This window comes from Microbacterium sediminicola (assembly GCF_039531125.1).
Classification (GTDB): domain Bacteria; phylum Actinomycetota; class Actinomycetes; order Actinomycetales; family Microbacteriaceae; genus Microbacterium; species Microbacterium sediminicola.
Genome location: NZ_BAAAPL010000002.1, coordinates 449,428 through 505,060, shown reverse-complemented (window position 1 = coordinate 505,060; position 55,633 = coordinate 449,428). Strand labels below are relative to the sequence as shown.

Below are 55,633 nucleotides of genomic sequence, written 5' to 3'. Positions count from 1 at the left end.
GCATCCGATGCCACTCGCGTCTTCGACATGCTGGACGGCGGTGCCCAGTGAGTGAACTGACTCTCCTGCTGCTGCAGATCGGCTTCCTGATCCTGCTGTGGTTCTTCGTGTTCGCCGTGGTCTACTCGCTGCGGGCCGATGTCTTCGGCGTCCGCGTGCGCCGGATGCCGACCGCGGCCTCCGGCGCGCCCGCTCCCGCTGCGCGCGACACCGCACCGGTGGCGGGCGCGACCGCTCCCCAGCACACGGCGGCGGGCGCCGGCGGGGCCGCGACCAAGGGCGCCGTGTCGCGCATCGTGATCACGAGCGGACCGAAGAGCGGGCTCGAGATCCCCCTCAACGACGAGACCCTCACCATCGGGCGCTCCAGCGAATCCGGTCTGGTCATCCGTGATGATTACACCTCCAGCCACCACGCGCGACTCATGCTGTGGGGCGAGCAGTGGATGCTGCAAGATCTCGACTCCACGAACGGTACCTGGCACGACGGCGCCCGGGTCGGCGCCCCCGTGGCGATCAAGATCGGTGCACCGATCAAGGTCGGCGCGACGACCTTCGAGCTGCGGAAGTGACGGGCTGACCCCACATGGTCTTCCAGGGATCGAGCGCGGCGCTCTCGCACACCGGCAAGGTGCGCTCCAACAACCAGGACTCGGGCTACGCGGGCTCGAACCTGTTCGTCGTCGCCGACGGCATGGGCGGGCACGCCGGCGGTGATGTCGCCTCGAGCATCGCGATCTCGCAGCTGACCGAGCTCGACCGCCCGTTCGACTCTCCCGCCACGGCAGAGCGAGCACTCAACGACGCCATCACCGATACCGCGGCCGTCCTCATCGACACGGTCGCCCTGCGTCCCGAGCTCGCGGGCATGGGGACGACCGTGAGCGCACTGGCGATGGTCGATGACTACGCCGTGATCGCGCACATCGGCGACTCGCGCGTGTACCTGTATCGGGATGGCGCCCTGACCCAGATCACGACTGATCACACCTTCGTGCAGCGCCTCGTGGATTCTGGTCGCATCACCCCCGAAGAAGCGCGGTACCACCCGCGCCGCTCGGTTCTCATGCGTGTGCTCGGCGACATGTCCCCGAATCCCGAGATCGACACCTTCGTCATGCCGACCCAGCCGGGCGACCGCTGGCTGCTGTGCTCGGACGGGTTGTGCGGCGTCGTGCCCGACACCCAGACGGCGAAGGCTCTGGGGGCTGATCTCGCCCCGGCGCGCACCGCCGACATCCTTCTGAAGTTGGCGCTGGACGGCGGCGCTCCCGACAACGTGACGATCGTGCTGGCGGATGTCGGTGGACGCCATCCGGTCTTCTCAGGCACGCCCACCGTCGTGGGTTCGGCCTCCACGCCCCAGGGCATCGAGGTGCCCGCGGCACGCTCCGGGCGCTCGAACTGGCTCCACCCGGCCCGCCAAGCGGCCAACGAGCCGACGCACTTCGAGCCGGCACCGGAGTTCCTCGAGGAGCTGATCGAAGAAGACCGACGCCGCGCACGGCGGCGGCGGTGGGCGTGGATCGCCGGCCTGGTCATCGTCCTCGCGATGATCGGGGTCGCGCTGTTCGGCGCCTACCAGTGGACACAGACCCGCTACTACGTGGGCGCCGACGACGACACCGTCGTGATCTATCAGGGGATCCAGCAGGGCATCGGCCCGATAGCGCTGTCGACTCCTTACCAAGACACGGGCATCCTGCTGGCGGATCTGCAGTCCTTCGATCGCGCATCGGTCGAGCGCACGATCTCGGCACGATCTCTGGCGGACGCGATGGCGATCGTGGACCGCCTCGAGGCCCGCGCGGAGGTGCCCAGTGGCTGACGCCCCCCTCACGCGGGAAACCCCGGATGCCGTTCAGGCCGACACCGCAGTCGTGCGCGCCCTGCGCCGCATCCGCACCCCTCAGCGTCTGCGCAACCGCGAGCTGGCGATGCTGCTGTTCGCGCTCGTCATTTCGATCGCAGCGCTGGTGCTCGTGCAGTGGGGGGCACTCGGCGTCATCGCGCCCGGGTTCCTCATCGCCTTCGGCGGCCTGTTCACCACCGTCATCGCCGTCCACATCGCTCTGCGCGTCTGGGCGCGAGACGCCGATCCGTTCGTCGTCCCGATCGCCACGCTCCTGACGGGGCTGGGGATCGTCATGATCTACCGCATCGACCTCGCCATCGGCGACGAGGGATGGGATGCGGCATCCACGAGGCAGCTGGCCTGGGCCGCGATCGCGATCCTCGGCTGCCTGGCGGTTGTCATCCTGCTGCGCAACTACCGGATCCTGTTCCGGTTCACCTACATCTTCGGGCTGCTCGGCGTGGTCCTGCTGATCCTGCCGATCGTTCCAGGGCTGGGCACGGACGCGAACGCCGATGTCTGGGTCTCCCTCGGGTTCTTCTCGTTCCAGCCGGGTGAGCTGGCCAAGATCGCGCTGGCGATCTTCTTCGCCGGCTACCTCGTGCGCACGCGCGAAAGCCTCAGCTCGGTCGGCACGCGCGTGCTGGGGATCACGTGGCCCCGCGCGCGGGAGCTCGGCCCGATCCTGGTGATCTGGGTCATCTCCATGGGGATCATCGTTCTGCAGCGGGACCTCGGCACCGGTCTGCTCCTGTTCGGGATGTTCGTCGCGATGCTCTACGTCGCCACCGGCAAGACCAGCTGGGTCGTGATCGGGCTCCTCCTCGCGGCAGGTGGCGCCTACCTCGCCTCTCGCGTCCTGCCCTACGTCGGTGGACGCTTCACCAACTGGCTCGATGCGTTCAATCCCGATCTCATCGACGCGAACGGCGGCAGCTACCAGCTCGTGCAGGGGATCTTCGGGCTGGCGCACGGTGGCCTCCTGGGCACCGGCCTCGGCCGCGGCCGACCGTACATCACCCCGCTGTCCCAGAGTGACTACATCTTGCCGAGCCTCGGCGAGGAGCTCGGCCTTGCCGGCGTGTTCGCCATCCTCTGCCTCTACCTCGTGTTTGCCGCCCGCGGCATCCGCATCGGGGTCGCGGGGCAGGACGACTTCGGAAAGCTCCTCGCGACGGGCCTGGCCTTCACCCTCGCCCTGCAGGTGTTCATCATGGTGGGCGGCGTCACGCGGGTCATTCCCCTCACGGGTCTGACAACACCGTTCCTGGCGGCCGGCGGGTCCTCGCTCGTGGCCAACTGGCTCATCGTCGCCCTGCTGCTTCGCATCTCGGATGCCGTCCGCAGCCGTCCCCGGGCGGTGATCGGATGACCAAGGAACTCCGGCGCCTCAGCATCGTGATCCTCGTGATGTTCCTGGCCCTGTTCGCCTCGACCACGTGGATCCAGGGCATCCAGGCGATGGCGCTGGCCGACAACCCGCGCAACACCCGTGCGCTCTACGACTCGTACGAGGTGCAGCGCGGCTCGATCCTGGTGGATGGCACGGCCATCGCCTACTCGGTGCCTTCCGACGACGTCTTCAGCTGGCAGCGCGTCTACACCGATCCCGACATGTGGGCGCCCGTGACCGGATACATCAACCCGGTGCTGGGTTCTGCGACCGGCATCGAGCAGGAGATGAACGCCGAGCTGACCGGCACCGCGAACTCACAGTTCCTCTCCCGCATCGAGCAGATCCTCACCGGCCAGCCCGCGCGCGGGTCCAACGTCGTCCTCACCCTGGATGCCGACGTGCAGCGCGCCGCCTACGAAGCCCTCGGCGACCTGACCGGCGCGGTCATCGCGATCGAACCCTCGACCGGTCGCGTCCTCGCGATGGTCACCAGCCCCAGCTACGACACGAACCTGCTGGCCTCCCACGACACGACACTGGTCGAAAGCGACTACGCAGCCCTGCTGGCGGACCCCGCCAATCCGCTCTACAACCGCGCGATCGCGGGAGATCTGAACCCGCCCGGGTCGACTTTCAAACTCGTCGTCGCCTCGGCGGCGCTCGCCTCCGGCGAGTACACGCCCGACTCGCAGCTTCCCAACCCCGCGCGCTACACGCTGCCGCAATCCTCGAACACCGTCAGCAACTCCGGCGGCGGCACGTGCGGCAGCGGTGAGACCGTCTCGATCGCCGACGCACTGCGGCTGAGCTGCAACATCCCGATGGCCGAGCTCGCCGTCGAACTGGGCGATGACGCGATCCGTGAGCAGGCAGAGAAGTACGGCTTCAACCTCTCTTTCGAGCTGCCGCTGGTATCGATCGCCTCGCAGTACCCGCGTGGACTGGACGATGCCCAGACGGCGCTCACCGGCTTCGGCCAGGGCCAGGTCATCGCGACGCCACTGCAGATGGCGATGGTCTCGGCGGGCATCGCCAACGACGGCATCGTCATGAATCCGTGGATGGTCGATCAGGTGATCGCCACCGACCTGTCCGTGCAGCAGACGTACGAGCCGACCGAGTTCGGTGAGGCCCTGACGCCGGAGCTGGCGGCGGAGATGGTCACCATGATGGTCGCGAACGTCGATAACGGCGCGGCGTCCAATGCAAGAATAGACGGGGTCTCTGTGGCCGGTAAGACGGGCACCGCAGAGAACGGAGACGATCTGCCGTACACCCTCTGGTTCACCGGTTTCGCGCCGGCGGAGAATCCGGAGGTGGCGGTGGCGGTCGTCATCGAGGACGGTGGCGGGATGGATCAGTCGGGATACGGGAACCTCATCGCGGCACCCATCGCGAAGAAGGTCATGGAGGCGGTGCTGGGCAAATGAGACCGACACAGGGAGTCACCTTCGGCGGCCGTTACGAGCTGGAGTCGCGGATCGCGATCGGCGGCATGGGCGAGGTCTGGGAAGCCACCGACCACGTCATCGGCCGCACCGTCGCGATCAAAATCCTCAAGGACGAGTACATGGGGGACCCCGGGTTCCTCGAGCGGTTCCGCGCCGAGGCCCGGCATGCCGCGCTCGTCAACCACGAGGGCATCGCGAGTGTCTTCGACTACGGCGAGGAGAACGGCAGCGCGTTCCTGGTGATGGAGCTCGTCCCCGGCGAGGCCCTGTCGACGATCCTGGAGCGCGACGGCTCTCTGTCGACCGACAAGACACTGGATGTCGTCGCACAGACATCCGCAGCGCTGCAGGCCGCGCACGTCGCCGGCCTGGTGCACCGCGACATCAAGCCGGGCAACCTGCTGATCACCCCCGACGGGCGAGTGAAAATCACCGACTTCGGCATCGCGCGCATCGCCGACCAAGTGCCGCTGACGGCCACCGGTCAGGTCATGGGAACGGTGCAGTACCTCTCACCCGAGCAGGCCTCCGGCCACCCGGCGTCTCCCGCGACCGACATCTATTCGCTGGGCATCGTCGCCTATGAGTGCCTCGCCGGCAAGCGGCCCTTCACCGGTGAGTCGCAAGTCGCCATCGCGATGGCCCAGATCAACGAGCAACCCCCGCCGTTGCCCCCGACGGTGGCGACACCCGTGCAGAACCTCGTCATGGCAATGATCGCCAAGAAGCCCGAGGATCGCCCCGCCACCGCCGCGGTCGTCGCGCGCGCCGCGACCGCTCTGCGGCGCGGAGACGTCGCCGGAGCGGCCGCCGCCGTTCCCGCGATCGCCGCCGGAGTGGCCGCGACCGAGGTGACGCAGCTGATGGCGGCCGGGGACACCGCCGCCGCGACACAGCTGCTGCCGGCCGCCACCGACGCAGCCGAGCCCGAAAAGCCCAAGCGCAGCCCCTGGACCTGGCCGCTGATCGCGCTGATCATCCTGCTGGTGCTGGTGCTCGGCGGCACGATCTGGGCGCTCGTTGCCAACCAGCAGCCGACGCCGGATCCCACCAGCTCGTCCGCGACGCCGACTCCCTCCGCATCCACCCCCACGCCCACGCCCTCCGCCACCCGCATCGACATCGATGCGCTGGGACTTGTGGGCATGCAGTGCGACGCCGCCGTGCAGACGGCGAAGGATGCCGGTGTGCTCGAAGTGAGCACCGACACCTCGACGCCCGCGCCGGATGACTCCCAGGTCGGCGTGGTGTACCAGGTCAACCCGACCGGCAACATCGAGCCGACCACGCAGCTGACCGTCTCGTGCTACGGATCGGTCACCCCGATCGGCGGACCCTCGAACCCGCCGTCGATCTCGGACGCCGCCATCGCCGGCTCCACCGTCGACCTCAGCTGGGATTCGTTCACGTGCCCCACCGGGACGGGCACCCTCAGCGGTTACGTTGTGACACTGGCCAACGCCGTGTTCACGGTGGACGGCACCTCGCAGCGGACGTTCGCACCGAATGACCGCACCGAGCCGATCCTGATCGCGAACGCACCGGGGCAGACGCTCACCGCGTCGTACACGGCGCTGTGCAGCGGTACCGAACAGCGGACCTCGGACGCCTCCCCGCAGATGCAGGAGGCCATCCAGGCGTCACCCACGCCGACCGCGACGCCCTGACCATCTGAGCGAGCCCCGGGGCTCGGTTAGGCTGGAGCGGACCGGGTCGGCAGGGAGGGCAGTGTGACCAGCGAGCCTCGCGTGCTCTCGGAGCGGTATCGCGTCGACGGCCTCATCGGGCGCGGCGGCATGGCAACCGTGTATCAGGGGTACGACCTGACCCTCGGTCGCGATGTCGCCATCAAGATCCTCGACCCCGAACTGGCGCGCGACCCCGGATTCCGGACGCGCTTCCGCCTCGAAGCGCAGGCGGCGTCCCGGATGTCGCACCCGACGATCGTCCGTGTCTTCGATGCCGGAGAGGACGCCGAGTCGCTCCCAGACGGCACGACCCAGCCTGTTCCCTACATCGTCATGGAGCTGGTCCACGGGAAACTCCTCAAGCAGATCATCGATGAGGGACCTGTCGAACCGGAGCGTGCCGTGACGTACGCGGACGGCATCCTCGAGGCCCTCGAGTATTCGCACCGCGCGGGAGTCGTGCACCGCGATATCAAGCCCGGGAACGTGATGGTCACCGAAGCCGACCAGATCAAGGTCATGGACTTCGGCATCGCGCGCGCTGTCTCGGATTCGTCGTCGACGGTCGCCGAAACCACGGCGATCCTCGGCACAGCGGCATACTTCTCCCCGGAGCAGGCCAAGGGTGACCCGGTGGATTCCCGGGCCGACCTGTACTCCACCGGCGTGGTGCTCTACGAGATGCTCACGGGGCGCCAGCCGTTCCGGGGTGACTCCGCGGTCGCAGTCGCCTACCAGCACGTGAGCGAGACCCCGGAGAACCCGTCCGAACTCATCGAATCACTCCCGCGGTCGCTGGATGTCGTGGTGCTGCGTGCACTCGCGAAAGACCCCTATCAGCGCTATCAGGATGCCGCGTCCTTCCGCGCGGCCCTCACTCACGCGCTCACCGGCAAGGCCCCGACGCGTCGTCAGCTCGGCACCCTGACCAGCGAGCTGTACGGGCCGAACCCTCGCCAGGCACAGGAGACGGCCCGATCGCTGCGTCAGCTCTCGTCCGACACGACGATGCGGCGCACGCAGTCAGGCCCACCGGCCGCCTGGATCTGGGCGGGCGTGGCGATCCTCGCGGTTCTCCTCATCTCTGTGCTGTTCTGGGTGCTCACGCTCCCGCGAGGGGACGATCCCGTCCCCTCGAATGCCCGCATCGTGCCCGACCTCACCGGCATGACGTACGAGCGCGCATCCGAAGAGCTGCTCGCGGAGGACCTCGTGCCGGTACAGGTCGAGCGCCCCAGCTCCGAGGTCGCCGAGGGCAACGTGATTCGCACCGACCCGGTCGCGGGCACATCGGTGGGCATCCAGCACGAGATCACGGTTTACGTTTCGATGGGGCAGGAGATGTCCACCGTCCCGACAGTGGTGGGGCTGAGCCAGGATGCCGCATCCGCCGCACTCGAACAGGCGGGACTGACCCTCGGCACCGTGATCGCGCGCAACGATGCCAGTCTGTCCGCGGGTACCGTGATCTCTTCGAACCCCGACGCCGAGACGAGTGTCCCCGCCGGATCGACGGTCGACCTCGTCGTCGCGACGGGACGCGTGGTGATCAACGACGTCACCGGCTATACGGTCGAAGCCGCGACGCGCGAACTCGAGGCGGCCGATACTCAGCTGACGGTGGAGACCCAGGGTGACGCGTCATGTCCGGCATCCACACCGCCGGTGGTGACCGCGCAGTCGCTGGCTCCGGGTGAGGTCCCGGTGCACTCGACCATCACCCTCACCTACTGTTCGGGCTGAGGTCAGGTCATGTGCGGGCGCAGCGTGGCCGCGCGCCCCACTGCGCCGATGACGCCGGTGTGCTCGAGCCAGTTCGCCAGCAGCCGATAGCCGCCCTCGGTGAGGACGCTCTCGGGATGGAACTGCACCGCCCAGGCCGGCGCCTCGGCGTGGGCGAAGGACATGATGACGCCGGTGGATGTGCGACCCGTGACGATCAGCCCGCGCGGAAGGGTGTCGGCGTCGACGGCGAGCGAGTGGTACCTCGTCGCCGTGAACGGCGAGGGGATCCCCTCGAACAGTGACGAGCCGTCATGCCACACCTCGGAGGTGACTCCGTGGAACAGCTCCGGTGCCTCGCTCACGCGCGCGCCGAGCGCCTGCGCCATGACCTGGTGCCCCAGACACACTCCGAGCATCGGTATGCCCCGGGACACCGCCTCGCGCACCAGCGCGAGCGACTCCGGGACGTCATCGGGCGCACCCGGTCCGGGGGAGATGAGGATGCCGGACACCGCACCCAGCAGAAGATCTCGGTCCAGCGCTGCCAGCTCGTCGGCTTCGACGAGGCGCGTGGTCGCGCCCAGTTCGTGGAGATACCCGACGAGCGTGTGGACAAAGCTGTCGTGGTTGTCCACCACGAGGACGGGGGCCGCCGGGGAGGACTCTCTCGTCACCCGACCGTCGAATCTTGCGGGGTCGTGAGTTCGCTGATCCACGGGAACACGAAGAAGGCGAGCGCGTACAGCACAGCCGCGGCGAGGACGACCAGGATCGCGGTTCGCACCCACCAGGGTCCGGGGAGGATGCGCCAGAGTGCGCCGTACATCAGATGCTCGCTCCTTCTGTGAGAGACGCCGGCTCTCCGGCGCTGCGCGGGGTGAACGACTCGAAGACCCCGTAGGCGATGAGGCGCTCGTCCATCGTCCAGCGCGGGCTGCAGGTCGTCAGGGTGATGTACCCCTCACCGGCCTCGACGCCGGGCGTCTGGGGAACCGGGTCGAGCACATCGATGGCAGTCGGCTGCACGTATTCGAGGTTGCGGAATCGGTAGGTGTACCACCCGTCCGCGGTCTCCACCACGATCGCATCGCCGATCTGCAGGTAGTCGAGGTTGTTGAACGCTCCGCCGTGGGTGAGACGGTGGGCCGCGAGTGCGAAGTTGCCGTCCTCGCCCGGCAGCTGAGTGCTGTCGTAATGGCCGATGCCGATCGGATCCAGTGTCGCCCACCGGGTCACGCCGCCGGCGATCGGGAAGTTGTAGTCCGCGCCGAACCGCGGCACGCGCAGCACGGCGAATTCGACGCCGTTCTGCGGCTGAGCCGGGACCGGGATCTCGGCGGCATCCTCGGACGCGGTCGGTTCGGGATCCGGTGCCTCATCGGTCGGTGTCGGCGTGGCGATCGGTTCCTGCGCCCACTGCTCGGAGAGTGCGGAGCCCGACGCGTTGCGTTCCGCGCCGATGATGACGTCACCCAGCCAAAACTGCCAGCCGACATAGAGGAGGGCCACAACACCCACGGTGATCAGCAGCTCACCGATGACACCGACCACCGAGATCCTGCGTCGCCGCCGGGGACGAGCGGCGGCCCTGGTCGTGGGCTGCTGTCCGGTGTCGGTCACGAGGGGCAGTCTAATCACCCATGGCTGTGCTCAGCCTGGCAGGTAGACTGTCCGCCATGGCACGATCCAGCAAGGACGAAGAACCTCTCGTCGAGCAGAGCGACTCCGAGGCGGCTCCGAACCCGGTCTGGTTCAAGCCCGTCATGATCGGGCTGATGCTCGTCGGCCTCGTGTGGGTCCTCGTCTTCTACATCAGCGGCATGCAATACCCGATCCCGGGCATCGACGCATGGAACCTCGTCATCGGGTTCGGCATCGCGTTCGTGGGCTTCCTCATGACGACGCGGTGGCGTTGACGACGCCCCACCACGCACCGTGCATCACTGAGAACCGCGAATTACACAACTGAGCCACGGCGAATTACACACGTGTGATTCATCCCCAGGTGTGGATGAATCTGTGGACAGTTTCCACGTCGGTCAGACGTAGAAGACCGCGGGGATGATCAGCAGCGCCAGCAACGCGACACCGACGGCGACCAACAGAGAGATCTGCAGAACGCGCGCGTTGCGGGTACGCGTGCCGGCGTAGATCAGTCCGATGAGACCTCCCACGACGAGGCCACCGACGTGGGCCTGCCACGCGATGTTGTAGCCGGGCAGGAATCCGATCACCAGATTCAGACCCAGAACGATCAGGATGCCCGTGATGTTCGCCCCGATGTGCCGTCCGATCACCAGGAGCGCGCCGAGCAGGCCGAAGACGGCTCCGGACGCGCCGACCACCCAGATCCCCGGCGCCAGCAGAGCGACACCGACCGATCCGCCGAGCCCGGAGAGCAGATAGAGCACCACGAAGCGCGTGTGACCGAGGAGCGGCTCGAGTGAGCGCCCGATCATCCACAGCGCAAGCATGTTCAGCCCGATGTGCCAGAAACTCGAGTGCAGGAACACCGAGGTCAGCAGCCGCCACGGTTCGAAGGCGACGGAGGGGATCACATACGCACTGTTGAAGGCGAGGGCGTTCTCGAAGGCGGGGAAGAACAGTTGCAGCACGAAGGCCGCGGCCGTGATCGCGATGATGACATACGTCGCGGTCGGACGCTGCGTTCCCACCGCCACCGGACCGCGGACCCACCGTCGCTGCGCCTTGCGCTGAGCGGGGGACTGCGAGGCCCGCTGCTCCTTCATGCACTCTGGACAGATGACGCCGACCGCGCCCTGCGTCTGGCACTGCGGGCAGATGGTGCGCAGACACCGCTGACAGAGCACGAAGCTCTGCCGATCAGGATGCCGATAGCAGAAGTTGTCCCGGTTCTGACGGAACTCCTCGGAGGTCGTCACTGCCCGGCAGCGTCAGAGTGCGGCGATGTCGATCGAGGAGATGACGACCGGCTCGATCGGACGGTCGGCGGCACCGGTCGCGACGGCACTGATCGCGTCGACGACGGCCTTGGACTCCTCGTCGGCGACCTCGCCGAAGATCGTGTGCTTGCCCTGAAGCCATTCGGGACCGCGCCCGCCCTGGCCGGGGACCGTGATGAAGAACTGTGAACCGTTGGTTCCCTCGGGACGGCCGGTGATCGCGTTGCGGCGCAGGCCCGCGTTGGCCATGGCGAGCTTGTAGGGCTCGGTGAAGGTCAGCTCGGGCGAGATCTCGTCATTGAAGGTGTAGCCGGGGCCGCCGGTGCCCTGTCCGAGCGGGTCGCCACCCTGGATCATGAAGCCCTTGATGATGCGGTGGAAGATCACGTCCGTGTACAGGGCGCCCTCGCCGGGCTTGCCGGTGGTGGGATCGGTCCACTCGCCGGTTCCGTCCGAGAGTCCGATGAAGTTCTGGACGGTGCGCGGGGCGTGGTCACCGTAGAGGTTGATGACGATGTCACCCAGGTTGGTGTGGACGGTGGCGACAGCGGTGGGTGCAGGCATGCCCACATTCTTTCAGAGTTCCCTGGGGAGAGCTTTGAGAACGCGGAGCGCGTGGCAAGATGGGATTCACCACGTCCCAACGACAGGGAGGGCCCCGTGAGCCTGAGCCGCAAGCGCAAGAAGCAACTCCGCACGCTCCAGAAGCAGGCCAACGGCCTGTGGGAATCGCAGCAGGCGCTGCTGGGAGATGCCGCCGCCGTCGCCCGCGAGGCCGGCCGTCAGCTGGGGAACTACCAGCGCGAGCAGGTCGTTCCGGGTATGAAGTCCGCCTACGGCACCTACGCGGCGCCGTACCTGGCCAAGGGCGTCGCCTCGTCGAAGTCGTTCCTGGCCGACAAGGTCGTCCCCGCGACAGGTGTCGTCGTCGGTTCCGCGATGTCCGCCTGGGATGCCGCGAACGAGACACGCGCGAAACTGGCTGCCGGACGCGGCCTCGAGGCGCCCGACGCCAAGACATACGCGAAACTCGCTGACAAGTACGGCACAGATGTCGCCGCCAAGCTCAGCAAGAAGCTCGCCCTCGTGCCTGAGAAGAAGTCGGGCATCGGCGTCGGCGGTGTTTTCGCTATCGTCCTCGGCGCACTCGCCGCTGCCGGCATCCTCTACGCCGCGTGGCAGACGCTGCGCGCGGACGACGAGCTGTGGGTCGCGGACGACCCGCTCCGGGCACCCGACGCGTAATCAGACCGACCTCGAGAGCCGGTACCCGATGACTCGGGTACCGGCTCTCCGTCGTGAGGCTACTTGGCGTACTGACCCAGCTCAGCCATGCGCAGCCCGATGTTGACGAGGCTGACGCGCTTGAGTGTTCTGACCTCGGACAGCGCGAACCAGTCGGCCCGGTCCGTCGACCCGCCGATCTCGTGGCGCAACTTTCCACCGGTGACGTCGGCGCGATACACGATGCGCAGAGCGTGCAGCGGGGATGCGGCACCGGCGAAGCGCTGATGCGCCGGGATCACCCGCGAGTGGATTCCGAGCAGCTCGCCGATCGAGACACGATAACCGGTCTCTTCGTGGACTTCGCGGCGGGCCGCGACCTCAGGCGCTTCGCCGGCTTCGAGTCCGCCGCCGGGCAGAGTCCAGCCGGACGCGCCGCCCTCGTTCCAGTGCGCCAGCAGGATGCGGGAGTCCTGATCGAGGATGATCGCGTACGCCGCTACCCGCATGTCCATGCGCACACGATACGCGACAGTCGCGAGAGGAGAGGAAACTGTGGAGCCTAGGAGATTCGAACTCCTGACATCCTGCTTGCAAAGCAGGCGCTCTACCAACTGAGCTAAGGCCCCGGGACCAGCGTGGGGCTACCAGGACTTGAACCTGGGACCTCTTCATTATCAGTGAAGCGCTCTAACCGCCTGAGCTATAGCCCCGCTCGTTGCGACGCTTGCGTCGTCAACCTCCAAGACTTTACCCGAACATCCCGGCATTTGACGAATCGGTGTCCGTCCTCTCGATCCCTGCGTTCATCTTCGCGTAGCCAACCCTTCGTTGCCCGGGGGGTTCATCGGAGAGTTGACTAGCAAGGTGACGGAAGTGACACACGCCGGGGAAGAGCACGGCAGCAATGTCAGCCAACGGTTGAACTGGCTGAGAGCGGGGGTTCTGGGTGCCAACGACGGCATTGTGTCCGTCGCCTCACTCGTGGTGGGTGTCGCCGGCGCGACCACCGACACGCCCGCGCTGCTGTTGGCCGGTGTCGCCGGTCTCGTCGGTGGCGCCGTGTCGATGGCGCTCGGCGAGTACGTCTCGGTGAGCAGCCAGCGTGACAGCGAGCGCGCCCTCATCGAGAAAGAGAAGCGCGAACTGGTGGAGATGCCCGAGGAAGAGCTTGAGGAGCTCACCCTGCTCTACCAGGAGCGTGGTCTCACCAGGGCGACGGCGCAGAAGGTCGCCGAGGAGCTCACCGCGCACGATGCACTTGCCGCCCATCTCGAGGTGGAGCTGCACATTGACCAGGAAGACCTGGTCAACCCATGGCAGGCCGCGTTTTCCTCCGCTGTGGCGTTCACACTCGGCGCACTCCTGCCGTTGATCGCGATCCTGCTGCCGCCACCGGAGTGGCGTGTTCCGGTCACGTTCGCTGCTGTGCTCGTGGCGCTCGCTGTGACCGGCACCATATCTGCCCACTTGGGCGGGTCGCGCAAGGGACTCGCTGTCGTTCGCCTGATCGTGGGTGGCGCGATCGCGCTCGTAGCGACGTGGCTACTCGGAACGCTGCTGGGCACGACCGTCGTCTGAGAGGTCGATGCCCTCGAACGACGAAGGCCGACGCGAGCGTTCGCGTCGGCCTTCGTCGTGGAAGGTCAGTTCGAGGTGAAACCGACCAGCAGTCCGCCGGTCACCTTGACCGCGAGGTTGTAGATTCCGGCGAAGACCGCGCCGAGCACCGTCACCACGACGAGGTTCAGGATCGCCACGATCGCCGAGAACGCCATCACCTGCGGGAGGGAAAGCACCTGCGACAGCGAGAAGGTGTTGTCGGTGAAGCTACCGATGAATTCATCGGCCTGAGCGATCAGCCCGGTCGACTGGAGGATGAAGAAGATCATGAGAAAGAACACGACTGTTGCGATAGCCACCGCGATGGCGGCCAGGAACGACAGCTTCACCGCCGACCAGAAGTCGATGTAGACCAGGCGCAGTCGCACCTGCTTCGTCGTCGTCCGACTCGAGGACTTCTTCGCGAGTTTGTCGGCAACCGTGGTCATGCGTCAGAGCTTTCTTCAGGGGTCTGGGGGGATGCGGCGTCATCAGCCGTCTCGGCGGGACTTTCCGCCAGGCCTCGCTCACCGTTCCGGGCGACCGCGATGATGCGATCCTGCTCATCAGGCCGGGCGAAGACGACACCCATCGTGTCGCGTCCCTTCGCCGGGACCTCAGCCACGGCAGAGCGTACCACTTTGCCGCTGGCAAGAACCACCAAGACCTCGTCGTCCTCAGACACGATCAGACCGCCCGCCAAATCGCCCCGATCGTCGGAGAGCTTGGCGACCTTGATGCCCAGACCTCCTCGTCCCTGCTCACGGTAGTGCTCGATCGCCGTGCGCTTGGCATACCCGCCCTCGGTCATCACGAAGACGAATCCGCTCTCGGTGACGACCCGCGCAGACAGCAGGCTGTCGTCGCCCCGGAAAGACATTCCCTTGACGCCTTCCGTTGACCGTCCCATCGGTCGCAGTGCGCCATCGGTCGCCGCGAACCGCAGCGACATACCGTGGCGGCTGACCAGCAGCAGGTGGTCCTCTTCGGCGACCAACATCGCGCTGACCAGCTCGTCACCCTCACGCAACTTGATCGCGATCACACCGCCCTGGCGATTGGTGTCGTACTCGGTCAATCGCGTCTTCTTGACCAGGCCGGCGCGGGTGGCGAGCACCAGGTACGGCGCGGTCTGGTAGTCGCGGATGTCGAGAACCTGGGCGATCTCCTCGTCAGGCTGCAGCGCCAGCAGGTTGGCGACATGCTGGCCCTTGGCGTCGCGACTGGCCTCTGCGACCTCATAGGCTTTGGCCCGGTAAACGCGGCCCTTTGTCGTGAAGAACAGCAGCCAGTGGTGGGTCGTCGTGACGAAGAGGTGCTCGACGACGTCGTCGGCACGCAGCTGGGCACCCTTGACGCCCTTGCCTCCGCGGTGCTGCGAGCGGTAGTTGTCACTGCGGGTGCGCTTGATGTACCCCCCGCGGGTGACGGTGATGACCATCTCCTCTTCGGGGATGAGGTCCTCGATCGACATGTCGCCGTCGAAGCCGTGCAGGATCTGGGTGCGCCGGTCATCACCGAAACGGTCGACGATCGCCGTGAGCTCATCGCGGATGATGCTGCGCTGGCGGGACGGATCGGCCAGAATCTGCCGGAAGTCGGCGATCTGGGCCTCCAGCTCCGTGGCTTCGTCGATGATTTTCTGCCGTTCGAGTGCAGCCAGACGACGCAGCTGCATCTGCAGGATCGCATCGGCCTGGAGATCATCGATCTCCAGCAGCTTCTTGAGCCCGTCGCGGGCATCATCCACCGTCGCCGAACGACGGATCAGCGCGATGACCTCGTCGAGCGCGTCGAGCGCCTTCAGATATCCGCGCAGGATGTGCATACGCTCTTCGGCCTTGCGGAGGCGGAAGCGCGTCCGGCGGACGATGACCTCGATCTGGTGATCGATCCAGTACGAGATGAAGCCGTCCAGGGACAGCGTGCGCGGCACGCCGTCGACGATCGCGAGCATGTTCGCGCCGAAGTTCTCCTGCAGCTGGGTGTGCTTGTACAGGTTGTTGAGCACGACCTTCGCGACCGCATCCCGCTTGAGCACGATGACCAGCCGCTGTCCGGTCCGGCCCGAGCTCTCATCACGGATGTCGGCGATCCCGGTGATCTTTCCTTCGCGAGCGAGGTCGCCGATCTTGACCGCGACATTGTCCGGGTTGACCTGGTAGGGCAGTTCGGTGATGACCAGGCATGTGCGGCCCTGGATCTCTTCGACGCCGACGACGGCGCGCATGGTGATCGATCCCCGACCGGTGCGATAGGCCTCTTTGATTCCCTTGGTCCCGAGGATCTGGGCGGCGGTCGGGAAGTCGGGCCCGGGGATGCGCTCCATCAGGCCCTCGAGCAGTTCCTCGCGGGAGGCATCCGGATTGTCCAGCGCCCACAGCGCGCCCGAAGCGACCTCGCGCAGGTTGTGCGGCGGGATGTTCGTGGCCATGCCGACGGCGATTCCGACCGATCCGTTGACCAGCAGGTTCGGGAACCGCGCGGGCAGAACGATCGGCTCCTGCGTCTGGCCGTCGTAGTTGTCCTGGAAGTCGACGGTCTCTTCCTCGATATCGCGCACCATCTCGAGCGCGAGGGGAGCCATCTTGGTCTCGGTGTATCGGGGGGCCGCCGCGCCCTGGTTTCCCGGGGTCCCGAAGTTGCCCTGTCCCAATGCCAGCGGGTAGCGCAGCGCCCAGGGCTGCACGAGGCGGACGAGAGTGTCGTAGATCGCCGAGTCACCGTGCGGGTGGTACTGCCCCATGACCTCGCCGACGACGCGCGAGCACTTCGAGAACGACTTGTCGGGACGGTAGCCGCCGTCGTACATCCCGTAGATCACGCGACGGTGCACGGGCTTGAGTCCGTCGCGAACGTCGGGCAATGCTCGTCCCACGATCACGCTCATCGCGTAGTCGAGATAGGAGCGCTGCATCTCGAGCTGCAGGTCTACCTGGTCGATCCGTCCGTGATCGTGGACGGGCTCGGGGCGTTGTTCGTCAGCCATCTACTTCTCTACTTCGTCGCTTCTACTTCGTCGCTCAGATGTCCAGGAAGCGGACGTCTTTGGCGTTGCGCTGGATGAAGCCGCGTCGGGACTCGACGTCCTCTCCCATCAGGATCGAGAAGATCTCGTCTGCGGACGCCGCGTCGTCGATCGTCACCTGGCGCAGGGTCCGGGTGGCCGGATCCATCGTCGTCTCCCACAGCTCCTCGGCGTTCATCTCGCCGAGACCCTTGTATCGCTGGATCGCATTGTCCTTGGGGATCCGCTTGCCCGCTGCAGTGCCCTCGGCGAGGAACGCGTCGCGTTCCCGGTCGCTGTAGACGTATTCGTGGGGAGAGTTCGACCACTTCAAGCGGTAGAGCGGCGGTTGGGCCAGGTAGACGAAACCGGCCTCGATGAGACCGCGCATGTAGCGGAACAACAGCGTCAGCAGGAGTGTCGTGATGTGCTGCCCGTCGACGTCGGCATCCGTCATGAGCACGATCTTGTGATAGCGCGCCTTGGAGATGTCGAAGTCCTCTCCGATGCCCGTGCCGAAGGCGGAGATCATGGCCTGGACTTCCTTATTGCCCAGAGCACGGTCCAAACGTGCGCGCTCGACGTTGAGGATCTTGCCGCGCAACGCCAGGATCGCCTGGGTGTGCGGGTCGCGACCACCGACGGCGGATCCGCCCGCGGAGTCACCCTCCACGAGGAAGATCTCGCTGATCGTGGGATCTTTCGAGACGCAGTCCTTGAGCTTGTCGGGCATCGCCGCGGACTCGAACACGGACTTCCGCCGTGCGGTCTCGCGGGCCTTGCGTGCTGCCATCCGCGCGGATGCCGCATCGATGGCCTTGCGGATGATGTTCTTGGCCTGCGCGGGGTTGCGGTCGAACCAATCACCGATCTGGTCGCCGACGACCTTTTGTACGAACGCCTTCGCCTCGGTGTTGCCGAGCTTGGTCTTGGTCTGACCTTCGAACTGTGGCTCAGAGAGCTTGATCGAAATGACAGCCGTCAACCCTTCACGGATGTCTTCACCCGTGAGGTTGTCGTCCTTGTCCTTCAGCAGGTTCTGTGCCCGGGCGTACCGGTTCACGAGCGTCGTCAGTGCGGCGCGGAAGCCTTCTTCGTGGGTGCCACCCTCGTGTGTGTTGATGGTGTTCGCGAAGGTGAACACGTTCTCCGTGTAGCTGGTGGTCCACTGCATGGCCAGTTCCAGGGAGATGTGGCGGTCGGTGTCCTCGGAATCGACCTCGATGATCTCTTCGTTGACGACATCCGACTTGCGCACCTTGTTGAGGTATTCGACGTAGTCGACGAGTCCGCGCTCATAGAGGAAGTCATCGTGGGGCTGACGTGTCTGGGCGGTGCCGTCCTCTCCGTCGATGACGTAGGCCGACGCCGGGCGCTCGTCACGCAGACGGATGCGCAGTCCCTTGTTGAGGAAGGCCATCTGCTGGAAGCGCGTGCGCAGCGTGTCGTAGTCGAAATCGACGGTGTCGAAGATCGTGGCATCCGGCCAGAACGTGATGGTCGTTCCGGTCTTCTCACTCGCCTCGTCCTGCGAGAGCGGGGCAAGCGGCTGTCCTCCCTCTCGGAAGGACTGGCGCCACACATGGCCCTGGCGGTGCACCTCGACTTCGAGACGCGTCGAGAGCGCGTTCACGACCGATGACCCGACGCCGTGGAGACCCCCCGAGACGGCGTAGCCTCCGCCACCGAATTTTCCGCCCGCGTGCAGCACGGTGAGAACGACCTCGACGGTCGACTTCCCCTCGGTGCGGTGCATGTCGACGGGGATCCCGCGGCCGTTGTCGATGACCCGCACGGCACCGTCTTCGAGGATCGCCACATCGATGGTGTCGCAGTAGCCGGCCAAGGCCTCATCGACGGAGTTGTCGACGATCTCGTACACGAGGTGGTGGAGTCCGCGTTCACCGGTGGAACCGATGTACATTCCGGGGCGCTTGCGCACCGCTTCCAGGCCTTCGAGCACCTGGATCGCGTCGGCACCGTACTCGTTCTGTACGCGGGTGGGGGCTACCGGCTCTTCGGAAGCGCTTCCAGGAGTCTCAGGTGGCATGGTGATAGGCGCTCCCATTCGACGAATCGGTGAGTTCACATTCTATCTGCCCGCTCACGGGTGTGACGAGTTCTGAGGCCCTGTGGCGCGACAAAATTCCGAGCGACGTCCCCGGACGTGTCTTATCCGTAGGTATCGCGTGGACCGCGGCCTGGAACGGCTCTGGGGCCCCATTTCCAGGAGGGAACGTCTGGTCCGATGAACCGGATGCTCACGACACCCGCGTCAGGGAAGCGGCGGATGATCTCCGTGAGGATCTGCGAACGCATGATCTGGAGCTGCTTGGCCCACGCCGTCGAGTCGGCCTGAATCACAAGAGTGCCGTCGGTGAAGCTGACCGGGTGGGTGTGGGCGGCGGTCTCCGCACCGGCCACGTCCTGCCAGGTGCGGACGACATCCTCGCGGGCGAGCTGCGCGTCCCAGCCGGCGCTGCGGGTGAGGTCCGAAAGGACATCACCCACTCCTCGCGGATCCCGCCCCGGGGTGAACGGCTCGTGTTCGGTATCGGTACGCCTCTTTCGAGAACGCGTCCTGCGCGCAGAGGGCGCAAGGCCACGAAGGCGCAGGTACGTGGCCACCGTCTCGGGGATCTCGGCGCCGTCGACGGGATCAGTCATCCTCGGAGCCCTCCGCGACACGGACGAGTGTTCCGGCCTCCACGTACACCTCGCGCGCGCGCAATTCCGAGGGCACGTCGGCGCCGACGGCGGCAGTGACCAGCACCTGTTCGAAGTCCGCGACGACGGATGCCAATCGCGCCCGCCGTCCTGCGTCGAGCTCGGCGAACACATCGTCGAGGATCACGATGGGATCGCCCACCATGGACTCCGCCCGCAGCAGGCGCGCCGAGGCCAGCCGCAACGCGAGTGCCACCGACCACGATTCCCCGTGCGATGCGTAACCGCGCACCGGCAGACTTCGCACGGTCAGCAGGAGATCGTCACGATGAGGACCCACCAGATTCACTGCGCGGTCCAGTTCCTCCCCGCGTCGCACCCGCAGCGCCTCCCGAAACCGCGCGGCAATACTGTCCGCCGACCAGTCGCGCTCTCGGTCGCCCTCACCGTCGTCCTCTGCAGCATCGACCGAGAGCTGCCAGCTCGCCGCCGGCGAGTGATCCGCACCGGCGATCGCGCTGTACGCCTGAGCGAGAGGCTGGTGAAGTGCGTCGATCAGCGCCGCGCGCGCACGGATGATCTCCGTGCCGAGCGCGACGAGCTTGTCGTCCCAGACATCCAGAGTGGAAAGACCCGCGCCGCGCACACCCCGCTGTCGCGCGGACTTCAGCAGTGCGCTGCGCTGCTTCAACACCCGGTCGTAGTCCGCGAGCGTGGCTGACATCCGGGGGGCTCGCTGGATCAGCAGTTGATCCGCGAACCTCCGTCGCGATGAAGGGTCGCCCCGCACGATCTGAAGATCCTCCGGCGCAAAAAGGACGACGTGCGCATATCGCGTCAGTTCGGAGGTGCGCACGTTGGTGCCGTTCACCCGCGCGCGGTTCGACCCCTGCCGGTTGACCTGCACCTCGAGCGTGATCCTCCGCTCGCCGTGCGCCAGCCGCGACCGGATGATCGCTGCTTGTGCACCGTCCCGCACCATCGGTGCGTCTTGCGAGACCCGATGAGAGCCGAGCGTCGCGAGAAACCCGATCGCCTCGATGAGATTCGTCTTCCCCTGACCGTTGCGGCCGACGAAGACATTGGGCCCTGGGAACAGGTCAAGATCGGCGGTGCCGTAGTTGCGGAAGTCGGTGAGACTGAGCCGCTCGACGATCATCGCGCCAGACTACCTCCGCGTCGAGACAGCGTCGCGTGGACCGTCATCACTCAGCGCAGCAGCAGGTTCGGCTGTAGCAGGTACTTGAAGGTGTCCTCACCCGACTTGTCGACCGAGGTCTGAGCCGTGACCAGCACCGGGCTGAGCTTGTTGGCGTTGTCCGAGGAGGTGAAGGTGATCCTGACGAACTCGCTGCGCACAGCGGCAAGCGACTCCAACAGATACTGCGGATTCAACCCGAGAGTGACCTCGTCGCCGTTGAGAGTGGCATCCACCGACTCCGTCGCTCGCGCCTGCTCGGTTCCGGCAGCCTCCATCCCCACGCCGTCGACACCGAATGTGAACCGCAGCGGTGCGGAGCGGTCCAGGACAAGCGAAACGCGTCGCACGGCTTCGGCGAGATCGCTGGTACTCACGACGGCCTGGTGATCTGACTGCTCGGGGAAGAGGCGCCGGACGGGAGGGAAATTCCCCTTGATCAGCAGCGAAGTGACGGTCTTGTTCCCGGCGGTGAAGGCGATGATCTCGCGATCGCCGCTGCCCGAGAACGAGATCGCGATCTGGCCCGAGTGGGCGAAGGTCTTTCCGACCTCGATGAGTGTGCGGGCCGGAACCAGAGCCGTTGCCGTTTCGTCGGAGGCCACGGTGCCGCCATCCCACGGAATCTCCCGCAGTGCGACGCGGTACCGGTCGGTTGCGACGAGGCTCAGGCTGTTGCCGGTGGCCTCGAGTTGGACGCCGGTGAGAACAGGAGTGACATCGTCCCGCGACGCGGCGAACGCAACCTGCGAGATGGCCGTGGCGAAGTCCTCAGCCGGTACGACACCCGATTCACCGCTGATCTCAGGAATGGCCGGGTATTCCTGCACCGGCATCGAGGCCAGGGTGAACCGTGCGGATCCGCAGCGCAGCAGAATCCCGCCGTCCTCATCGACCTCGACCGTGACGGGCGCGTTCGGCAGGCGGCTCGCAATGTCCGAGAGCAGCCGGCCGTGGACGAGGATCGTCCCTGGGCTCTCGACTGTCGCGTCGATCCGGGTGCGCGCCGAGGCCTCGTAGTCGAACGCCGAGAAGGTCAGTCCCTCATCGGACGCCTCGATCAGAACGCCCGCCAGGATCGGCTGAGGATTGCGTTGTGGCAGCAGCTTGACGACGAACGACACCGCCTCGCTGAACACATCGCGGTTGACTTCGAACCTCACGCGCGCTCCCTCGACATCCTGTTGGGCTCTCCCATGCTAGTGCCCACATCTTCTCGTTCTTCAAGCGTGATTGCCGAAGTCAGGGATGTCGGCTCGGTGAGTCGCCTGTGGGAGTCGGTGATCGAATCACCATTGAGAAAAGAGAAAGACTCGTCATGGTGTTAACCGCTGTGGAAACTGTGGATGATTCCCGAGTTCCCGCGCAAACAGCGGAAACGACATCTGTGTGATTTGTGGACGGGCTGAGGATGAGGCGCGGTTCGTCAGGCGCGAGGGCGTCGACGCGAATGCTCTCTTCCACAGGATCTGCCGTGCGGACTCACAGGTAAAGCCTCGTCGCTCACACTTATCCACAAGTTATTCACACTGTGGGAAACGGACATATTGGCCTGTCGACCCACTGCTGTCAAGTCGATCGGAATGATCCCGCTGTTCAGCGGCCGGCGCGGCCGAGCTGAGCGGTGATCTCGGAAACCTGGTTGTAGATCGAGCGTCGTTCTTTCATCAGATCGCTGATCTTCTTATAGGCGTACATGACCGTGGTGTGGTCGCGGTTTCCAAAGAGCTGCCCGATCTTGGGGAGGGACAGACTCGTGCGCTCTCGGCACAGGTACATCGCGATCTGACGCGCGGTGGCGACGGCCTGCGATCTGCTGGATCCGTACAGGTCGTCCACGGAGAGTTTGAAGTAGTTCGCCGTCGCGGCGATGATGTCGGTCGGTGACACCACGTTCGCATCGTCCTGATCGATGATGTCGCGCAGAACGGTCTGCGCAAGGCTCATGTCAAGCGTGGAGCGGTTGAGGCTGGCGAAGGCCGACACACGGATGAGCGCACCTTCGAGTTCACGGATGTTCGATGACACGGCGCTGGCGATGTACTCCAGCACATCGTGGGGGATGTGCAGGCGCTCACTCTGAGCCTTCTTGCGCAGGATGGCGATGCGCGTCTCGAGGTCAGGAGCCTGGACATCGGTGATGAGGCCCCACTCGAAACGGCTGCGCATGCGGTCTTCGAATCCGGTGAGGTGTTTGGGGGGCACGTCGCTGGTGATCACGACCTGTTTGTCGTGATCGTGCAGCTGGTTGAAGGTATGGAAGAAGGCTTCCTGTGTCTCCGCGCGTCCCTGCAGGAACTGGATGTCATCGATCAGCAGAATGTCGACGTCACGGTAGCGCGCCTGGAATGCGGCACCGCGATTGTTCGCAATGGAGTTGATGAAGTCGTTCGTGAACTCTTCGCTCGAGACGTAGCGGACGTGGATGCCGGCATAGAGGTTTATCGCGTAGTCGCCGATCGCGTGGAGCAGGTGTGTCTTTCCCAGCCCCGAGTCGCCATAGATGAACAGCGGGTTATAGGCCTTCGCGGGCGCTTCGGCGACGGCGACCGCTGCCGCGTGCGCGAAGCGGTTGGACTGGCCGATGACGAAGTTGTCGAAGGTGTACTTCGGGTTCAGTCGCGTGTCGGACCGCGAGGGAATCGTCTCCGCAGGCTCAGAAGACGCTTGCCGGTGCGCAGCGATGGGCTCCGCTGCGGGAGCCGGTGGCGCGGATGCGAACTGGCTCTCGTTGAGATCGGGGTTCACCACCACCCGAAAAGCGGTGACCTCTTCCGCCGCCTCTTCCGCCGAGGACAGGGCTTCGAGGATCGGTGCGCGCATGCGCTTGGTGAACTGCCCGGCGGTCAGTTCGTTGGGGACGTCGAGATAGAGGGTTCCCGCGATGACGCCCTGAGGAACGGCGAGATTGAGGAACCCCTCGAGTTGCGGAGTGATCCGCTCATCGCCGCGCAGGATATCCAGTGCCGCGGTCCAGATCGGAACGTCGGGTTCATCCTGCGTGGACATGGTCCCCCTGAGGTCGAGACGCGTCGGCACAGGCGGGCCGCTGCGGTTGTGGATAACTTCCGCTGCAACGGTAGTCAGCGGCCCTTCAGCGCGCAAAGTCCACTGTAATTCCCGTGTATCGGCGACTGTTCCGGCGGTGGATGAACATGGGGATAGTCGAGGCCAATCGGTGGATGAGCCTGGGGAAACCTCCGTCGCCGGGGCAACACGGGTTTGAGTTCCGTGTCGTCTCGACGTACCCTTAGTCGGTTGACTTGTGCCCTCGTGGCCGTCCCCGATCCCTCGTCCCGGTGTGAGCATCCCGGTGACACCCACATCCGGAAGTGATCTCATGAGCAAGCGTACGTTCCAGCCCAACAACCGCCGTCGTGCCAAGAAGCACGGCTTCCGTGCCCGCATGCGCACCCGCGCGGGCCGGGCGATCCTGTCGGCGCGTCGCGCCAAGGGCCGCGACAGCCTCTCTGCCTGACATTCGACGGTGCTCGCGCGGGCCCATCGACTGACCCGGGGCGAGGACTATCGTGCCGTCGTCCGCCGGGGTCGTCGGCGCGCCACACCGAATCTCGTCGTCTATGCCACGGCATCCGAGAACGATCCGACACGCTTCGGCTTCATCGTGAGCAAACAGGTCGGAACCGCAGTCACGCGCAACACCGTTCGGCGTCGGCTCAAGGCCGTTGCCTCGGAAGTGCTGCCTCGCGTGACTCCCGGAACACAGGTCGTGCTGCGGGCATTGCCGCCGGCAGCGGTCGCACCCTTCGGTGTTCTCGCCGAGGATGTCTCGCGCGCACTCCTGCGAGGTGAACGATGAGCGAGCTGCCGTCGTATGCGCGAGGTGTGGCGCACTTCGATGCCGCGGACAGCCTGCGAGCCGTTCCGCTTGTGCCGCGCAACCTCGTGCTCGGGTTTCTCCAGGGTTATCGGGCCACGATCTCTCACCTTTACGGCGACGTCTGCCGGTACTATCCCTCGTGCTCGGCCTATGCGGTCGGTGCAGTGCAGCAGCATGGCGCGGTGAAGGGTGCCGCGCTCGCGGCGCGCCGACTCGGTCGCTGCCATCCGTGGGCCGACGGCGGCGTCGATGACGTGCCGGCGCATGAAGACTTCCGTTTCGACCTCACCCGGCACGGGTTCGTCGTGCCACTCAGAAAGGACTGATCCTTGCTGGATCTGCTCGCCAGTGTCCCCTCCCCCTCTCCGACCGATGCGGCCGGAGGCGGATTTGACCTGTTCGGCATCATTCTGTGGCCGCTGAAGTGGCTCGTCGAGCTCATCCTCGTCGCGTGGCACTGGGTCTTCACCTCCCTCGGGCTTCCTCCGGCAGACGGCATCACCTGGGTGCTGGCGATCGTGGGTCTGGTGGTGGTCGTCCGGGCCGCACTGATCCCGCTCTTCGTCAAGCAGATCAAGTCGCAGCGCAAGATGATGGAGATCGCCCCCGAGCTCCGCAAGATTCAGGACAAGTACCGGGGTAAGAAGGACCAGCTCTCTCGTGAGGCGATGAGCCGCGAGACGATGGCGCTCTACAAGAAGCACGGCACCAGCCCCGTTTCGGGTTGTCTTCCGCTGCTGGTGCAGATGCCGGTCTTCTTCTCGCTGTACTCCGTGCTCAGCAGTGTGAAGACCAACGCCGAGCTCGGACTCGGTGGCGTGGGTGTTCTCGGTCCCGAGCTGACCAAGCAGTTCTACGACGCCTCGCTGTTCGGTGTCGCCTCGCTCCACGAGACGCTCATCGATGCGTGGAACACGGGCAACACGCCTGCTGTGGCGATCCTCGTCGTCCTCGTCGTGCTGATGATCGCCTCGCAGTTCTTCACGCAGTTGCAGATCATCTCCAAGAACCTCTCCCCCGAGGCCAAGACCGGCCAGGCGTACCAGATGCAGCGGATCATGCTGTGGATCCTGCCGTTCGCGTTCGTCTTCTCCGGAGTCTTCTTCCCGCTCGGTGTCGTCCTCTACTGGTTCACCAGCAACATCTGGACGATGGTTCAGCAGTTCATCGTCATCCGAGAGATGCCCACCCCCGGATCGGAAGCGGCGAAGCAGCGCGAGGAGCGCCTGGCGCGCAAGGGCAAGGCGATCGACTCGTCCGGCAAGATCGTGACGATGGAGAAATACCAGGCCGAGCAGCAGCGCCTGCTCGAAGAGGCGGAGAAGGCGAAGGCCGCTGCCCCCAAGCGTGAGCAGCCCATGAGCAAGCAGCGCGCGAAGAAGCAGGGGCAGCGACAGACTCCCCCGTCACGCCCGCAGAATCCGCGGTCCGATACGGGGGCAGCGCCCGACTCTTCATCTGAGAACAAGTAGGCACGGAGGACCTGATGACCACGACTCCAGAGACAACGCCTGTCCGAGAGACCGCCACGGTCGAACAGCTCGAGCAGGAGGGCGACGTCGCCGCTGACTACCTCGAGGGCCTCCTCGATATCGCCGACATCGGCGGCGATCTCGCGCTCGATGTTCGATCCGGCCGTGCGTACGTCTCGATCGAGCCGGATGCTGAAGACGCGGGTTCGCTCGCGCGGCTGTCCGACCCGAACACGGTCCAGGCTCTTCAGGAGCTCACCCGTATCGCTGTCCAGAACCGCACCGGCCGTTTCTCCCGACTGATCCTGGATGTCGGTGGCTCCCGAGACGCCCGTGAGCGTGAGCTCGGAGCTCTTGTGGATGCCGCGGTCGCGCGTCTGGACGAGGGTGCGAACCAGGCCTCTCTGCCGGCGATGTCGAGCTACGAGCGCAAGGTCGTCCACGATCTCGTCGCGGACCGAGGCCTGGTGTCCGAGTCGTACGGCGAGGGCGCCGACCGTCACACGGTGATCCGACGCGCCTAGGCGCATGTTTCACGTGAAACATCGATGACCACCCTGGAGCAGGAACCCGCCGCCGCCGTCGAGATCTTCGGCGACCGAATCGAGAGCGCTCGCCGATTCACCGCATCACTCGCCGAAGAGGGTGAGGAACGAGGTCTCATCGGTCCGCTTGAGTTGCCGCGACTGTGGACGAGGCACATTCTCAACTGCGCGGTCGGCGCATCCCTGTTTGCGTCAGGATCGCGGGTCGCGGATATTGGGTCGGGTGCGGGACTTCCCGGCGTCGTGCTTGCGATCGCACGCCCGGATGTGCAGTGGATTCTCGTCGAGCCGATGGAACGCCGCGTCGTGTGGTTGACCGAGCAGGTGTCCGACCTCGGGCTTGCAAACGTCGAGGTGGTTCGCGCACGTGCGGAGGACTGGGATGCCGGCGCCGGCGTCGATGCCGTCACTGCACGCGCCGTGAGTGCGCTGCGCAAGCTCATCCCCCTCACCGCTCCCCTGGTGCGGAAGGGGGGAGAACTCATCCTGTTCAAGGGATCCGGCGCGGCCGCGGAGATCGAGGCCGCCCACAAGCAAATCCAGCGATTCCGTCTCCGGGATGTGCGTGTGGAGATCCTCGGTGAGGGCGTGCTCGCGGAGACGACACGCGTGGTCCGAGGCACTGTCGGGTAGTGCCGGCCAGGAGGCATGTTTCACGTGAAACGTCTCTCCGATACATCCCAGCGACCGTCCCCCGAACCGTAGAGTTGAGGGGCCCCGATTTCTTCGAGCGGAGTGTTTCACGTGAAACGGAATGACGATCCCTCATCGATGGGCGCGCTGGATGACACGCCCCTCGCGCGTGAGATCGCGGACCTCTCGGCGCGCCGGCGCGCGCTGGAGTCCGCGCACGTGTCCTTCGAGGGGCGTCGCCGCGTGTTCACGGTTTCGAATCAGAAGGGGGGCGTCGGCAAGACCACCACAACCGTCAACCTCGCTGCGGCTTTCGCGCACATGGGTGCGACGGTGCTCGTGATCGACCTCGATCCTCAGGGCAACGCCTCGACGGCACTGGGGGTGCCCCACTCCGCGGAGACACCGAGCGTCTACGACGTTCTGATCGGCGAGCGTCCCCTTGCCGAAGTTGTGCAGACGAGCCCGGAGTCGCCGTCACTCCGATGCGCACCGAGCACGATCCACCTCGCCGGTGCCGAGATCGAATTGGTCTCTCAGGTCGCACGCGAAAAGCGACTCTCGAGTGCGCTGTCCTCGTACCTCGAGGGTGCGGGCAGTGATGTCGACATCGTCCTCATCGATTGCCCACCGTCTCTGGGGCTTCTCACGATCAACGCGTTCAGCGCGGCGGACGAGGTGCTGATCCCGATCCAGTGCGAGTACTACGCGCTTGAGGGTCTGAGCCAGCTCATCGGCACCGTCACGATGATCCAGAAGCATCTCAATCCCGACCTCGTGCTCTCGACCATCGTCCTCACCATGTACGACGGACGCACGCGCTTGTCGCAGCAGGTCGCGGAGGAAGTGCGGGCGCACTTCCCCGATCAGGTCCTCGCTGCGGTGATCCCGCGTGCTGTCCGGGTCTCTGAAGCCCCGAGCTTCGGCCAAACCGTGCTGGCCTATGACGGACAGTCGGTCGGGGCGGTCGCCTATCGTGAGGCCGCGCTCGAAATCCATCGCCGAGGTTCGGCGCAGCAGGGCGGCGACGCCACGGTCGGGGCGGATGAGTCCGCCCGAAGGGAGTCATGATGGCGAAGCGAACCGGACTCGGGCGCGGTATCGGCGCACTCATTCCGACGACGGAGGCCTCGGAGACCCGACCCGTCGATGTCTTCTTCCCCGGGGGATCGGCACCCGACACATCTGTTCTCGAGGGTGACGAGCTCGTGGAGGTCCCCGGCGCGCGCCTGACGTACATCGATCCGCGTTCGATCGTCCCCAACCCCCGTCAGCCCCGCACGCACTTCGACCCCGAGGCGCTGGCCGAACTCGTCCACAGTGTCCGCGAGTTCGGCGTCCTGCAGCCGGTGGTCGTGCGTGACACCGGCGGAGGCACCTACGAGCTCATCATGGGTGAGCGGCGCACCAGGGCAGCTCGCGAGGCCGGGCTGGAGACGATGCCGGCGATCGTGCGGGAGACGTCGGACGAGAACCTCCTTCGTGACGCTCTGCTGGAGAATCTGCACCGCTCGCAACTGAATCCCCTCGAAGAGGCCTCCGCATACCAGCAACTGCTCGAGGACTTCGGGATCACTCAAGAGGAGCTCGCATCGCGCATCGGGCGCTCGCGGCCGCAGATCAGCAATACGATCCGCCTGCTCAAGTTGCCCGTGCCGGTGCAGCAGCGGGTCGCCGCCGGTGTTCTCAGCGCCGGTCATGCCCGCGCGATCCTCTCGCTGGAAGAGCCCGAGGCGATGGCGCGCCTGGCCGACAAGATCGTGAACGAAGATCTGTCCGTGCGTGGCGCCGAGGCGGCCGCAAAGGCCGGCGGCGCGGCGGCCCGGGCCACGCTGAAGCCGCAGGCGGGATCCCGTCGGGGGCAGCTCGATGAACTCGCCGAACGACTGGGTGATCGTCTCGACACCCGAGTGAAGATCTCCCTGACAGCGAAAAAAGGCCAGATCAGTATAGATTTCGCTAGTATCCAGGACCTGAATCGCATCCTCACCGAGATCGGCGTCGAGGGCTTCGGATCCTGATATCCACGATCCGGGTCAGAGCGCCGGGTGTGGCAGGGAGACGTACCCTGGAAGGGTGACGGATCCGGACCTGACGCCCCCGAGGCGCGCGAGCCTTGAGCTGATGCGCGCCGAGGCCGCCGATGAGCTCGAGGTCCTCATCGAGGAGCGGCTGCGTGCGGGCGAGGATCCCTGGGAATTCATGGAGGACCTGCCGACGGTGGACGAGCTCGTCGTGCTCATCTTGCGCGCCGAGAGCATCGCGCGCAGCGGCATCGCCCACACCGGCACCCGCCACTATCGTGTGCTGCGGCAGATTGCGATCGACTACCCGCCGCTCACCCGTGCCGTGTGGCGGCTGCTCGGGTCCGAGCGACACCGCACCTGGGACGCGCTCCTGCCCGACGTGTCGTGACACCCGTCCGTCGGCGATCACACGAGGACATGAAAAACCCCCGATCCTGAGCTGAATCGGGGGTCTTCGGAGAAGTGCTCAACCGAGGAAGTCGGCGAGGTCCTTCTCGAGTGCGAACTTGGGCTTGGCGCCGATGATGGTCGTCTTGACCTCACCGCCCTCGAACACCTTCATCGCCGGGATCGAGGTGATCTGGTAGCGCATCGCCAGATCCGGGTTCTCGTCGACATTGAGCTTGAGGATCGTGATCTTGTCGGGGTGCTCGGCCTGGATCTCGTCGAGCACGGGCGCGACCATGCGGCACGGTCCGCACCATGCGGCCCAGAAATCGACGAGCACGGGACCCGAGGCCTGCAGGACGTCCTGCTCCCAGGTGGCGGAGGTGGTGGCTGCTGCGGTCATGTTCTGCTCCTTATGGGAAGGGAATCGTGGGACGAGCGGGAGGACGGACGATCAGACGCCCGCGGGCTGTTCCGCGGCGGCATCGTCGAGGATGCCGGCCAGGTAGTGCTCGACATCCAAGGCTGCGACGGTGCCGCTGCCGGCGGCGGTGACGGCCTGGCGGTACGTGGGGTCGATGACGTCGCCTGCCGCGAAGACGCCCGGGACCGAGGTGCGCGAGGATCGACCATCGACGGCGACCGTGCCGTCTTCGGTGAGCTCCAGCGCGCCGTGGACCAGGTGCGTGCGGGGGTCGTTGCCGATCGCGACGAAGACGCCCTCGAGCGCCAGATCGCGGGTGGAGCCGTCGACGGTGTCGCGAAGGACCACCCCGGTGACCTGATCACCGCCGACGATGTCGGCGATCTCGGCGTTCCAGACGAACTCGATCTTCTCGTTGGCGAAGGCACGCTCCTGCATGATCTTCGAGGCGCGCAGTTCGTCACGACGGTGGATGAGGTATACCTTCGAGGCGAACTTGGTGAGGAATGTCGCCTCCTCCATCGCCGAGTCGCCACCGCCGACCACAGCGATCGCCTTCTCGCGGAAGAAGAAGCCGTCGCAGGTCGCGCAGTATGAGACGCCGCGGCCGGAGTACGCCTTCTCACCCTCGATACCGAGCTTGCGGGGAGCCGAACCCGTCGCGAAGACGATGGTGTGGGCCTCGTGCACTGCCCCGCTGCCCATCGTGACGCGCTTGACGGGGCCGTCCAGGGACAGTTCGACGGCGTCGTCGTACACGACCTCGGCGCCGAACTTCTCGGCCTGCTCTTGCATCTTGGTCATGAGGTCGGGCCCCATGATTCCCTCGGGGAACCCGGGGAAGTTCTCCACCTCGGTCGTGTTCATGAGCTCACCGCCGGCCTCGACCGAGCTGGCGATCACAAGCGGACTGTGACCGCCGCGGGCCGCGTAGATCGCGGTCGTGTAACCGGCCGGGCCCGATCCGATGATGATGACGTGACGCACGGGCGCCCCTTTCTCAGTGGTGTCGGATGCAACAACACATGGTACCCGCGGGGTATTCCGCGCGTCCTGTGTGCAGAGCCTGTCAGCGGCGGGTGAACAGCCGTGAAACGGTGTTCCAGGCCGTCGTCAGCTCTGGGACGCGCAGCAGGGCGAGGATGCCGGTGTACACGGCGAGTGCGACCAGACCGATCACACCCGTGCCGACGGCGCCGAGGAACTGGCCGGAGACCATCCAGCCTTCGGCTCCTCCGCTGAGGACATAGACGAGCCAGCCAGCCAGCCCTGCCGGAATGGCGGCGACGATGAACACGCCCAGCGCCGGCATCCAGGAGCGGGCGCCGATGGTGCCGAGCCGGCGACGAAGCAGCCAGGCGGCCACGGCGAGCTGGATGATGCAGGCGATCGATTGCCCCAGCGCGATTCCGGCGGTGACGAACTGCGCGGGAAGGTGCTGGCCTGCCAGCAGCGCGGTGATGATGACGACGGTCGCTTGCACGAGGGTGAACAGGAACGGCGTGCGGGTGTCGTTGTAGGCGTAGAACGTGCGGCCGATCACGAACAGCACGGTCTGGGGGAGCAGGCTGACGAGGAACGCCAGGAGCACCCACGCGGCGTCGGTCGCGTACGTCGAACTCGTCGTGAAGATGCGCGAGGCGGGGACCGCCGCCGCCGCGAGAACGGCGGTGGACAACACGATGAACAAGCCCAGAATCCGGATGCTGCGCGCGATGTCTCGCCGGACTTCGCCGTGCCGACCGGCGGCGGCGTGCTCGCTGAGCTGGGTGAAATAGGCCGTGCCGATCGAGAAGACGAACACCGAGTAGGGGAGCATGAACAGCAGCATCGCGTTGGCGGCGACCGTGTTCGCGGGGTTGTCTCCCGAGACGGCCGACATGACCCTGCTCTGCACCACTCCGGCGATCTGTCCCGCCATGATCATGAGGAAGGTCCAGCCCGCCAGACGTCCGATATTGCGCAGGCCGATCCCCCGCCACGCGAAGTCGGGCTTCAGGTGGAGTCCCGCGCGCACCCAGAAGAGCATCAGCACGATCGCCTGGGCGACGATGCCGAAGGTCGCGGTGCCCGCGAGAGTGGCGATCATGGTCGGCGTCCAGGCCTGGACGGTGGTGACCGGCCCACCGAAGAGGGCGATGAACACACCGAAGCCGATGATGGAGACGACATTGTTGGCGATCGGGGCCCAGGTGAACGGGCCGTAGACCTTGCGGGCGTTGAGGATCTCGCCCAGCAGTGCGTAGAGGCCGTAGAACAGCAGCTGCGGTATGCACCAGTAGGCGAATGCCGTGGCCAGGGCGAGCTGATCGGGACTGAAACTGGCGGCATAGAGCTGGACGAGCCACGGGGCGGCGGCCGTGGCGAGCGCGGTGGTGACCACGAGCGCGACGGTCCCGAGCGTGAACAGCTTCGAGATGAACGCGCGGCCACCGTCCGGATGAACGGCGGCCTGCACGATCTGTGGGACCACCACGGCGGTCAAGAGCCCGGTCGAGATGATCGCGTAGATATTGTTCGGAAGCTGGTTGGCGACGGCGAACGCGTCGGCGGCACGGCCGACCGAACCGATGGCAGCGACGAGCACCACGGAGCGCACGAAGCCGGTCAGGCGCGAGACGATCGTCCCCGCGGCGATGAGGGTGCTGGCCCGGCCGATCGAGCTCACGGTTTCTCATCCTCGTCGGTGGTGCTGGATGCGGGGGTGTCCGTGGATACCGACGAGTGCGGGCGACGGAACCTGCGGACAGTCCGGAAGACGCCGACACCGAGGAAGAGCGCCGCCAGGACGCCGAGGACGACCAGACCGATGCTCTCCCAGTCGGCGTGCACGTTCACTTCGAGCGCCTGCGGCGACCCGATGGGCACCCCCGAGGTGCTCGTGAGGGCGATCTCGACATCCACGCTCCCACTTCCCACGCGCGCTTGCACCGGGAGCGCGGCGCGCGCGCTCTGATTGGGACCGATGGACAGTGTGACGGACTCCGCGACGTCCAGGCGCAGGTCGTCGGTGCGCGCGTGCAGCACGACGGTCACCGCGTAGGGCAGGTCGTTGTGGATGCCGACCGGTATGGCGGCGTCGGCGGCGACGAGTTGGATGGGACTGGGCGGCAGGATGGCGACGGCGGCGAGCGTGGCTGCGGTCTCCTCCGCGTGCGTGCTCAGCGCCTCGGCCCAGACATCAGGCTGCGACAGCCAGCCCACGCCCATCAGCTGCAGAATCTCGGCGCGCTCGGCGCTGGTGAGAAGGACCGGTTCGTCGAGCACCGTCGAGAACGGCGTGATCCGTTCTTCACCGGTGAGAAGCGCCTGCGCCGCGGTGATCTCGTCCTCCGTCGGCCCGGTACCGATGACCTCGGCATCGGCGCCGTCCAGCGCGGTGATCTCCTCGAGTGACAGCGCGGTGGCGGTGGCGGTGACCTGGTCGATCACCGCGCGCAACGCGGACGCCGACATGTCGGAAGAGCGCTCCAGAGCGATCACCGAGAGGTGCGCACCGGGGAGCGCCTGGAGCGCGGAGGTCTCCGCGAGCGCAACGGAGCGGGACATCGTGTCGGCGCTGGTGGTGGCCGTCGATGCTGCGGCGCTCAGAGCGGCATCGAAGACCACGAGCTGAGCGCCGTCCGCGGCCACCCGTGCAGCCGACGTCGAGGACGTCACGGCATCCGACCCGATCAGCGTCCAGGCCCCGTCAATCGCCAGCTGTGCGACTCCAGCCGCATCGACCCGCGCGGGCCAGAAGATGACGGGCCCGGTGGCCCCGACATCCATCAGCTGCGTGACGGGAGGCAGGTCGTCCTCGACCGGGGCACCGCTTTCGGTCGGCGTCGGGGAGGGGGAACCGGTCGGGGTGGGGGCGGTCACATCCGCGAAGTTCGCCTCGTCGAGGTAGGCGGCGAGGGAGGTGGGGGCCAGCGGCTCGGGCGCGCCCGCGGCGATCTCGAGCGCGGGATCCGCGTCGCCGAACTGCAACGCGAAACGATCATTCGGGAGGGCCTCGAGGCGTGCCAGCCAGTCCAGCGCATCGGCGGGAGCGGCGGAGCCGAGCGCCCGGATCGCGGCGGGAATGGCGGGATCGACGGCCAGGATGGCAGCCGTTCCCTGGACACCGCTGAGGGTGGCGGTCAGGGCGCCGTCGGGAGCGGTGAGCGTGCTCAGCTGGTCCGCGGTGAGCAGCCCCGTGCCGGTGACGGGGGCGGTGACCGGCACGATGACGGCGATCTGTGACGAGGTGTCGCCGGAGACCACGAAGACGGATGCGGCGCTGAGGTCTTCTCCTCCCACCTGTGCGACCGCGAGGATCGGGTACACCCCGGCCGGCAGGTCGGCGACCGCCGGGTCGTCCGCGGCGACGCGCACAACGCCCGTGTTCCGCTCTCCGGGGGCCAGACCCGTGACGGTCGCCGTCCCGACCGTCGTGGAACTGAGAGCGGGATCCGGAGCGGCCAACCATCCCGCAAGGTCATCCCTGGTGCCCAGCGCCGATCTGCCGATCGAGACCGTGACCGCCGCGCTCGAGATCGCGGCATCGCCGGCGGTCACGGACACCGTGATCGCGAGCGCCTCATCGGTGGAGATCACCGCGGACTGCGGCGCGGCCACGATCTCGGGACTGCTCACAATCGTCGGGGTGGGCGTCGGCGACGTGGCCGCCCAGGTGGCCGGAGACACTCCGAGCACACACGCCAGTGTCACGGCGATCACGGCGACCGCGAGGCGGACGATCGCGCGGCGATCGAAGCGCTCGCGCGAACGTGCGAAGGGCGCTGTCGCGGTCATGTCCTGGGTTTCTGTGCATGGCGGGCCGCCGAGCGGCGGGCGTCCGGCTGGAATTCTACGGTTCCCGGCTTCGTGGACCCTCCAGGCGGTCCGCGGTTGAATGGATCCGTGCTTCCCCCGCTGTCCCACGACGTCGCGCTGTGCGCCGCGCTCGCGGCCGACCTCGATGCTGCCGATTACCGAACCACGCCCGTGCGCGCCGGCTGGGGGGAGGACGCGGATGCCGCACTGGGCGCGGGCGTGCGCACAACGGCTTTGCGGGCACTGCGCGGCCGGAGTGATGCTCTCGCGGTGCTCTCGCGCCTGCTTGGGCTCGGGCTCTCCCAACCCCGATCCGCGGTCGACGCCGCGCTGCCGACGCTCGGTGCGCGCGGCCTTGTCGCGCTCGGTCTCGCCCACGATGCGGGCGAACAGATCCGACCCGCGGCGCTCGTCCGCCCGCAGGCGTGGACCGGGGATGACGACGCCGGGGAATGGTGGGTGGCAAGCGACCTCGACGAGGCCGCACTCGGCGGCGCCCTGCCCGAAGACCATGTCCTGGGGGTGGGTGGGGCCTCCCTCACGCTCGCCGGGCTGCAGATCCCGGCGCCGGCAGGGCGTGTGCTGGATCTCGGATGCGGGTGCGGCATCCAGTCCCTGCGCGCCGGGCGATCCGCCGCCGCCATCATCGCCACGGACGTGTCGGTGCGCGCGCTCGAGTTCACACGGCTCAATGCCGTCCTTAACGGGCTGCCCATCCTGGAAGCGCGCGAAGGAAGCCTCTTCGAACCGGTTGCCGGCGAGCGGTTCGACCGGGTGTTCTCGAACCCGCCGTTCGTCATCACCCCGCGCCGGGAGGATGTGCCCTCCTACGAGTATCGGGATGGCGGACTCGAGGGCGATGACCTTGTGCGCGCCGTCATCACGGGCGTCGGTGAGGTCCTGGCACCGGGCGGCATCGCGCAGCTGCTCGGCAACTGGGAGTACCGGGACGGCGAGGCTGGGCTCGATCGGGTCCGGGCCTGGGTCGCGGAGGCATCCGTTCCGATGGACGCCTGGATCGTCGAACGCGAGATCCTCGATCCGCTCGCATACGCCCAACTCTGGGTACGCGACGGCGGCACCGCGCCGGGCGGCGACGACTATGCCCGTCTGATCGATGCGTGGCTCGAGGACTTCGCCCGCCGCGGAGTGCGCGCGATCGGATTCGGATACGTGCTGCTCCGGCGGCCGGAGACCGCAGAGCCCACCCTCGCGCGCTACGAGAGCGTCACATCGAGCGGAAACACCGAGGGACTCGGTGACGACCTCGCCCGTGCGCTGCGCGTTCACGATCTCGTCAGCGGATGGAGTGACCGGGAGCTGAGTGATGCGGTCTTCTCGGTTGCGTCCGACGTCACCGAAGCACGTCATCACCTGCCGGGCGAGGCCGATCCGAGCGTGATCGAGCTGCGCCAGGGGCGTGGCTTCGGGCGTACGGTCCCGGTCGACCCGGCGCTGGCGGCACTGGTCGGCGCGTGTGATGGTGACCTCCCGGTCGGTGTGCTCATCGATGCCATCGCCCAGCTGATGGAGGTCGAGGCGGCGGAACTGCGCCGGGCCCTCCTCCCGCAGGTGCGGGAGCTGGCCGTGATCGGGATGCTCGACCCGGCATGAGCGCTGCTGCGGGTGCTCGGCCCGATTAGGCTCGTCACATGCTGAACATGGCTGAGGGCATCGCGCGCCTGGGTGCCCTCGCCGCTTCTCCGGTCGTCGCCACCCTGGCCGAGGCGTTCGCCGCCGCCGGAAGAGAGCTGGCCATCGTGGGCGGGCCCGTGCGCGATGCACTCCTGGGACGAGTGACCCACGACCTCGATTTCACCACTGACGCCCTGCCCGACGAGATCCTGCGGATCGTGAAGCCGATCAGCTCGACCCAGTGGGATGTCGGGCGCGAATTCGGCACGATCGGCGCGATGATGTCCGGCGAACAGGTCGAAATCACCACCTATCGCGCCGACAGCTATGACGGACTCACCCGCAAGCCGGTCGTCGCGTTCGGTGACTCGCTCGAGGGCGACCTCGTCCGCCGGGACTTCACGGTCAACGCGATGGCGCTCCGGGTGCCCTCGCGCACGCTGGTGGATCCCTCGGGCGGTGTCGAAGACCTCGTCGCGCAGCGACTGCGCACCCCCATCGATCCCGACGTCAGCTTCGGCGACGATCCGCTGCGTATGCTGCGCGCCGCGCGTTTCGCGTCTCAGCTGGAGTTCGAGCTCGACCCGGCGACGGTCTCCGCCATGCAACGACTCCGCGAGAGCATCACGATCGTCAGCGCCGAGCGGGTGCAGGGCGAAGTGGTGCGGCTGCTGCAGACGGCGGACCCGGGGCGCGGTATCCGGCTGCTCGTCGAGACCGGCCTCATGGATGTCTTCCTCCCCGAAGTCCCTGCCCTGCGGCTGGAGGTCGACGAGCACCATCACCACAAGGACGTCTACGAGCACTCGCTGACCGTGGTGCGCCAGGCCATCGAGCTCGAGAAGGCGCGGCACCCGGATGCCGAACCCGACGTGCCGCTGCGCCTGGCGGCGCTTCTGCACGACATCGGCAAGCCCTCGACGCGCAAGCTCGAGCCCGGCGGCGGTGTGACCTTCCACCATCACGACGTGCGCGGGGCACGCATGGCCCGCAAGCGACTCAAGGAGCTGCGCTTCGACTCGGCGACGATCGACGCGGTGTGTCTGCTGATCGAGCTGCATCTGCGCTTCTTCGGCTATGCCGAGGGGGCGTGGACCGATTCGGCGGTGCGCCGGTATGTGCGCGACGCGGGCGACCAGCTGGAGCGCCTGCACATTCTCACGCGCGCGGATGTCACTACCCGCAACAAGCGCAAGGCTGCGCGGTTGGCGGGCGCCTACGACGACATCGAGCGGCGCATCGACGAACTCGCCGCGCAGGAGGAGCTGGACGCCATCCGTCCCGAGGTGGACGGGAACCGCATCCAGGAGGTGCTCGGCATCGCGCCAGGGCGAGAGGTCGGCGAGGCGTACCGGTTCTTGCTCGACCTGCGCCTGGATGAGGGGATCCTCGGACCCGAGGAGGCCGAGCGCAGGCTCATCGAGTGGTGGTCGGCGCGCTCATAGGTCCGCGGCCGTCCTCATGGCGGCCGCTTCAGCCGCGCAGAGCGATCGCGTGGGCGATGGCATCCCCGGCGAGTGTCGCAGAGGTGTCGGGATCGCGCATCCACAGCGGAACCGCGATCGTCGGGATGCCGGCGGCGGTGAGGACGGGTGCGGCCGCGGCATCCTCATCGCCGACGAGCCAGCCGTCGAGGATTCCCTCGGCTGCAGGTGCCCCGTAGAGGTGTGCCACCGCGCCGGCGTCGGTGGGCACGCCGACCGCCGTCAGGCACGCGTCCGCCATTCCTCGAACCACGCTCCCGCCGATGATCGGAGACACGCCGACGACCGGGGCTGATGCCTGTCGCAGCGCGTCCGCCATGCCGGGGATCGCCAGGATCGGGCCGATGGAGACAACGGGGTTGGAGGGGGCGACCAGGATCACGTCGGCACCGGCGAGTGCGGCCAGTGCCGCGGGAGAGGGACGAGCATCCGCAACGTCCTGCGACTCGAACGAGGCGGCACCAACGTTCGCGCGGTGCCTGGTCCACCATTCCTGAAAGTGCATACGGCGCCCATCGACGGTGTGGACGTACGTGTCGATCTCCGCCTCGGTCGCCGGATGCAGGGTCACACCCAGCTCCCATCGCGCGCCGAGTCGCCGGTACACCTCCGACAGCGAGATACCCTCGCGCAACCAGGCCGTGCGCGCGATATGGACTCCGAGGTCGAGGTCGCCGAGCGTGAACCACTCCGGCGCCACCCCCCAGACGTGCAGCTCGCCGGCGACGCGCTCGGTCTCGTCGGCGCGTCCCCAGCCGCGCACGGGGTCGTTCTGGTCGCTGAGTGAGTAGAGCAGGGAGTCGTGGTCGGGTGCGATGCGAAGCCCGGCCACCCACCAGTCGTCTCCGGTGTTGACCACCACGTCGATCGCGTGGGCGTCCGTGGCGACGACGCCCCGCGCGGCGGCATCCCGCCGCGCCCATTCGCGCACGCCGCGAACGAAACGCGCGCCACCGACCCCCCCTGACAACACCGCGATACGCACGCCGCCACGCTACCCCGGCCACGCGGCGTGCCCGCCGCCCGTACCGTTCTCAGGAAAAACGAGCGCGCCACCGCCCGAATCACGGCGTGTCGTCCCGAATCGGCAGAAATCCCCTGAGAACGGTATGGCGACCGTGCCTACACTGGGGGCAGCGTCCGGGCCTGACGATCTCGGCGCGTCTCGATCACTGTCGATCGGAGTCCGATGTCCTCTCCGTGGTCCGCCGCTATGCGGATCGGTCCGAATGCCTCGCGACTGCTCATCGAGCGGGCGCACGAGGAGTTCGTGCGCGGGAACGATCACGATGCCCGCGTCGGTGACATTCGCGGGGTCGTGCGCGAGAGCTGGATGCGCTCGCGCGAGGGACTGGTCGGCGTGGACGCGCTGCCGCCCCTCGCGCTGTCCACTGAGGAATTGGAGCGCCTGCGCACCGAGCATCCGCTGGCCGCGACGATCGAGATGATCAGGACGCTGCTGATTCCCGGTGACGCGGCCGACTCCGGGGTGATCGTGGCCGTCGGGGATGCCGCGGGGCGGCTGCTCTGGGTGGAGGGGGACCGGGATCTGCGCACCCTCACCGGAGACATGGGGTTTGTGCCCGGTGCCGACTGGTCGGAGCGCGCCGTCGGCACCGCGGCGCCCGGCACGGCACTCGCGCTGGATCGATCCGTGCAGATCCGCGGCGCGGAGCACTTCAACCGGCTCGTGCAGCCCTGGTCGTGCACCGCGGCACCGGTCCACGACCCCGAGACCAGAAGGCTGCTCGGGGTGATCGATGTCACGGGCGGTGATCCTGCGGCGTCGGCGCAGGCGCAGCTGCTGGTGGATGCCACGGCGCGCGCGGTGGAAGGGGAGCTGTTGCTGGCGCGCATGAAGCAGCGAGCCGAGTCCTCCCCGCGGCGGGTGCCCCGGGCGCCCGACGTGGCGACCCGTGTCGACGCGACCCTCCGCGTGCTCGGCCGCGACCGCGCGCTGCTGGAGGTGCTCGCCGACGGTCGGACCACCGTGACCGAGATCAGCACCCGCCACGCCGAGCTCCTGCTGTGCCTGGTGACCCATCGCGAGGGCGTCTCGGCCGAACACCTCGCCGAACTCGTCTACGGAGACGCCACCTCGACGACGACCCTTCGCGCCGAGATCGTCCGCCTGCGCAAGATCCTCGGATCGGTCGCTCCCTCACTCGTGCCCGAGTCGCGCCCGTACCGTCTACCGCAGGCGCTGGAGACCGACGCTCATCAGGTCCTCTCCCTCATCGACCGTGGTGCCCATCGGGTGGCCCTCGCCGCCTATCGAGGGGAAGTGCTCCCCGACTCCGATGCGCCGGGCGTCGAGGAATTCCGCCAGAGCGTGCGTGAGATCCTGCGCGAGGCGATCATGACCGAGGCAGGTCTGGACGTGCTGCTCGCCTTCGCCGAAACCGCGGCCGGAGCCGAGGATGCCGAGGTGCTGCGGCTGTGTTTGTCGCTGCTTCCCGCGCGCTCGCCCAAGCGCGCAGGTCTCGTCGCTCGCATCGAGCGGCTCGACACCGCCATCTGAGCGATGACCCGCGGCATCCGAGCGGATGTTTCACGTGCAACGTGATGCAACGTTGCCTGACCTACCGTCGTGGCATCGCGACGATGAGCGTCGCGGTGCAGTGAACGGATGCAGTCAAAGGAGACTCACATGACCATCGTCGAAGACGGCGTTTCCAGCGTCTACGCCGCCCCCGGAGAGCGCGGCAGCGTCGCGGAGTACCGCTCACGTTACGGCCACTACATCGGCGGCCAGTGGGCGGAGCCGATCAAGGGCCAGTACTTCGAGAACATCACCCCCGTGACCGGCAAGCCCTTCTGCGAGGTCGGGCGCGGCACGAGCGAAGACATCGACCGTGCGGTGGATGTCGCGTGGAAGGCGTTCCAGAGCTTCAAGAAGACGACCCCGGCCGAACGCGCGTTGATGCTCAGTCGCATCGCCGACCGCATGGAGCAGAACCTCGAGAAGATCGCGGTCGCTGAGACCTGGGAGAACGGCAAGCCGGTGCGTGAGACCCTCGCCGCCGACATCCCGCTCGCGATCGACCACTTCCGCTACTTCGCCGGAGTCCTGCGCGCGCAGGAGGGGTCGCTCAGCCAGATCGATGAGGACACCGTCGCGTATCACTTCCACGAGCCGCTCGGTGTGGTCGGGCAGATCATCCCGTGGAACTTCCCGATCCTCATGGCCACGTGGAAGCTCGCACCCGCGCTCGCCGCGGGAAACTGTGTCGTCCTCAAGCCCGCCGAACAGACCCCCGCGTCGATCCTGTTCCTGATGGAGCTGATCGAGGATCTGATTCCCGCCGGTGTCATCAACATCGTCAACGGTTTCGGGATCGAGGCCGGTGCCCCCTTGGCGCAGCACAAGGGCATCCGCAAGGTCGCCTTCACGGGTGAGACCACCACCGGGCGACTCATCATGCAGTACGCCTCGCAGAACCTCATCCCCGTCACCCTGGAGCTCGGCGGCAAGAGCGCGAACGTCTTCTTCGAGGATGTCGCGCGTCAGCGCCACGATGACTACTACGAGAAGGCGCTCGAGGGCTTCACCTTCTTCGCGCTCAACCAGGGCGAGGTCTGCACGTGTCCGTCGCGGGCGCTCATCCAGCGCTCGATCTATGACGAGTTCCTCGGCGACGGCCTGGAGCGGGTCGGCAAGATCGTGCAGGGAAATCCCCTCGACCCGGCCACGATGATCGGCGCGCAGGCATCCAACGACCAGCTCGAGAAGATCCTCTCGTACATCCAGATCGGAAAGGACGGCGGCGCGAAGCTGCTCGCCGGCGGCGAGCGGGTCGACCTCGGGGGCGATCTCAGCGGCGGGTACTACGTCGCACCGACGGTCTTCGAGGGCACGAACGACATGCGGATCTTCCAGGAGGAGATCTTCGGGCCGGTCGTCTCGGTCACCTCTTTCGACGGGTTCGACGACGCCATCCACATCGCCAACGACACGCTCTACGGTCTGGGTGCCGGCGTCTGGAGCCGTTCCGGTGACACCGCGTACCGCGCGGGCCGGGCGATCGAGGCGGGCCGTGTGTGGACGAACACGTACCACCAGTACCCCGCGCACGCCGCTTTCGGTGGGTACAAGCAGTCGGGCATCGGCCGCGAGAACCACCTGAAGATGCTCGACCACTACCAGCAGACCAAGAACCTGCTGGTCTCGTACGCCGAAGGCCCGATGGGCTTCTTCTAAGCCGGTGAGCTGACGGCCGCGCCTGCCGTACTCAGGCTGGCTGCTCGTGTTTCGCCCGTTTCGAGAGATTCTGGGCACTTGGGCGGCATCCAGCCTGAGTACGGGTCGCGGGGCGGCTGAGACGGAGGTGAGAAATGGTCATTCACGGGAGCGAGGGACGGGTGGATGTCGCGGACGACGCGGCATCCACCCTGCGGGAGCTGTCGGCGCAGCACGGTCCGCTCATGTTCCACCAGTCGGGCGGATGCTGCGACGGCAGCGCACCGATGTGCTATCCGGTCGGGATGTTCTTGACCGGGCCGAGCGACGTCTGCCTGGACGTCGTCGAGATCGACGGGATGGACCCGGTCGAGGTCTACATGTCCGAGTCGCAGTTCGAGTACTGGAAGTACACACACCTCACGATCGATATCGTCCCGGGCCGCGGCGCAGGCTTCTCGGTCGAGGGCCCGACCGGCAAGCGCTTCATCATCCGTTCCCGGATGCTGGATGACGCTGAGCTGGGACGTCTCGGCCTCGGTGCCGTGCCGTAGTACGTAGGCGACGAGCCCGACGGCGCGCGAGACGGCGCGCGAGGCGCATCCGACGGGAGTAGCGCTCGAGGAGCCAGACACCGGCGAGAACGGCGAGAAGGAGGGGCACGAGCTCTGGCATGACGACCATTCCGGTCAGCATGATCTCAAGCGTTTCGAAGCCCACGAGCGCCGAAGCGGCGATCCACATGCCTGAATGCATGCGCCACAGTGGCCACATCAAGAAGCGGCCGCGGCGGCGAAGGCGAAGGTAGGTGAGGCGCAGGAGGCGCCACGCGCGTGGTCGTGCAGCGGGCGCACGCATACGTATCCAATCGTCAGAGGGTCGCGGGGCAGATTTCTGTGCCCACGCCTACGACGTGGTGACAACCGTGACGGGTCTAGAGATGCATCGACAGACGTGAGCGCGTCGGCCTCGAGGCTGGCGCCCGCGCTCCTCGTCCGCCGGCGGGGATGTCGAAACGACGGGCGCGGTGATACCCGTGCGTCGACTCAGGCGGAACAGTGGGTCGCGCATCGCGGAAGATCACTGTCGACGCCCTAGAGGACGCCATTGCGCGGGCGAAAACCGTTGTGAACAGCCCCACTACGGCCACCGCCAGAATGAGCGCGAGCTGGGTCCCCTCCGGTGCGCCGGTCAGCTGGGTGAACATCCAGGAAGAGAGCGCGATCACACGCTCTGCCACCCCCCATTCGATGCCGCTCACGCTGACATTGTGAATGCTGCCCGTGAAGGATCGCAATGCGCAGCCGTGAACAAACAACGGGGCATCCCCACACCGCCCTATCCACCTGCGCTGCCCGATTCCCCCGGTGTGACGAGCCAGTGAGAGCGCCGGCACCAACCGTACTCAGGTTGGGGCGCCTACTTGGCGGTCAAATCTGGGATACCAGGCCTTCTGGGTGGCTGCCAGCCTGAGTACGGTCGCTAGGGTGGGCGCGAATGAACGGCGCCGCGCGGGGCGGGAGCAGACGGGGCGTGAGATCTTCCGATTCCCTGGCATCATCAGGATGACAGGAGGTAGCGGTGACCGACATGGCTGAAGCAGCACCGAGCCCAGAGCTGGTCGCTCTCGCCGAAGCGTGCGGCATCGCGACCTCGTACTGGTCGTTCTTCGGGGAGCGGGTACAGGTGCCGGCCGGAACGCTGCGTGCCGCGCTCGCCGCCATGGGAATGAATGTCGACGCCGACCCCGCCGCAGTGCTCTCGGCGCACGAGGATGCGCGCTGGCAGCAGGTGCTGCCGGGCTCGGTCGTGGTGCGCGCCGGCAACGGCGGCTTCGTGGTGCACGTCCCCGACGGGCACGACGTACGCATCAGCGTGCGCCTCGAGGAGGGGGCGGAGCGGCAGGTGCCGATCCCCGATCAGCGTCCGGACAGCCGCTGGGTCGCGGGGACGCTGTTCTGGCGGGTGAATGTGCCGCTGCCCGCCGACCTTCCGCTCGGGTGGCACGAGCTGCGCGCGGAGCTGGTCCGCCAGGGGGACCACCACGCGGATCGCCTCGTGACCGCGGTGCTCGCGGTGACGCCCGATCGCCTCGCCGCGCCGCCCGCTCGCCCTGACCGCCGAGGCCGCAGCTGGGGGATGATGGCGCAGCTGTACTCTGTGCGCTCCCATGCCTCCTGGGGAATGGGAGACCTCGCCGACCTCGCCGACCTGTCCGCCGTGTCTGCCGAGGCCGGGGCCGACTTTCTTCTGGTCAACCCGCTCCACGCCGCCGAGGTCGTTCCACCCATCGAGCCCTCGCCGTACCTTCCCGCCACCCGGCGCTTCGTCGCACCGCTGTATATCCGGCCCGAGGACATCCATGAGGTCGCCTATCTGAGTCCTGCCGATCGCGCCCGAGTCGCTGCGCTCCAGGCGGAGATCGCGCCTGCTAACACCACAGCGGAGCGCATCGATCGCGACGCGACCTGGCTCGCCAAGCGTGCGGCACTCGAGATCATTCACCGCGCGCCGCGCAGTGCGGCGCGGGAGTCCGCGCTGGCCGGTTTCGTTGCGGCGCAGGGCCAGCCGCTGGCCGACTTCGCACTGTGGTGCGCGCTCGAAGAGCACTATGGCGGGATCGAGCGGCCCGACGAGGCCCGCGACATCGACTCCCCCCTGGTCGCCGAACTGCGCGAGCAGCTGGCAGACCGGGTCGAGTTCCACACCTGGCTCCAGTGGATCGCGCAGGAGCAGGCTGCCGCCGCTCACACCTCGGCGCTCGCCGCGGGTATGCGAATCGGCATCATGCACGACCTCGCGGTGGGTGTGCATCCACTGGGATCGGATGCCTGGTCGCTGCGGCGCCTGTACGCCGACGGCATCACGGTGGGTGCTCCCCCCGACATGTACAACCAGCTGGGCCAGGACTGGAACCAGCCGCCGTGGCTGCCGCAGGCCCTCGAGCGCACCGGCTACGCGGCGCTGCGGGATCTCGTGCGCGGAGTGCTCCGGCACGCCGGCGCCCTGCGGATCGATCACATCCTCGGATTCTTCCGGCTGTGGTGGATCCCCGCGGGCGTGGGCCCCGCCGAGGGAACCTATGTCCGCTATGACCATGACGCGATGATCGGGGTCCTCGCTCTCGAGGCGCAGCGGGCGGGAGCGGTCATCATCGGCGAGGATCTCGGACTCGTCGAGCCGTGGGTGCGGGACTTCCTGTCTGAGCGAGGGATCCTCGGCACGTCCGTTCTCTGGTTCGAGACGGAGGGCGAACGTCCGACGCCGCCGGAGCACTATCGTCGCGCGCTGCTGGCAACCGTGAACACACACGACCTACCGCCGACGGCGGGATATCTCGCGGGAGAGCACGTGGCCCTGCGCGCACGGCTCGGCCTGCTCGAGCAGCCCGTCGAGGAGGCGCTGGCCGATGCCCACCGGGAGCAGGAGGCGGTGCTCTCGGTCCTCCGCGAACGAGGACTCCTGGTTGAGGGCGCGGGTGAGGATGCGATCATCGAGGCGCTCCACACCTATCTCGTCGCCTCACCGAGCGAGCTGCTCGGGGTCGCGCTCGTGGATGCCGTGGGCGAACGCCGCGTGCAGAACCAGCCCGGCACGCACTACGAGTACCCGAACTGGCAGGTGCCACTGGCGGATGCCGATGGACGCGCCGTTCTGATCGACGACCTCGCCGAGCGCCCCTCGTTCCGGCACCTCACCGCAGCGGTGGATGCAGCCCTCCGGGACGCGACCCGCTGACCTCGCGCACAGACGGCGCTAACGTGGCGCCCATGGCAAGCGAATCGCAGCACCCGGAGTCGTCGCCGCCGGCCGATGGCGACGACGACAGTGTGAGCCGGCTGCCGTCGGCCGAGCGCCTGAAGGCTTTCACCGATGCGGTGGTAGCGATCGCCCTGACACTTCTGATCCTGCCCCTCATGGACAGCGTGTCGGAATCCGGTCGCGACGTCGACTCGGCGTGGCAGTGGCTGCAAGCCGAGTGGACGAGCGTGTTCACGTTCGTGCTGAGCTTCGTGCTCATCGCGAACTTCTGGCGCGTACACCACCAATTGTTCGCGCGGGTCGTGCGGGTCACCGGCGCACTGCTGTGGATGACCTTCCTCTGGCTGCTCGCGATCGTCTGGCTGCCGGTGGCCACCGCCGTGGCGGTCACGTTCCCTGATGACGCGGCACAATCCCTCATCTACGTGGGCTCGCTGTTCGTCGCCAGCCTCATCCTGGCCTTCACCCGGATGTACCTCGTACGGCATCCGGAACTTCACCGTGAGCCGGGCATGCGCGGCGACATCCTCGATGGATTCCTGATGGCCGCCAGCTTCTTGATCGCGCTGATCCTGATGCTCGCGATCCCCGGGATCGGCTACTGGGCGATGACCGTGCTGTTCATCATCCCGGCGGCCAAGGGCACGTGGGACGGGTTCCGCGAGCGTCGGACGAGTGCACAGAACCGTCAGGATGCGACATCCGGCCCCATCGGCTAAACTACGAAGGTTGTCCGGCAGTGGCCCTACGCCGCGTAAGACCTGGACACGTGCACACACCCTCCTGCTTTCGGGAAATGCCCGGAAGCCGTTCTAGTCCGAAGGAGGTGGGTCAGTGACGCACATTCACCAGTACGAGCTCATGGTCATCGTGAACCCTGAGATCGACGAGCGTACGGTCCCCGCGACCCTCGACAAGTTCCTCGCAGTCATCACCAACGATGGTGGCTCGATCGAGAACGTCGATGTCTGGGGACGCCGCCGTCTGGCATACGAGATCCAGAAGAAGACCGAGGGCATCTATGCCGTCGTCAACTTCACCTCGACCAGCGACACCGCGCAGGAGCTCGACCGTCAGCTCAAGCTGAACGAGCAGATCATGCGCACCAAGGTTCTTCGCGCCGAGGAGGCCATCGCGATGGTCGCCGCCGAGGCGAAGCGCTCCGAAGAGAAGGCCGCCCGCAAGGCTGCCGCTCCCGCCCGGGCTGCGAAGGCGTAACGTCGATGGCCGGCGAAACGATCATCACCGTCGTGGGTAATCTCACGGCTGACCCCGAGCTGCGCTACACGCAGAACGGGCTTCCGGTCGCGAACTTCACGATCGCCTCGACGCCGCGCACCTTCGACCGTCAGGCCAACGAGTGGAAGGACGGCGAAGCGCTGTTCCTCCGCGCCAGCGTCTGGCGTGACTTCGCTGAGCACGTCGCCGGCTCGCTGACCAAGGGCTCCCGCGTCATCGCGACCGGGCGCCTCAAGCAGCGCAGCTACCAGGACCGTGAGGGCAACAACCGCACGGCGATCGAGCTCGAGATCGACGAGATCGGACCCTCGCTGCGCTACGCGACCGCACAGGTCACGCGCGCATCCGGTGGTTCCGGTGGCGGCGGCGGACAGCCGCGCGCCCAGGTCTCGGAAGAGCCGTGGTCGACGCCCGGCTCCTCGTCCTCGGACGCGTGGGCAGCCCCCGGCGCCTACGGCGACGACACCCCGTTCTAAGCACTTCGGATGCTGCGGCATCCACTCATCACCTAAGGAAAACCCATGGCTGGAAAGTCGAGCGGCGACCGCCGCAAGCCGCGGAAGGGCGGCAAGCCCGTCGCACCCGCGAAGGCAATCCGCGTCGGCGTCATTGACTACAAGGACGTCGCGACGCTTCGCAAGTTCATCTCGGAGCGCGGCAAGATCCGCGCCCGTCGTATCACCGGTGTCTCGGTGCAGGAGCAGCGTCTGATCGCCCGCGCGATCAAGAACGCGCGCGAGATGGCGCTCCTGCCCTACGCCGGCGCTGGCCGCTAAGGAGTCCCCATGTCGAAGCTCATTCTCACGAACGAGGTCGCCGGGCTCGGAAGCGCCGGTGACGTTGTCGAGGTCAAGGACGGGTACGCCCGCAACTACCTCATCCCGCAGGGATTCGCCGTGGCCTGGAGCCGCGGTGGCGAGAAGCAGGTCGCGTCCATCCGGGCCGCCCGCGAGGCTCGTGCCATCCACGACCACGAAGAGGCCGTCGCCCTGAAGGCGACCCTCGAGGGTGGCAAGGTCAAGCTGAGCGTCAAGGCCGGCGCCGAAGGCCGCCTGTTCGGCTCGGTCAAGCCCGCCGACGTGGCCGACGCCGTCAAGGCCGCCGGGCTCGGTGACCTCGACAAGCGCAAGATCCACATCACCTCGCCGATCAAGTCGACCGGCGAGCACGAGGCCACGGTTCGTCTGCGTGACGACGTGACCGCTGTGATCACGCTGCAGGTCGTCGCCGCGAAGTAATTCCCGCGATACCGCACACGGGCGGATGCTGAGAGCCGATCAGGCCTCGGCATCCGCCCGTCGGCGTTTCAGCGCCGATAGTGTCGGTGTCCATGGAGATCTGCACCTTCATCGAGCCTCAGAACGGCGCCAGCTACGACGAGCAGCTCGCGTTCGCCCTCGCCACCGAGCAACTCGGCTTCCACGGGTTCTTCCGCTCGGATCACTTCCTCGCTTTCGAGGGGGACGGCCTGCCGGGACCGAGCGACACCTGGGTAGTCCTTGCGGGACTGGCCCGCGACACCTCGCGGATCCGCCTCGGCACACTGGTGTCGGCGGCCACGTTCCGGCATCCGTCAGTTCTGGCCATCCAGGTCGCGAACATCGACGCGATGTCCGGCGGCCGCATCGAACTCGGGCTCGGCGCGGGATGGAACGACAAGGAGCACCGCGCCTACGGCATCCCCTTCCCGGCGCGTCGCTTCGGCATCCTCGAGGAGCAGCTGGCGATCGTCACCGGCCTGTGGGGGACGCCGGCGGGTGAGACGTTCGACTTCGCGGGCGGGCACTACGTGCTGGATGCCGCGCCCGCCCTCCCCCGCACGACGCAGGAGCGCATCCCGCTCATCGTCGGCGGTGGCGGGCCCACGCGCACGCCCGCGCTTGCGGCGGCCTACGCCACCGAGTACAACTACTTCTGGTTCGACGCCTCCAAGGACCCGGCTGCGCGATTCGCGCAGGTGGGGGATGCCGCCGAGGCGATCGGACGCGCCCGTGACACCCTGCGCTACTCGCTGGTGCTCTCACTCGGCGCGTCGGAGATGCCCCTCGACGAGATCACGCGCCGACTGGATGCCGCGCACGCAGCGGGCGCTGATCGGGTGTATCTGCAGTTCCTCGACCACCGCGATCTGGACTATCTGGAGCGGGTCGCCACACTTCTCTGATCCCGGCTCGCCACCTCACGGAGGTAGGAGAAATCGCGAAGGGAGGACGAATCGTCGGCGAGTCGTCCTTCCTCGGCGATTTCTCCTACGCTCGCGAGGTGCTTGTGGGGTGATCGAGGTGCGCGTGGGGTGATCGAGGTGCGCGTGGGGTGATGGCGAGCGGTTGCGAGGCGGACGCTCAGCTGCGCACACGCAGGTGGGTCATGCCGCCGTCCACATCCAGGGCCGTGCCGGTGGTCGATCCGGAGCGCGGGCTTGCGAGATAGCAGATCGCGTCCGCGACCTCCTGGGTCGAGACCATGCGACCTGTCGCTTGACGCGCGTTGAGCGCGGCCATCTCGGCTTCCGGGTCCTCGAACTGGGTGAGGAAGCGGTCGACGAACGGCGTGTGCACGGTCCCCGGGCTGACGCAGTTCACACGGATGCCGTCGCGGACGTGGTCGGTGGCCATCGCGAAGGTCAGAGCGAGGACGGCGCCCTTGGATGCCGAGTACAGGGCACGTTGGGGAAGCCCGTTCAGGGCCGCGATCGAGCTGAGGTTGACGACGGCCGCATGGGACGACTGCCGCAAGTGCGGAAGGGCGGCGGCGGTCACGCGCGCCATGCCGGTGACGTTCACGTCGAGCACCCGGGCCCAGTCCTCGTCGGTGCTCTCCTCGACCGAGCCGATCGCGCTGATGCCGGCGTTGTTCACCACGATGTCGATGCCGCCGAGCTCCGTTGCCACAGCGGCGATCGCCGCATCCACGCTCGCCCGATCGCGCACGTCGGCCTGAAACCCGTGCAGGCCCTCGTCGAGCTCGCCGGGGGCGAGATCCAGCACCGCGACGGTGGCACCACGGGAGGCGAGTTCGCGCGCGGTGTTCAGGCCGATGCCGGAGGCACCGCCGGTGACGACGGCGACCAGACCCTGGAACTCGCCGGTCATGCGTCCACCGTCCGCTGCTGCATGGAGCCGAGCCCGTCGATCTCCAGCCGCACGATCGAGCCGGAGCGCAGGTACGGCTGACCCTCGATACCCAGGGCCACGCCGGCGGGGGTCCCGGTGTTGATGAGGTCGCCCGGGCGCAGCACCATGAACTGCGACAGGTACCAGATGATGTGACGGATCGAGAAGATCATGTTCGCGGTGGTGCCGTCTTGACGCAGGACGTCGTCCACCCAAAGGCGAAGACCCAGGTTCTGGGGGTCGCCGAGCTCGTCGCCGGGCACCACGGTGGGGCCCAGCGGGTTGAACGTCTCACAGCTCTTCCCCTTGTCCCACTGGCCGCCACGCTCGAGCTGGAACTCCCGCTCGGAGACGTCGTGCGAAAGGACATATCCGGCGATCACGTCATCCACGTCGTCCTCGGACTCGAGGTAGCGGGCGGTCGTGCCGATGACCACGCCAAGCTCGACCTCCCAGTCGGTCTTGGTCGACTTCCGCGGAATGAGGATGTCGTCACTCGGTCCGACGATCGTGGAGGGATCCTTCATGAACAGCACGGGTTCGGCGGGGATCGCCATACCGGACTCCGCGGCGTGGTCGGAGTAGTTCAGACCGATGCACAGGATCTTGGTGGGAGCTGCGATCGGGGCACCGACGCGCATCTCGGCCGCGCCCTCGAGCTCGGGCAGCTCTCCCGCGGCGACGGCTGCCCGGGTGCGGGCGACACCGTCCTCCTCCCAGAACAGACCGGTCAGATCATCCGTCAACCCGCGCAGGTCATAGACCTTCTCGCCGTCCACATAGACCGGGATCTCCGCTCCGAAATCTCCGCGTCGTTCGAAACCCATGGTGTTCCTCTCCTTTGGGGATGTCACTCTTTCCCCTCACAAGGATATGACGTCTGATGAATTTCGCGTAGCATGGCTTCGTCGGAGTCCGCCGGAGGACCCGTCACGATCGGAGGATGTCGATGCTGACAGCGAACTACGTCGGACACGGTCAGGTGAGTACTGCCGAGGTCGTCGAGGCCCCGCCGGCACCCGGATTCGTGCAGATCGCGGTGGCCTACACGGGTCTGTGCGGCACGGATCTGCACATCGTGCACGGCAACATGGATGCCCGCGTGACAACGCCGCTGGTGTTCGGCCACGAGATGAGCGGCACGATCGCCGCACTCGGTGAGGGAGTGAGCGACTGGCAGGTCGGACAGCCGGTCACCGTGATGCCGCTGGTCTGGGACGGCACGTGCCCTGGGTGCCTGGAGGGCCACACCCACATCTGTCAGAACCTCGAGTTCATCGGGATCGACTCGCCCGGATCTCTCCAGGCCCTGTGGAACGTTCCCGCTAACACCCTCGTCGCCCTTCCGGAGGGCCTGCGCATGGACCACGCGGCGCTCGTCGAACCCGTGGCTGTGGCTGTCCACGATGTGCGCCGCTCGGGCCTCGTGGCCGGCCAGACCGCCGTCGTCGTCGGCGGCGGTCCCATCGGTGTGCTCATCGCCACCGTCGCCCGCAATGTCGGGGCGACGGTCACGGTCGTCGAGCTCGACCCGACGCGTCGTGCGGGCATCGAAGCCCTCGGCTTCGCCACACTCGACCCCTCGGCCGGTGACCTCGCCGCCGCCGTCGAGGACCTCACCGGTGGCAAGGGCGCCGACGTGGTCTTCGAGGTCTCCGGGGCCGCCGCGGCGGTTCGCTCGACCACCGCACTCGCAAAGGTGCGGGGAACGATCGTCATCGTCGCCATCCACCCCACTCCCCGCGAGATCGACCTACAGCGCGTGTTCTGGCGGGAACTCACGATCCTCGGCGCGCGCGTGTACGAACGCCGGGATTTCGAGGGCGCGGTTGCGCTACTGGCCGCGGGAGTGATCCCCGCCGACACGCTGATCACCAAGATCGTCCCGCTGTCGGGCACGGGCGAGGCCTTCGAGGACCTCGCCGCGGGTCGGGCCATGAAGGTCCTCGTGGATGTGGCGGGTCAGAAGTGAGCGGGATGTTCGATCTCACCGGCCAGGTCGCCGTGGTCACCGGCGCCCGTCGTGGCATCGGCATGGGAATGGCGCTCGCGCTGGCCGAAGCGGGGGCCGACATCATCGGCGTGAGTGCGCAGATGCAGGCCGGGGATGACATCCAGGTGCAGGTCGAGGCGCTTGGCCGGCGCTTCGAAGCCGTCGCCTGTGACTTCACCGATCGTGCTGCGGTGACAGCGCTCGCCGAGCGCCTGCGCGGCGAGAAGATCGACGTCCTCGTCAACAACGCCGGCACGATCAAGCGCGCGCCGGCCGCCGAGCATCCCATGGAGTGGTTCGACGAAGTGATCGAGGTGAACCTCACGAGCCAATTCGCACTCGCCCAGGCGGCGGGAGCGGGCATGCTCGCGCGCGGTCGCGGAAAGATCATCTTCACGGCATCCCTCCTCACCTTCCAGGGCGGAATCAACGTCCCCGGCTACGCCGCGGCCAAGTCCGGCATCGGCGGGCTGACCAAGGCGCTCGCCAATGAGTGGGCGGCAGGTGGCGTGAACGTCAATGCCATCGCTCCGGGCTACATCGCCACCGACAACACGCAGGCGCTGCGCGAAGACGAGGAACGCTCCGCTGCGATTCTCGGCCGGATTCCGTCTGGTCGCTGGGGGCGTCCCGACGACCTGGCGGGCGCGACGGTGTTCCTCGCCAGTCGTGCATCGGACTACGTCGACGGCATCGTGCTGCCTGTCGACGGCGGGTGGCTCGGGCGATGAGCGCGCGCGCCTATCTGGCGCGGGCGCGCCTGGTGCCGGTCGTCACGATCGACGACGCGGCTCGGGCCGCCGATCTGTCGTGCGCGCTCGGCGATGCGGGGATCCGCTGTGCCGAGGTGACGCTGCGGACTCCTGCCGCGTGGGACGCGATCACCGAGATGGTGGCCGTGGCCGATGAGACCGGTGTGGATGTCGGCGTCGGCACCGTGCTGAGCGCCGACGAGGTGACGCGGGCCCACGCGGCCGGCGCCCATTTCATCGTGAGCCCGGGATTCGACCCCGCCACGGTGGCTCGGGCCCACGACCTCGGCCTCGCCTGTCTCCCGGGTGTGGCGACGGCGAGCGAGGCCATGGCGGCCCAGCGCGCCGGGTGCGACACCGTCAAAGTGTTCCCGGCGGGCCTGCTGGGAGGTGTCGACTACATCGATGCGCTCTCAGCGCCCCTCGTCGACCTCGGCTTCGTCCCCAGCGGCGGCGTGAACCCCACGACTGCGGCGGGCTACCTCGCCCACCGTGCCGTGCCCGCCGTGAGCGGCAGCTGGATGGTGCGCCGGGACGACATCGCCAAGGGGCGGTTCGACACCATCCGTGCGGCCTCTTTCGAGGCCGCTGCACTCGTGGGGCTCGCATGACGAGGAATCAGACGGTGCCGGGGCTTCTCACGCTCGGCGAGACCATGGGCCTGTTCCGCGCGGAGCGACCGGGATCGCTTGCGCACACCGATGAGTTCCGGCTGGGGATCGGCGGTGCGGAATCCAACGTCGCGATCGGCGTCGCACGGCTCGGAGGCTCGTCCCGCTGGCTCGGGCGCGTCGGTGCCGATGGACTCGGTGACCGCATCCGTCGCGAGCTGCGCGCAGAGGGCGTCGATGCGCGGGTGATCGAGGACGGCGAAGCGGCCACAGGCCTCATGATCAAAAGCCGCCCGGTGCCGGCTCTGGCGAAGGTCGACTACCTGCGCGCCGGGAGCGCGGGGAGCAGACTCCGGCCCGAGGACCTCATGCCCGACCTGTTCGACGGGATCGGCGTCCTGCACGTCACGGGTATCACCCCGGCGCTGTCGGCATCGGCTGCCGAGACGGTCTTTGCCGCCATCACCGCGGCCCGCGCTCGCGGCATCCGGGTGTCGTTCGATGTCAATCATCGGGCGGCGCTCTGGTCGGCCGAGGAGGCCGCCCCCGTCTACCAGGAGATCGCCGCGCTCAGCGATGTCGTCTTCGCCGGTGAGGACGAGGCCGCACTGCTCGCAGACGCCCGCTCGATGCCCGAGCGCGCGCGTGCGCTGTCGCACGGCGGCCGCGACATCGTGATCAAGCGAGGCGAGCACGGCGCGTACGCTGTTGTGGGCGGAATCGAGATCGTCGTTCCGGCCGTGCCGGTCGCCCCCGTCGACACGGTCGGAGCCGGGGACGCCTTCGTGGCCGGCTTCCTGGTCGAGGCCCTCGCCGGGCTGGATGCCTCCGCAGCGCTGCAGACAGCGGTTCGTGCGGGAGCGTTCGCGTGCCTGGGCCTCGGTGACTGGGAGAGTCTCCCTCACCGACGTGACCTCGACCTGTTGGATGCCGCAGACCCGGTCATCCGCTGACCCCCACCCCCCGCGTTCCTCTACGACAGGATCTCCATGCAGACCACTTCGATTCGCGGTCGCCTCTCCCTCACCCGACTCGGCGTCGGCGGCGCGCAGCTCGGAAACCTCGGCCGGACGATCGATGACGCCCAGTCGCAGGCCGTCGTGGATGCCGGGTGGGAGCGGGGCATCCGCTACTTCGACACCGCGCCGCACTACGGACTCGGACTCTCGGAGCGTCGTCTCGGTGCCGCTCTGGCCCAGTATCCCCGCGACGAGTACGTCCTCTCGACGAAGGTCGGGCGCCTCCTCGTCGACACTCCTGAGACGGCCGATCAGGTCGACCCCGGTGGATTCCAGGTACCGGCCACCCACCGTCGCGAATGGGACTTCACCCGCGACGGCGTGCTGCGCAGCCTCGAGGGCAGCCTGGAGCGACTGGGGCTCGACCGCGTCGACATCGTCTACCTGCACGACCCCGACTTCCACTGGGAGACGGCCTCGACCGAGGGCATCCAGGCGCTCATCGACCTGCGTGAAGAGGGAGTCGTGGGGGCTGTGGGGGTCGGGATGAACCAGTCGGCCATGCCCGCCGCCTTCATCGAGCACACCGATATCGACGTGGTCATGCTGGCGGGCCGCTACACGCTGCTCGAGCAGCCGGCGCTGGCCGACCTGTTGCCACTGGCAGCCGCGCGTGGCGTGGGCATCGTTAATGTCGGCATCTACAACTCGGGCCTGCTGGCGCGAGACCGCGTGCCGGCGGACGCGACGTACAACTACCTGCCCGCTCCCCCGGAGCTCGTCGCACGGGCGAACCGCATCGCCGAGATCTGTGAGCGCTGGGGCACGACTCTGCCGACCGCTGCGATGCACTACGGACTCGACCACCCTGCGATCGCTGCGGTCGTGGTGGGGTGCCGCAGCGCCGCCCAAGTGGAGGATGCCGTGCGCCGCGTGGAAGCCGACGTCCCCGCGGGGCTGTGGTTGGAGCTCGCCTCCGAAGAGCTCATCCCGGCCACGGGCGAGTGAGGCGGCGACCCATGCTTCTGGATTCCCACGT

Annotated in this window: 58 protein-coding genes and 2 tRNA genes (2 of these 60 running past the window's edge); 37 read left to right on the top strand and 23 right to left on the bottom strand. The window is 67.2% G+C overall.

Features of this window, described 5'->3' with window-relative positions:
• The 7 genes from ABD206_RS10995 to pknB all read left to right on the top strand — a co-directional run.
• Positions 1 to 51, top strand: the 3' portion of a protein-coding gene (locus tag ABD206_RS10995) for an FHA domain-containing protein (protein ID WP_344072466.1). 684 nt of this gene lie to the left of the window's left edge; the window shows 51 of its 735 coding nt (coding positions 685-735); its start codon lies beyond the left edge, outside the window; it ends in the stop codon at positions 49 to 51.
• On the top strand, positions 48 to 572 hold the full coding sequence (locus tag ABD206_RS10990) for an FHA domain-containing protein FhaB/FipA (protein ID WP_344072464.1): 525 nt from the start codon (positions 48 to 50) through the stop codon (positions 570 to 572). The genes ABD206_RS10995 and ABD206_RS10990 overlap by 4 nt, the downstream gene beginning before the upstream one ends.
• Before the next feature lie 14 nt (positions 573 to 586).
• Positions 587 to 1,828 carry a PP2C family protein-serine/threonine phosphatase gene (locus tag ABD206_RS10985; protein ID WP_344072462.1) on the top strand — a complete coding sequence of 414 codons (1,242 nt, stop codon included), beginning with the start codon at positions 587 to 589 and terminating at the stop codon, positions 1,826 to 1,828.
• The gene (locus ABD206_RS10980; protein WP_344072460.1) at positions 1,821 to 3,227 is read left to right on the top strand and encodes an FtsW/RodA/SpoVE family cell cycle protein; all 1,407 of its coding nucleotides are present in this window, start codon (positions 1,821 to 1,823) and stop codon (positions 3,225 to 3,227) included. The genes ABD206_RS10985 and ABD206_RS10980 overlap by 8 nt, the downstream gene beginning before the upstream one ends.
• A complete protein-coding gene (locus ABD206_RS10975) occupies positions 3,224 to 4,681 on the top strand; it encodes a peptidoglycan D,D-transpeptidase FtsI family protein (protein ID WP_344072458.1) in 1,458 nt (485 codons plus the stop codon). Before ABD206_RS10980 ends, ABD206_RS10975 begins: the two co-directional genes overlap by 4 nt.
• Positions 4,678 to 6,369, top strand: a complete 1,692-nt coding sequence (locus ABD206_RS10970; protein ID WP_344072456.1) for a serine/threonine-protein kinase — start codon at positions 4,678 to 4,680, stop codon at positions 6,367 to 6,369. Before ABD206_RS10975 ends, ABD206_RS10970 begins: the two co-directional genes overlap by 4 nt.
• 63 nt (positions 6,370 to 6,432) lie before the next feature.
• Positions 6,433 to 8,133: a Stk1 family PASTA domain-containing Ser/Thr kinase gene (gene pknB / locus ABD206_RS10965; RefSeq protein ID WP_344072454.1), complete on the top strand. Its 1,701-nt coding sequence runs from the start codon at positions 6,433 to 6,435 to the stop codon at positions 8,131 to 8,133.
• 2 nt (positions 8,134 to 8,135) lie between these two features.
• Here the strand turns inward: pknB and ABD206_RS10960 are convergent, their stop codons facing one another.
• Genes ABD206_RS10960 through ABD206_RS10950 form a run of 3 tightly spaced genes read right to left on the bottom strand, consistent with a single transcriptional unit; the run spans position 8,136 to position 9,735 of the window.
• A complete protein-coding gene (locus ABD206_RS10960; protein ID WP_344072452.1) occupies positions 8,136 to 8,789 on the bottom strand; it encodes an anthranilate synthase component II in 654 nt (217 codons plus the stop codon).
• The gene (locus ABD206_RS10955; protein ID WP_344072450.1) at positions 8,786 to 8,941 is read right to left on the bottom strand and encodes a hypothetical protein; all 156 of its coding nucleotides are present in this window, start codon (positions 8,939 to 8,941) and stop codon (positions 8,786 to 8,788) included. The genes ABD206_RS10960 and ABD206_RS10955 overlap by 4 nt, the downstream gene beginning before the upstream one ends.
• On the bottom strand, positions 8,941 to 9,735 hold the full coding sequence (locus ABD206_RS10950) for a class E sortase (protein ID WP_344072449.1): 795 nt from the start codon (positions 9,733 to 9,735) through the stop codon (positions 8,941 to 8,943). The genes ABD206_RS10955 and ABD206_RS10950 overlap by 1 nt, the downstream gene beginning before the upstream one ends.
• Positions 9,736 to 9,791: 56 nt before the next feature.
• Here ABD206_RS10950 and ABD206_RS10945 point away from each other — a divergent pair, with 56 nt between their 5' ends.
• Complete coding sequence (locus ABD206_RS10945; RefSeq protein WP_344072447.1) at positions 9,792 to 10,031, top strand: cell division protein CrgA; 240 nt, start codon at positions 9,792 to 9,794, stop codon at positions 10,029 to 10,031.
• Positions 10,032 to 10,154: 123 nt separating this feature from the next.
• On the opposite strand, the gene ABD206_RS10940 is transcribed toward ABD206_RS10945, so the two are convergent.
• Together ABD206_RS10940 and ABD206_RS10935 are read right to left on the bottom strand one after the other, a co-directional pair.
• Positions 10,155 to 11,018 carry a rhomboid family intramembrane serine protease gene (locus ABD206_RS10940; protein ID WP_344072446.1) on the bottom strand — a complete coding sequence of 288 codons (864 nt, stop codon included), beginning with the start codon at positions 11,016 to 11,018 and terminating at the stop codon, positions 10,155 to 10,157.
• Positions 11,019 to 11,030: 12 nt separating this feature from the next.
• Complete coding sequence (locus tag ABD206_RS10935; protein WP_344072445.1) at positions 11,031 to 11,603, bottom strand: peptidylprolyl isomerase; 573 nt, start codon at positions 11,601 to 11,603, stop codon at positions 11,031 to 11,033.
• 96 nt (positions 11,604 to 11,699) lie between these two features.
• On the opposite strand from ABD206_RS10935, the gene ABD206_RS10930 reads away from it, so the two are divergent.
• A complete protein-coding gene (locus tag ABD206_RS10930; protein WP_344072444.1) occupies positions 11,700 to 12,284 on the top strand; it encodes a DNA helicase in 585 nt (194 codons plus the stop codon).
• A 59-nt stretch (positions 12,285 to 12,343) separates the two neighbouring features.
• On the opposite strand, the gene ABD206_RS10925 is transcribed toward ABD206_RS10930, so the two are convergent.
• The 3 genes from ABD206_RS10925 to ABD206_RS10915 all read right to left on the bottom strand — a co-directional run bounded on the left by ABD206_RS10925 (position 12,344) and on the right by ABD206_RS10915 (position 12,976).
• The gene (locus tag ABD206_RS10925; protein WP_344072443.1) at positions 12,344 to 12,778 is read right to left on the bottom strand and encodes an NUDIX hydrolase; all 435 of its coding nucleotides are present in this window, start codon (positions 12,776 to 12,778) and stop codon (positions 12,344 to 12,346) included.
• 41 nt (positions 12,779 to 12,819) lie between these two features.
• A tRNA-Ala gene (locus ABD206_RS10920) sits at positions 12,820 to 12,892 on the bottom strand.
• Positions 12,893 to 12,902: 10 nt separating this feature from the next.
• A tRNA-Ile gene (locus ABD206_RS10915) sits at positions 12,903 to 12,976 on the bottom strand.
• Positions 12,977 to 13,118: 142 nt separating this feature from the next.
• Between ABD206_RS10915 and ABD206_RS10910 the strand changes: the two genes are divergently transcribed.
• Positions 13,119 to 13,844: a VIT1/CCC1 transporter family protein gene (locus ABD206_RS10910; RefSeq protein ID WP_425561193.1), complete on the top strand. Its 726-nt coding sequence runs from the start codon at positions 13,119 to 13,121 to the stop codon at positions 13,842 to 13,844.
• A gap of 65 nt (positions 13,845 to 13,909) precedes the next feature.
• On the opposite strand, the gene ABD206_RS10905 is transcribed toward ABD206_RS10910, so the two are convergent.
• From ABD206_RS10905 to dnaA, 7 genes are all read right to left on the bottom strand, one after another.
• Positions 13,910 to 14,314, bottom strand: a complete 405-nt coding sequence (locus tag ABD206_RS10905) for a DUF3566 domain-containing protein (RefSeq protein WP_344072439.1) — start codon at positions 14,312 to 14,314, stop codon at positions 13,910 to 13,912.
• Positions 14,311 to 16,854, bottom strand: coding sequence for a DNA gyrase subunit A (gene gyrA / locus ABD206_RS10900; protein ID WP_344072436.1), 2,544 nt, complete (start codon positions 16,852 to 16,854; stop codon positions 14,311 to 14,313). Before gyrA ends, ABD206_RS10905 begins: the two co-directional genes overlap by 4 nt.
• A 34-nt stretch (positions 16,855 to 16,888) precedes the next feature.
• On the bottom strand, positions 16,889 to 18,922 hold the full coding sequence (gene gyrB, locus ABD206_RS10895) for a DNA topoisomerase (ATP-hydrolyzing) subunit B (RefSeq protein ID WP_344072434.1): 2,034 nt from the start codon (positions 18,920 to 18,922) through the stop codon (positions 16,889 to 16,891).
• A gap of 122 nt (positions 18,923 to 19,044) precedes the next feature.
• A complete protein-coding gene (locus tag ABD206_RS10890; protein WP_344072432.1) occupies positions 19,045 to 19,539 on the bottom strand; it encodes a DciA family protein in 495 nt (164 codons plus the stop codon).
• On the bottom strand, positions 19,532 to 20,698 hold the full coding sequence (gene recF, locus ABD206_RS10885) for a DNA replication/repair protein RecF (protein WP_344072430.1): 1,167 nt from the start codon (positions 20,696 to 20,698) through the stop codon (positions 19,532 to 19,534). Before recF ends, ABD206_RS10890 begins: the two co-directional genes overlap by 8 nt.
• Positions 20,699 to 20,748: 50 nt before the next feature.
• Positions 20,749 to 21,900, bottom strand: coding sequence for a DNA polymerase III subunit beta (gene dnaN / locus ABD206_RS10880; protein ID WP_344072428.1), 1,152 nt, complete (start codon positions 21,898 to 21,900; stop codon positions 20,749 to 20,751).
• A 433-nt stretch (positions 21,901 to 22,333) separates the two neighbouring features.
• The gene (dnaA, locus tag ABD206_RS10875; protein ID WP_344072426.1) at positions 22,334 to 23,746 is read right to left on the bottom strand and encodes a chromosomal replication initiator protein DnaA; all 1,413 of its coding nucleotides are present in this window, start codon (positions 23,744 to 23,746) and stop codon (positions 22,334 to 22,336) included.
• Between the two features lie 331 nt (positions 23,747 to 24,077).
• Between dnaA and rpmH the strand changes: the two genes are divergently transcribed.
• The 9 genes from rpmH (at position 24,078) to ABD206_RS10830 (ending at position 29,643) form a co-directional block, all read left to right on the top strand.
• A complete protein-coding gene (gene rpmH / locus ABD206_RS10870) occupies positions 24,078 to 24,215 on the top strand; it encodes a 50S ribosomal protein L34 (protein WP_344072424.1) in 138 nt (45 codons plus the stop codon).
• A 9-nt stretch (positions 24,216 to 24,224) separates the two neighbouring features.
• Complete coding sequence (gene rnpA / locus ABD206_RS10865) at positions 24,225 to 24,557, top strand: ribonuclease P protein component (protein WP_344072422.1); 333 nt, start codon at positions 24,225 to 24,227, stop codon at positions 24,555 to 24,557.
• Complete coding sequence (yidD, locus tag ABD206_RS10860) at positions 24,554 to 24,904, top strand: membrane protein insertion efficiency factor YidD (protein WP_344072420.1); 351 nt, start codon at positions 24,554 to 24,556, stop codon at positions 24,902 to 24,904. Before rnpA ends, yidD begins: the two co-directional genes overlap by 4 nt.
• A 6-nt stretch (positions 24,905 to 24,910) precedes the next feature.
• On the top strand, positions 24,911 to 26,050 hold the full coding sequence (yidC, locus tag ABD206_RS10855; RefSeq protein ID WP_344073546.1) for a membrane protein insertase YidC: 1,140 nt from the start codon (positions 24,911 to 24,913) through the stop codon (positions 26,048 to 26,050).
• A gap of 14 nt (positions 26,051 to 26,064) precedes the next feature.
• Positions 26,065 to 26,574 carry a Jag family protein gene (locus ABD206_RS10850; protein ID WP_344072418.1) on the top strand — a complete coding sequence of 170 codons (510 nt, stop codon included), beginning with the start codon at positions 26,065 to 26,067 and terminating at the stop codon, positions 26,572 to 26,574.
• Between the two features lie 24 nt (positions 26,575 to 26,598).
• Positions 26,599 to 27,228, top strand: a complete 630-nt coding sequence (gene rsmG, locus ABD206_RS10845) for a 16S rRNA (guanine(527)-N(7))-methyltransferase RsmG (protein ID WP_344072416.1) — start codon at positions 26,599 to 26,601, stop codon at positions 27,226 to 27,228.
• Between the two features lie 138 nt (positions 27,229 to 27,366).
• Positions 27,367 to 28,299 (top strand): ParA family protein, encoded by a 933-nt coding sequence (locus ABD206_RS10840; protein WP_344073544.1) that lies wholly within the window; start codon positions 27,367 to 27,369, stop codon positions 28,297 to 28,299.
• On the top strand, positions 28,299 to 29,249 hold the full coding sequence (locus ABD206_RS10835; protein ID WP_344072414.1) for a ParB/RepB/Spo0J family partition protein: 951 nt from the start codon (positions 28,299 to 28,301) through the stop codon (positions 29,247 to 29,249). The genes ABD206_RS10840 and ABD206_RS10835 overlap by 1 nt, the downstream gene beginning before the upstream one ends.
• A 103-nt stretch (positions 29,250 to 29,352) precedes the next feature.
• Positions 29,353 to 29,643, top strand: coding sequence for a tryptophan synthase subunit alpha (locus ABD206_RS10830; protein ID WP_425561201.1), 291 nt, complete (start codon positions 29,353 to 29,355; stop codon positions 29,641 to 29,643).
• A gap of 78 nt (positions 29,644 to 29,721) precedes the next feature.
• Here the strand turns inward: ABD206_RS10830 and trxA are convergent, their stop codons facing one another.
• The 4 genes from trxA to ABD206_RS10810 form a co-directional block, all read right to left on the bottom strand.
• Positions 29,722 to 30,045 carry a thioredoxin gene (gene trxA / locus ABD206_RS10825; protein WP_344072410.1) on the bottom strand — a complete coding sequence of 108 codons (324 nt, stop codon included), beginning with the start codon at positions 30,043 to 30,045 and terminating at the stop codon, positions 29,722 to 29,724.
• 51 nt (positions 30,046 to 30,096) lie between these two features.
• The gene (gene trxB, locus ABD206_RS10820) at positions 30,097 to 31,053 is read right to left on the bottom strand and encodes a thioredoxin-disulfide reductase (protein WP_344072408.1); all 957 of its coding nucleotides are present in this window, start codon (positions 31,051 to 31,053) and stop codon (positions 30,097 to 30,099) included.
• Positions 31,054 to 31,135: 82 nt separating this feature from the next.
• Complete coding sequence (murJ, locus tag ABD206_RS10815; RefSeq protein WP_344072406.1) at positions 31,136 to 32,734, bottom strand: murein biosynthesis integral membrane protein MurJ; 1,599 nt, start codon at positions 32,732 to 32,734, stop codon at positions 31,136 to 31,138.
• On the bottom strand, positions 32,731 to 34,845 hold the full coding sequence (locus ABD206_RS10810; protein WP_344072405.1) for a DUF6049 family protein: 2,115 nt from the start codon (positions 34,843 to 34,845) through the stop codon (positions 32,731 to 32,733). The genes murJ and ABD206_RS10810 overlap by 4 nt, the downstream gene beginning before the upstream one ends.
• A gap of 108 nt (positions 34,846 to 34,953) precedes the next feature.
• Here ABD206_RS10810 and ABD206_RS10805 point away from each other — a divergent pair, with 108 nt between their 5' ends.
• Both ABD206_RS10805 and ABD206_RS10800 read left to right on the top strand, forming a co-directional pair.
• Entirely contained in the window at positions 34,954 to 36,480 is a 1,527-nt protein-coding gene (locus ABD206_RS10805; protein WP_344072403.1) for a DUF7059 domain-containing protein, read from the top strand.
• Positions 36,481 to 36,518: 38 nt separating this feature from the next.
• Entirely contained in the window at positions 36,519 to 37,946 is a 1,428-nt protein-coding gene (locus tag ABD206_RS10800) for a CCA tRNA nucleotidyltransferase (RefSeq protein WP_344072401.1), read from the top strand.
• A gap of 28 nt (positions 37,947 to 37,974) precedes the next feature.
• On the opposite strand, the gene cofD is transcribed toward ABD206_RS10800, so the two are convergent.
• Positions 37,975 to 38,970: a 2-phospho-L-lactate transferase gene (gene cofD / locus ABD206_RS10795; RefSeq protein ID WP_344072399.1), complete on the bottom strand. Its 996-nt coding sequence runs from the start codon at positions 38,968 to 38,970 to the stop codon at positions 37,975 to 37,977.
• A gap of 204 nt (positions 38,971 to 39,174) precedes the next feature.
• On the opposite strand from cofD, the gene ABD206_RS10790 reads away from it, so the two are divergent.
• From ABD206_RS10790 to ABD206_RS10780, 3 genes are all read left to right on the top strand, one after another.
• Complete coding sequence (locus ABD206_RS10790; RefSeq protein WP_344072397.1) at positions 39,175 to 40,506, top strand: GAF domain-containing protein; 1,332 nt, start codon at positions 39,175 to 39,177, stop codon at positions 40,504 to 40,506.
• A gap of 129 nt (positions 40,507 to 40,635) precedes the next feature.
• A complete protein-coding gene (exaC, locus tag ABD206_RS10785) occupies positions 40,636 to 42,186 on the top strand; it encodes an acetaldehyde dehydrogenase ExaC (protein ID WP_344072394.1) in 1,551 nt (516 codons plus the stop codon).
• 134 nt (positions 42,187 to 42,320) lie between these two features.
• On the top strand, positions 42,321 to 42,719 hold the full coding sequence (locus tag ABD206_RS10780) for a DUF779 domain-containing protein (RefSeq protein WP_344072392.1): 399 nt from the start codon (positions 42,321 to 42,323) through the stop codon (positions 42,717 to 42,719).
• Positions 42,720 to 43,099: 380 nt separating this feature from the next.
• On the opposite strand, the gene ABD206_RS10775 is transcribed toward ABD206_RS10780, so the two are convergent.
• A complete protein-coding gene (locus tag ABD206_RS10775; RefSeq protein ID WP_344072390.1) occupies positions 43,100 to 43,426 on the bottom strand; it encodes a hypothetical protein in 327 nt (108 codons plus the stop codon).
• A 329-nt stretch (positions 43,427 to 43,755) separates the two neighbouring features.
• Between ABD206_RS10775 and malQ the strand changes: the two genes are divergently transcribed.
• The 7 genes from malQ (at position 43,756) to ABD206_RS10740 (ending at position 49,330) form a co-directional block, all read left to right on the top strand.
• Positions 43,756 to 45,903 carry a 4-alpha-glucanotransferase gene (gene malQ, locus ABD206_RS10770; RefSeq protein WP_344073542.1) on the top strand — a complete coding sequence of 716 codons (2,148 nt, stop codon included), beginning with the start codon at positions 43,756 to 43,758 and terminating at the stop codon, positions 45,901 to 45,903.
• Positions 45,904 to 45,935: 32 nt separating this feature from the next.
• Positions 45,936 to 46,646, top strand: a complete 711-nt coding sequence (locus tag ABD206_RS10765) for a TMEM175 family protein (protein ID WP_344072388.1) — start codon at positions 45,936 to 45,938, stop codon at positions 46,644 to 46,646.
• A gap of 115 nt (positions 46,647 to 46,761) precedes the next feature.
• Entirely contained in the window at positions 46,762 to 47,145 is a 384-nt protein-coding gene (rpsF, locus tag ABD206_RS10760) for a 30S ribosomal protein S6 (protein WP_344072386.1), read from the top strand.
• Between the two features lie 5 nt (positions 47,146 to 47,150).
• A complete protein-coding gene (locus ABD206_RS10755; protein WP_344072384.1) occupies positions 47,151 to 47,642 on the top strand; it encodes a single-stranded DNA-binding protein in 492 nt (163 codons plus the stop codon).
• 45 nt (positions 47,643 to 47,687) lie between these two features.
• Positions 47,688 to 47,942 (top strand): 30S ribosomal protein S18, encoded by a 255-nt coding sequence (gene rpsR / locus ABD206_RS10750; RefSeq protein ID WP_195692622.1) that lies wholly within the window; start codon positions 47,688 to 47,690, stop codon positions 47,940 to 47,942.
• 9 nt (positions 47,943 to 47,951) lie between these two features.
• On the top strand, positions 47,952 to 48,404 hold the full coding sequence (gene rplI, locus ABD206_RS10745; protein WP_344072380.1) for a 50S ribosomal protein L9: 453 nt from the start codon (positions 47,952 to 47,954) through the stop codon (positions 48,402 to 48,404).
• Between the two features lie 92 nt (positions 48,405 to 48,496).
• Complete coding sequence (locus tag ABD206_RS10740) at positions 48,497 to 49,330, top strand: TIGR03560 family F420-dependent LLM class oxidoreductase (RefSeq protein ID WP_344072378.1); 834 nt, start codon at positions 48,497 to 48,499, stop codon at positions 49,328 to 49,330.
• A 178-nt stretch (positions 49,331 to 49,508) separates the two neighbouring features.
• Here the strand turns inward: ABD206_RS10740 and ABD206_RS10735 are convergent, their stop codons facing one another.
• Both ABD206_RS10735 and ABD206_RS10730 read right to left on the bottom strand, forming a co-directional pair.
• Entirely contained in the window at positions 49,509 to 50,258 is a 750-nt protein-coding gene (locus tag ABD206_RS10735) for an SDR family NAD(P)-dependent oxidoreductase (protein WP_344072376.1), read from the bottom strand.
• Positions 50,255 to 51,106, bottom strand: a complete 852-nt coding sequence (locus tag ABD206_RS10730; protein ID WP_344072374.1) for a fumarylacetoacetate hydrolase family protein — start codon at positions 51,104 to 51,106, stop codon at positions 50,255 to 50,257. Before ABD206_RS10730 ends, ABD206_RS10735 begins: the two co-directional genes overlap by 4 nt.
• Before the next feature lie 116 nt (positions 51,107 to 51,222).
• Here ABD206_RS10730 and ABD206_RS10725 point away from each other — a divergent pair, with 116 nt between their 5' ends.
• The 6 genes in view from ABD206_RS10725 to ABD206_RS10700 are tightly spaced (at most 36 nt apart) and all read left to right on the top strand, a layout consistent with a single transcriptional unit that may run on beyond the window.
• On the top strand, positions 51,223 to 52,251 hold the full coding sequence (locus tag ABD206_RS10725) for a zinc-dependent alcohol dehydrogenase (RefSeq protein WP_344072373.1): 1,029 nt from the start codon (positions 51,223 to 51,225) through the stop codon (positions 52,249 to 52,251).
• A gap of 5 nt (positions 52,252 to 52,256) precedes the next feature.
• On the top strand, positions 52,257 to 53,003 hold the full coding sequence (locus ABD206_RS10720; protein WP_344072372.1) for an SDR family oxidoreductase: 747 nt from the start codon (positions 52,257 to 52,259) through the stop codon (positions 53,001 to 53,003).
• Positions 53,000 to 53,635, top strand: a complete 636-nt coding sequence (locus tag ABD206_RS10715; protein WP_344072370.1) for a bifunctional 4-hydroxy-2-oxoglutarate aldolase/2-dehydro-3-deoxy-phosphogluconate aldolase — start codon at positions 53,000 to 53,002, stop codon at positions 53,633 to 53,635. The genes ABD206_RS10720 and ABD206_RS10715 overlap by 4 nt, the downstream gene beginning before the upstream one ends.
• Entirely contained in the window at positions 53,632 to 54,588 is a 957-nt protein-coding gene (locus ABD206_RS10710; RefSeq protein ID WP_344072368.1) for a sugar kinase, read from the top strand. Before ABD206_RS10715 ends, ABD206_RS10710 begins: the two co-directional genes overlap by 4 nt.
• A 36-nt stretch (positions 54,589 to 54,624) precedes the next feature.
• The gene (locus ABD206_RS10705; RefSeq protein ID WP_344072365.1) at positions 54,625 to 55,602 is read left to right on the top strand and encodes an aldo/keto reductase; all 978 of its coding nucleotides are present in this window, start codon (positions 54,625 to 54,627) and stop codon (positions 55,600 to 55,602) included.
• Between the two features lie 11 nt (positions 55,603 to 55,613).
• Positions 55,614 to 55,633: the beginning of an amidohydrolase family protein gene (locus tag ABD206_RS10700; protein WP_344072363.1), read on the top strand. It continues 835 nt past the right edge of the window; the window shows 20 of its 855 coding nt (coding positions 1-20); the start codon lies at positions 55,614 to 55,616; the stop codon falls past the right edge of the window.

Excerpts from the sequence above, each read along its gene's own strand:
- ABD206_RS10970 (WP_344072456.1), top strand. The coding sequence starts at position 4,678 with ATGAGACCGACACAGGGAGTCACCTTCGGCGGCCGTTACGAGCTGGAG.
- ABD206_RS10985 (WP_344072462.1), top strand. The coding sequence starts at position 587 with ATGGTCTTCCAGGGATCGAGCGCGGCGCTCTCGCACACCGGCAAGGTG.
- dnaA (WP_344072426.1), bottom strand. The coding sequence starts at position 23,746 with ATGTCCACGCAGGATGAACCCGACGTTCCGATCTGGACCGCGGCACTG.
- ABD206_RS10955 (WP_344072450.1), bottom strand. The coding sequence starts at position 8,941 with ATGTACGGCGCACTCTGGCGCATCCTCCCCGGACCCTGGTGGGTGCGA.
- yidD (WP_344072420.1), top strand. The coding sequence starts at position 24,554 with ATGAGCGAGCTGCCGTCGTATGCGCGAGGTGTGGCGCACTTCGATGCC.
- ABD206_RS10800 (WP_344072401.1), top strand. The coding sequence starts at position 36,519 with ATGCTGAACATGGCTGAGGGCATCGCGCGCCTGGGTGCCCTCGCCGCT.
- ABD206_RS10890 (WP_344072432.1), bottom strand. The coding sequence starts at position 19,539 with ATGACTGATCCCGTCGACGGCGCCGAGATCCCCGAGACGGTGGCCACG.
- rplI (WP_344072380.1), top strand. The coding sequence starts at position 47,952 with ATGTCGAAGCTCATTCTCACGAACGAGGTCGCCGGGCTCGGAAGCGCC.
- ABD206_RS10790 (WP_344072397.1), top strand. The coding sequence starts at position 39,175 with ATGTCCTCTCCGTGGTCCGCCGCTATGCGGATCGGTCCGAATGCCTCG.
- ABD206_RS10705 (WP_344072365.1), top strand. The coding sequence starts at position 54,625 with ATGCAGACCACTTCGATTCGCGGTCGCCTCTCCCTCACCCGACTCGGC.
- ABD206_RS10755 (WP_344072384.1), top strand. The coding sequence starts at position 47,151 with ATGGCCGGCGAAACGATCATCACCGTCGTGGGTAATCTCACGGCTGAC.
- ABD206_RS10935 (WP_344072445.1), bottom strand. The coding sequence starts at position 11,603 with ATGCCTGCACCCACCGCTGTCGCCACCGTCCACACCAACCTGGGTGAC.
- ABD206_RS10945 (WP_344072447.1), top strand. The coding sequence starts at position 9,792 with ATGGCACGATCCAGCAAGGACGAAGAACCTCTCGTCGAGCAGAGCGAC.
- ABD206_RS10765 (WP_344072388.1), top strand. The coding sequence starts at position 45,936 with ATGGCAAGCGAATCGCAGCACCCGGAGTCGTCGCCGCCGGCCGATGGC.
- recF (WP_344072430.1), bottom strand. The coding sequence starts at position 20,698 with ATGATCGTCGAGCGGCTCAGTCTCACCGACTTCCGCAACTACGGCACC.
- ABD206_RS10810 (WP_344072405.1), bottom strand. The coding sequence starts at position 34,845 with ATGACCGCGACAGCGCCCTTCGCACGTTCGCGCGAGCGCTTCGATCGC.
- ABD206_RS10850 (WP_344072418.1), top strand. The coding sequence starts at position 26,065 with ATGACCACGACTCCAGAGACAACGCCTGTCCGAGAGACCGCCACGGTC.
- ABD206_RS10925 (WP_344072443.1), bottom strand. The coding sequence starts at position 12,778 with ATGGACATGCGGGTAGCGGCGTACGCGATCATCCTCGATCAGGACTCC.
- ABD206_RS10835 (WP_344072414.1), top strand. The coding sequence starts at position 28,299 with ATGGCGAAGCGAACCGGACTCGGGCGCGGTATCGGCGCACTCATTCCG.
- ABD206_RS10905 (WP_344072439.1), bottom strand. The coding sequence starts at position 14,314 with ATGACCACGGTTGCCGACAAACTCGCGAAGAAGTCCTCGAGTCGGACG.
- ABD206_RS10730 (WP_344072374.1), bottom strand. The coding sequence starts at position 51,106 with ATGGGTTTCGAACGACGCGGAGATTTCGGAGCGGAGATCCCGGTCTAT.
- rsmG (WP_344072416.1), top strand. The coding sequence starts at position 26,599 with ATGACCACCCTGGAGCAGGAACCCGCCGCCGCCGTCGAGATCTTCGGC.
- gyrB (WP_344072434.1), bottom strand. The coding sequence starts at position 18,922 with ATGCCACCTGAGACTCCTGGAAGCGCTTCCGAAGAGCCGGTAGCCCCC.
- trxA (WP_344072410.1), bottom strand. The coding sequence starts at position 30,045 with ATGACCGCAGCAGCCACCACCTCCGCCACCTGGGAGCAGGACGTCCTG.
- ABD206_RS10830 (WP_425561201.1), top strand. The coding sequence starts at position 29,353 with ATGCGCGCCGAGGCCGCCGATGAGCTCGAGGTCCTCATCGAGGAGCGG.
- rpmH (WP_344072424.1), top strand. The coding sequence starts at position 24,078 with ATGAGCAAGCGTACGTTCCAGCCCAACAACCGCCGTCGTGCCAAGAAG.
- ABD206_RS10780 (WP_344072392.1), top strand. The coding sequence starts at position 42,321 with ATGGTCATTCACGGGAGCGAGGGACGGGTGGATGTCGCGGACGACGCG.
- gyrA (WP_344072436.1), bottom strand. The coding sequence starts at position 16,854 with ATGGCTGACGAACAACGCCCCGAGCCCGTCCACGATCACGGACGGATC.
- ABD206_RS10735 (WP_344072376.1), bottom strand. The coding sequence starts at position 50,258 with ATGACCGGCGAGTTCCAGGGTCTGGTCGCCGTCGTCACCGGCGGTGCC.
- ABD206_RS10740 (WP_344072378.1), top strand. The coding sequence starts at position 48,497 with ATGGAGATCTGCACCTTCATCGAGCCTCAGAACGGCGCCAGCTACGAC.
- ABD206_RS10720 (WP_344072372.1), top strand. The coding sequence starts at position 52,257 with ATGTTCGATCTCACCGGCCAGGTCGCCGTGGTCACCGGCGCCCGTCGT.
- rpsR (WP_195692622.1), top strand. The coding sequence starts at position 47,688 with ATGGCTGGAAAGTCGAGCGGCGACCGCCGCAAGCCGCGGAAGGGCGGC.
- ABD206_RS10975 (WP_344072458.1), top strand. The coding sequence starts at position 3,224 with ATGACCAAGGAACTCCGGCGCCTCAGCATCGTGATCCTCGTGATGTTC.
- exaC (WP_344072394.1), top strand. The coding sequence starts at position 40,636 with ATGACCATCGTCGAAGACGGCGTTTCCAGCGTCTACGCCGCCCCCGGA.
- malQ (WP_344073542.1), top strand. The coding sequence starts at position 43,756 with ATGGCTGAAGCAGCACCGAGCCCAGAGCTGGTCGCTCTCGCCGAAGCG.
- ABD206_RS10725 (WP_344072373.1), top strand. The coding sequence starts at position 51,223 with ATGTCGATGCTGACAGCGAACTACGTCGGACACGGTCAGGTGAGTACT.
- ABD206_RS10710 (WP_344072368.1), top strand. The coding sequence starts at position 53,632 with ATGACGAGGAATCAGACGGTGCCGGGGCTTCTCACGCTCGGCGAGACC.
- ABD206_RS10715 (WP_344072370.1), top strand. The coding sequence starts at position 53,000 with ATGAGCGCGCGCGCCTATCTGGCGCGGGCGCGCCTGGTGCCGGTCGTC.
- ABD206_RS10840 (WP_344073544.1), top strand. The coding sequence starts at position 27,367 with ATGGGCGCGCTGGATGACACGCCCCTCGCGCGTGAGATCGCGGACCTC.